Here is a 57,671-nt window from a genome sequence, read left to right as displayed (position 1 = left end):
AGATGATTTAACAGGTAGTTCAAATTACATCGTTGAAATGTCTTTAGATGTTGATTTTACAAATGTTGTAACCTTAGGAAACACAAGTTTGAAAGAATTTACCATCTCTGTACAAGATTTAAATAATGCCATTCGAGATGCCGGAGTAGAAACTTTCAGAGACATTACAATTTATGTAAGGATAAATACAGGAAGTCAATTAAGTAATTCAGTTCTATATTTCGTAACAACTTATCCAACAAATCCGCCGGTTCTTACTAGTCCGTCTGATGGAGCTGCATTTGTATTATCTCTTAGTACTTCTGGAGACACAGCACTTACAGTAAATTGGACAGATGTTGTCTTGAATTCTGACTTAAATATTGATGTAACTTACAATGTTGAAGCGGCTCTTGGTGGAACAAGTTTTGCTTCACCCGCTTCTTTAGGTACTGTTACGAATTTAACTACGTTAACTGTAACACATGCTAACCTAAATTCTTTAGCTTTGGGATTAGGTTTAACAGCTGGAACTGCTGGCAATATTGATTTAAGATTAAAAGCGAGTAACACTAATGAAAGTCTAGATGTATTAACAAGAACTTCTTTAACAAAGACCATTTCTGTTACTCCTTATAGTGTTACTTTCCCTAATTTATATTTTGTAGGAAGTGCAACTTCTCCGGGATGGAATAATAATAATAATAATACTCCTGTATTTAGAAACCAAAGCGTGCCAAACAACTATGTTTACACCGGTTATTTTAATGCAGGTGCATTCAAATTATTAGAAGTAAAGGGACAATGGCAACCACAATGGGGAACTAATGATGGTACAACATTAGCAGTAAACACAGGTGGAGGAAGTGATCCTAATACATTTGATGTTACTACGGCAGGGTATTATACCTATAATTTTACTACTGTAGGTCAAGGAGGTAATTTTACAGTTACACCTTATAATGCTGCTGGAGCTCCAACTTATTCTACAATGGGAATTATTGGTGCTGCTATTGGTGGATGGGATCCTTCTAATGAAATTAATTTCACACAAGATGTCAATAATCCACATTTATGGTATGCTTTGGGGGTTAATTTTACTTCAGGGAGCGAATTTTTAATCAGAGCAAATGATGCTTGGGATAATGTATGGAGACACACCGGATCACAAGAACTTTACGGTAATTCTGTGTTAGCAAGTGGAGGTAATAACTTCCCTTTCAATGCCGCAACAGGAAATTATGATGTTTGGTTCAATGATTTAGATGGAGCATATATTTTATTACCTCAATAAGTAATTAAAAAAAAATTAAAAGAAGGCTATCATTTTTTTATTTGATAGCCTTTTAAATAAAATAAAATTCAAATGAAAAAGAGATATTTTATATTACTGTTTTTGATGATGTTCACTCATTTGTCAATTGCTCAAATAACAACTGCACCTTCTCCTGTTCTTGCTAATCAGTCAGCAGTTATTACCTTTAATAAAACGGGTACTCCATTAGCTGCTTATACAGGAACAATATATGCTTATGTTGGAGTAACAGTAAATGGTGTACAATGGCAAAATATTAAAGGTAGTCCTGTATGGGGAAATAATACTCAGCCGGTAATGACTCAAGTAGGAACTTCCTCTAGCTATACACTATCAATTTCTCCTGATTTATATTCTTATTTTGGAGTATCAACTTCTAATTCGATTACACAAATTTGTATAATTTTTAGAAGTTCTGATGCTACTATTCAAACAGCAGATGCGTTTATTCCTGTTGGTGCATTTCAATATACATTAACAGCTCCTGCTTTGAATAGTTATAATTTTTTAACTTCAGGAAGTAGTTTAACTGTAACCGCAAATAATACTAATGGAAACGCAACATATAGCTTGTCCGCAAACGGGACTGTTATTAATACACAAACTACAGCAAATTACTCATTTACACATACTAATATAACAGGTAATCAGGTGTATAGCTTGCAAGTGACACAAGGAATAACATCGTTTACTGCAAAATTTAATGTTATAATTACTCCTCCAACAGTTACTCAAGCTGTACCAACCGGAATGGTTGATGGAATAAATTATAATAGTTCAGACCCCACAAAAGCAACGCTTGTTTTAAATGCACCTTTTAAAGATTTTATTTATGTAGCCGGGAGTTTTAATAACTGGCAACCAACCGCTGCCTATGCAATGAAAAAAAGCGGAACAAAATTTTGGTTGGAACTTACAGGTCTAACTCCAGGCCAAGTATATACATATCAATATTGGGTATGTGACCAAACAAGTCGTCCCGCAAATTCACCAGCTTTAGTTAAAACAGCCGATCCCTTTTCTACTCTAGTATTGTCTCCTTTTGACGATCCGGAAATTGCTTCACTCGGAGTTTATCCTAATTTACCTCCTTATCCGGTAGGGCAAGAAAGAGAAGTTACGGTATTACAAACAGGACCAAATGCATGGTGGAATTATACTTGGAGCGCTGCTACAACCAATTTTGTTAAGCCAAAAAAGAAAGACTTGACTATTTATGAAGTTTTGATTCGTGATTTTGATGCCAATAGAACCTATCAAGATATGATTGATAGAATTGACTATTTTAAAAATCTTAAAATCAATGCTATTCAATTGATGCCTGTGATGGAATTTGAAGGAAATATGAGCTGGGGTTATAATACCGTTTTTCATATGGCACCTGATAAAAGATACGGTTCACCAGCTAAGTTAAAAGAGTTTATAGATTTATGCCATCAAAACGGAATTGCAGTTATTCTTGACATTGCTTTGAATCACGTATTTGGACGCGCAGCGCTAGAAAGAATGTGGATGCTAGATCCTGATGGTGATGGTTGGGCAAATTCAAATACAAACGGTGAACGTACAACTTCTGAAAACCCATACATTAATTTAACGCCTAAACATTCTTACAATGTAGGTAGTGATATCAATCATTTTTTGTTGTCAGGTCCAGGAACCAATATGACAAAAACTTACGTAACACGTACAATTCAAACCTGGATACAAGATTATAAAATAGATGGTTTTAGATGGGATTTGACTAAAGGATTTACCAATAGTTGTTCTTCCGGAGATGAAACTTGTACCAATGCCTATCAAACTGATCGTGTAGCAAAACTCAAAGAATATGCAGATATTCAATGGTCTTTTGACTCTAACTTTTTAATAATATTTGAACATTTAGGTGTTGGCGGTTCAGCTACAGAAGAACTTGAATGGGCAAACTATTTACGTTCTGGCGATACCAAGGGTATAATGCAATGGCGAAAAATGACCGATCCATATGCAAATTTGTTAAAAGGAAATTATGCTGATCTTTCCGGTGTGGCTGATAATACAACCAACAGATATATAGGTTATGCCGAAAGTCATGATGAAGAAAGAGTAGGGTATAAAGCATTTACTGAAGCAGGCCAAACTCAAGGAAATTTGGCTAAAATTTTGCAAAGATTTCCCGCAATGGGAGCAGTGCACCATTTAGTGCCTGGCCCAAAAATGATTTGGCACTTTGCAGAATTAGGAAACACCGCTTCACTTTGGACATGTAATAATGGGATTGTGTCTTTTACTTCCCCTGATTGTAAATTAGATACAAAACCACAACTACATTGGACCAATAACTGGTTAGGTGATGTAGCAAGATTAAACATTTATAACAGTTGGGCAAAAATGATTGATTTGAAGAAAACAGAAACAGTATTTGAAGATGGTCAGTACGCATGGAATTTAAGTGCTACCGGTAGCCCAAGATTAGATGTATGGACAAGTACTACGCAAACAGCATCGCTTAGCTATGTTTTTGTGCGAACTAATTTTTCCGATAATACTTTAAATACGTCCGGTGGTTTTCCATTTGTTGGAACTTGGTACAATTTAATGGATAATACTAGTATAAATGTTACTTCAACTTCTCAAAATATTTCAATACCAGCCGGCGAATTTAGAATTTATGGCAATAATGCCTCAACTTTAAGTAATGTAGACTTTGTTGGAAGTAATAATATAAGTTTATTTCCAAATCCAACCTCAGGAAGTTTCAACATCAAAGGACAAGTAACCAAAGTTGAAGTCTATTCGATAACCGGACAAAGGGTTAAATCATTTGAAAATATTTCATCGGAAGACTATCAATTTGATATCAATGAATTAAACAGAGGCGTATATTTAGTCAAAGCATTTGACCTAAATAATAATGCTACAACGATGAAATTAATTAAACAATAAGGTTAGTTTAGTTATATAATTATTTTGCAGAAGCCACGTTTTTACAGCGTGGCTTCTGTTTTTTATAAAAATTTCCCCCTTAAATTTTTTTGTCTCTTTTACGCTTTGTATTTTTGACCCATGAAAAAACCATCAAAATCAATCATTGTCAGGATTTTAAAGATTACCGGAATCACTTTTGGCTCCATAATTCTCTTGATGTTTTTGATGCCGATTCTTTTTCCGGGAAAAATTGCCGAAGAAGTAAAAGCTTTTGCCAATAAAAAACTTAATGGTGAATTAGATTTCAAAGAAGCCAATCTCTCTTTCTTTAACCACTTTCCGTCACTAACTTTAACCCTAACGGATTTCTCTTTAAAAGGTTCTGCACCGTATAAAAATGAAACGTTACTGTCTGCCAACGAAGTGTCATTTGGAATTGATTTAAGTTCTTTGATTTTTGACAAAAGTGTTACCATCGACAAGGTTTACGTGTCTAATGCGCTAATTAATGTAAAGGTCAATGCCAAAGGGGAAGCCAATTATAATGTCTACATCGGTGAAGAAGAGACCAAACCAAAAGATACTACCGGCAACACTTCTCTTCGTTTAGATAAAATTGCGATTGAAGATTCTCATTTGGTTTATAATGACCAATCAACTAAAATTTTAATCGATGCCAATGGCTTTAATTACATTGGAAACGGCGACTTAGACCAAGCCATTTTCGATATTTATACGGAAGCCGAAATAGAAGATTTCGACTTTACTTATGACGGAGAACAATACCTGAAAAACAAAAAAGTAAAAGCCGATTTGATTACCAAAATCAACACCAATTCACTTGCGTTTGTCTTCCAACAAAATAATTTAAAGATCAACAAACTTCCGGTAGAATTCAACGGTAAGTTCGATTTCCTGAGCAATGGTTATGATATGGACTTCAATATCAAATCTGAAGACAGCAAGCTAAATGATTTCTTTACTGCTTTACCACCGGCATACGTGACTTGGCTCGACAAAACCAAAGTCAAAGGAAGAACCGATTTGTCATTCACCCTAAAAGGAAAATACATCGCGTCTAAAAACCAAAAACCCGATGTGGCTTTCAATATGAAAATCAGAGACGGTTTAATTGAATACAAAGACGCACCGTTTCCGGTATCGAATATCTTCTTGAATTTTGACACCAAATTACCGTCATTAGATACCGAAAGATTAAAAGTCAATATCGATTCTATTTTCTTCAATGTCGATAAAGATTATGTAAAAGCAATTATTAAATCGGAAGGTTTATCGAAGCCGAATATTTCTGCGAGAATCAACTCCAAAATCGATTTGGCCCAAATGGACAAAGCATTCGGTTTGGAAAATATGGATTTGCGTGGCATCTTAAATATGGATATCAAATCTGTCGGTATTTACGATAAAAAGAACAGTAAGATTCCGGTAACCAGTGGAAAAATCAATTTCAAAAACGGCTACGTTAAAACAGATTACTACCCAAATCCGATTCAAAATATCAATGTCGTCGCTACGATTTTAGACAAAAAAGGGTCGCTCGAAGATTTAAGTATCAACATTACTCCGGCATCTTTTGAGTTCGAAGGTAAGCCCATTTTTGTTAATGCCAAGTTGCGGAATTTCGAAAATATCAAGTACGATATCAAAGCCAAAGGCGAATTGGATTTAGGCAAAATCTATAAAGTGTTTTCCCAAAAAGGACTCGATGTTAAAGGTTATGTCAATGCCGATGTGTCTTTCAAAGGTTCGCAAGATGATGCCATGAACGGAAGATATGCTAAGTTGCAAAACAGCGGGACTTTGAAGCTGAAAAACATCAAAACCACTTCGGAATATTTACCAAAACCATTTGTCATCAAAGAAGGAACATTCATGTTCAATCAGGACAAAATGAACTTTAATGATTTCATCGCAGCCTACGGTCAATCTGATTTTAAAATGAATGGGTATTTGCAAAACGTCATCGATTTTGTATTGACCGATAAAGCTATTCTAAAAGGGAATTTCCAATTGCATTCTGACTATATCAATGTCGATGAATTCATGGCGCTAACAACTGAGACAACCTCTGCTGATACCATCAAAACGGCTGAGCCAACAGTGGCAACCGGAGTTGTGGTTATTCCGTCTAATTTCGATTTACAGTTCAATGCCACGGCGAATAAAATCAATTTTGATGGTTTGGCAATTGACAATTTAAAAGGCAATATGAAAATCAACAAAGGCCAATTGGAACTTAAAAATTCAGGTTTTGATTTAATTGGTTCCAATGTTAAAATGGATTTGGTTTACGGAAGTCAATCCACAGAAAAAGCTTTTTTCGACTTTAAAATCCTTGCCAAAGAATTCGATATCAAACGCGCTTACAACGAAGTAAAAATGTTCCGCGAAATGGCTACTGCAGCCGAAAGCGCCGAAGGAATCGTTTCGTTAGATTACAAAGTTGCCGGAATTCTCGATGCGAATATGGCCCCGATTTATCCATCCCTAACCGGAAAAGGAACCTTGTCTGTAAAGAAAGTCAAAATGAAAGGCTTTAAAATGTTTGGTGCCGTAAGCAAAAAAACAGGCAAAGACGCCATCAAAAATCCGGATGTTTCACAAGTTGATATCAAAACCACTATTAAAAATAACATCATCAATATTGAACGTTTCAAATTCAAAGTAGCCGGCTTCCGCCCGAGAATTGAAGGACAAACGAGCTTTGACGGGCAATTGAATCTCAAAATGCGTTTAGGTTTACCACCATTCGGTATCATCGGTATTCCGATTAAAGTAACAGGAAAGCAAGACGAGCCTAAAGTGAAATTGGGCAAACAAACCGAAGACTTGCAAGAAAACGAATACGAAGGTGAAGTGCCTCAACCGATTTCAGCGGAACCAAAACCGTTGTAATTTCCCATTGTTTTTCGGTAACAAATTCAAATGCTATAACTTATCTTTGTAGCTAATAAACTTTTATTTTTCGATATGAATAATGCAGTTGCCGGATTTTCCAAATTGACAAAAGAAGAAAAAATCAATTGGATTGCTAACGAATATTTCAGTAATCCGACCGAAGCGATTACTACCATCAAACAATATTGGAACAACGATGCACAATTGCAACAATTGCATGACGAATTCATAGAAAATACCATTACCAATTTCTATTTGCCAATGGGCATTGCGCCGAATTTCCTAATCAATGGCAAATATTATTCGGTGCCAATGGTGATTGAAGAAAGTTCGGTTGTAGCTGCGGCAGCCAAATCGGCTAAGTTTTGGAGCACGCGTGGCGGATTCAAAGCGACCGTTTTGAATACGGAGAAAATTGGACAAGTTCACTTTTTATTCAAAGGTGATGTGGCTAAACTACAAGCCTTTTTCAATACCGTAAAACCAACTTTAATCGATTCTACCGAAAGCATTACCAAAAACATGCAAAAGCGTGGCGGCGGTATTTTAGGATTGGAACTCAGAGATAAAACAGCTGAATTAGACAATTATTACCAACTCCATGCAACCTTTGAAACCAAAGACAGCATGGGCGCGAATTTCATCAATTCGTGTTTAGAGCAATTGGCGAAAACTTTAAAAGAAGCAGCACAAAACCATTCCGACTTTAACGAAGCTGAAAAGAACATTACCGTTGTCATGAGCATCTTGTCTAACTATGTTCCGAATTGTATAGTGCGTGCCGAAGTTTCTTGCCGAGTAGAAGATTTGGGCGAAAAGAAAATAGAAAATCCACAAGAGTTTGCCGAGAAGTTTGTGCAAGCTGTTCGTATAGCCGAAATTGAACCTTTCCGTGCCGTTACGCACAATAAAGGCATCATGAATGGTGTTGATGCCGTAGTCTTGGCCACCGGAAATGATTTCCGCGCCGTAGAAGCCGGAGTACATGCATATGCTTCCCGCAACGGACAATATTCGAGCTTGTCTCATGCTCAAATTGAAAACGGTATTTTTACTTTTTGGATGGAAATTCCTTTGGCTTTAGGAACCGTTGGCGGATTGACTTCCTTACATCCGTTGGTTAAAATGGCTCTGGAAATCTTAGGCAAACCTTCTGCACAAGAATTGATGCAAGTTGTCGCCGTTACAGGATTGGCACAAAATTTCGCAGCATTGCGTTCCTTAACCACAACCGGAATTCAGGAAGGTCACATGAAAATGCATTTGAATAATATTTTAAACCAATTTGAAGCCACTGCCGAAGAACGAAAAGCAATCGTAAAACATTTCGAGAAAAATACCGTTACATATTCCGCCGTAGTGGAATTGATTGAAAACTTAAGAAAATAGCCTTGGTGAAGCAAACTTTTTACAGCAACGGAAAATTACTCATCACAGGAGAATATGTGGTGCTCGATGGCGCCAAAGCTTTTGCGTTGCCTACCAAATACGGTCAAAATTTAATCATCGAAGAAGCTGACAATATTATTATCCAATGGACAAGTTATGACAGTGATCAAAGTATTTGGTTTGAAGATACTATTCCGTTTGATTCCATTATCAGAAAGGAACGCCATGATGATGTCAAAAGCGTTAAAAATACTTTAATCGAAATTCTGCACGAAGCCTATTTAATGAATTCTGATTTCATTACCCAATCAAAAGGTTATAAAATCACCACCGAATTGACTTTTCCCAAATCATGGGGTTTAGGGACATCTTCTACGCTAATCAACAACATTGCCCAATGGTTGCAAATTGATGCCTTTGAACTGCTTAAGAGAAGTTTTGGAGGCAGTGGCTACGATATTGCGTGCGCCCAAAATAACTCAGGAATTTTATACCAAATTGTAGCCGAAAAACCGGTGGTAGAAATCGTGAACTTTAATCCGGACTTTACAGATAAAATTTTCTTTGTTTATTTGAACAAAAAGCAGAATAGTAGAAACGCAATAGCCTCGTATTATAGCAATCAAGTTGACATACGCAAAACGATTCCGGTAATCAATGGCCTTACCAAAACAGTAGTAGAAGCGGAGCAACCTAAAACTTTCGCTTTAGCTCTGACCCAACATGAAATAGCCTTAAGCAACATTTTAGAATTGCCGACGGTTAAAGAAACTTTATTTCACGATTTTGATGGTGTAATTAAAAGTCTCGGCGCTTGGGGTGGCGATTTTATACTGAGCATTTCCAAAGAAAATCCGACCGCTTATTTTAAGGAAAGAGGTTTTGAAATAGTAATCCCTTACCACGAAATGATCTTATAATAAAAAACCCCGAATTCACTTCGGGGTTTCTTTATTTATTGTGATTTACGATTAATAGAAATCAGCTCTGTTGTCTTGGATGTCTGCCTCGTTTTTCAACGCTTGCATAAATCTTCCGGCATTCCCTGCCGCTTGTGGCTTTAATTTATTTACGTAATCGGTGTATTTTGGAAGCGCTGGTGCTTTAGTAACGGTTTTAGTTACCAATACATATACACCTGAATTACCATCAATAGCTTTAGAAACTTGTCCTGCTTTTGAAGAGAAGGCAGTTCCAACCACTTTTGGTTCAAATCCGGCACCCGGAACTGCAGGGCTTTCAAGGGTTAAATCAAGAGCATTTACAACTGTAACTTTATTTGAGGCAGCAATCGCAGCCAATGAACTTCCGGTCATTTTAGCTTTGATCATTTCTGCTTTCTTTTTGTTTTTCAAAAGACCTTCCACTTGTGGTCTTGCTTCTTCCACAGCCATTAAGCCTTTCTCATTTACTTTTTTCAATTTCACAATTACATGACCCATATTAACTACTTCAAAACGTTTTACGTCTCCAATGTTAGTATCGTCTTCAAATGCCCATTTTACGATTTGTCTTTGTCCGCTAATTGCACCAAAACTTTCGTCAATGGCTTTAACTCTTACTGATGGATTAACCGTCAACTTAGCTTCTTTGGTCAAAGCAGCAAAATCTTTACCGGCAGTAGCATCCATTTCAAATTTGGTTGCTTGTGTGTATATTTTGTCATTAGTAGCTTCTGATGGCTCAATTTTTTCAGCAATAGTAGCCAATCTGATAGCGTCTTGTTTATCGGTAACGTTGATAATGTGGTAACCGAATTCTGTTTCTACTAAACCAATTTTTCCAACCGGATTGTTGAATACAAAATCATTAAACGGTTTTACCATTTGGCCCGGACCAAAATAACCTAAATCACCACCTTGTTGTGCTGAGGAGTCGTCAGAATTAGACATCGCCAAAAACATAAACCCTGATGGATTGGCTAATGCTTGGGCCAATAAACCATCAGCTTTTGCTTTGGCTTGTTCTTTAGTTCTTTTCTCTTTTTTGTTAGGAACTTGAGTGCCTTCCCAACTGATAAGGATGTGACTTGCTTTTGATTTAGCTCCGGCTTTTCTTCCCATAGCTTTAGAAATACAATAGTAGTTGCTAAACATATATGGACCGTAAACTTGACCGGTTGCCAAAGCAAATAATTGTTCAGCGTGTTCTGCCGGTAAATCTTGCTTAGCGATATAAGTAGAATCAAAAGGAATATCCGAATTTTGGTTTACAAATTCAGCAATATTAGTTGCCGATTGGAAACTCGGAATCGTATCATTTTTACCGTCTTTGAATTCAACACGTGAAGTCAATAACGAATTGATTTTGTTTTTAACTTCTGCTTCGTCTTGTGCAGATGGTTTTTCTTCTATCAATACATAATCCAATTCACGAGATTCTTCTGATTTGAATTTTTTCTCTTTGGTTTTAAGATAGGCTAAAATCTCTTCGTCAGTAATTTTAACATCGCTGTCTTTGATGCTTGAGTAAGGAACTGATACATAGTCAAAAGTTACTTTGCTGGTTTCAGCCTCATATTTAAATTTACCTTCCGCTTCTGTAGTATACATAGCGCCTTTTACCAATGAATTATAGATTTGGTATTTGGCATTCAATTCAGCGTCTTTTTCTCTTTCTTTTAAGATTTGAATTCCTTCCGGATTGGATTTGAAGTAATCTTTAAACTTGGTTACATCAAATTTTCCTGCAGCATTCATAAACATTTGGTTTTGCCCAATGTTTGGATCCGCTTTGAATACTTCAACAATGTGTTTTTCGCCAACGCGTAATCCTAATTTTTCGAATTCAGCGGTCAACAAGGCAACACTTACTTCTTGGTTCCAAACTTGGTTGGAAGCCTGCATAGAAGTCATTGGTTGACCATTTTGACCGTTTTTTTCAACGTTTGCTACTTTAATTCTAAAGTCTTCAAAAGAAATATCTTTTCCGTTTACACTTCCTACGTCAGTTGATACGCTTTTAAAACCATTGCTAAATAAATCTTGCACGACAAAAGCCAATAATGCAAAACCTATTAGTATTAAAAGTAAGCCTGAGCGATTTCTAATTTTTGATAAAATTGCCATTTCTAATCTTGTTAATTTTTAATTCAGTTTGCGAAAATACAATTATCTGTGAAATAATAATACTCACTTAGTTATAATTTCATCTATTTTTTAATTTTTTTGCAGAAACTAATCGATTAGTGTCATTTTGACCAATTCGATTTTCTTATTCGTCGCTTCTTCAATGGTGAATTGGAAGTTTTCAATGGTGATTTGATCTCCTTTTTGCGGAATCTCTTTAAAGAAATCGACTATAAATCCACCCAAAGTACCATAAGAATCACCTTCGGGTATATTCAGTTTATAAGTTTCGTTTAAGTATTCAACTTCTAATCTTGTGGAAAACATATAAGTAGTGCTGTCAAGTTGTTTTTCAGTCAACGCTTCATCTGAATCGTGTTCGTCTTCTATCTCGCCAAATAATTCTTCAACGATGTCTTCAATGGTCACAATTCCTGAAGTGCCGCCATATTCATCTAAAACGACGGCCACACTTTTTCGTTTTTTGGTAAGCAAATTCATCACATCTTTGATGTAAATGGTTTCAGGTACGAATTCTACAGGAATCATGACTGATTTGACTGTTCTAGGTTTTTTGAAAAGTTCAAAAGAGTGAACGTAACCTACAATGTCATCAAGTGTATTGAGATATACCAAAATCTTAGAATAACCGGTTTCGATAAATAATTGTCTCAATTCGGCCACGGAACTGTAAAGGTCAACTGCAACTAACTCTGTTCGCGGCGTCATAATGTCTCTGGCTTTTACGCCTGAAAACTCGAGCGCATTTTGGAAGATTTGAATCTCAGAATCTACAGTTTCGTAGTCTTGCACCGCGTTCATTTGCTCTGTGATGTAATTCCCCAATTCTATTTTGCTGAAAGAAAGGGTAATTTGGTCTCCTTCCGTTTTAAAGAATTTCTTCAAGATATAATCGGATATCCAAATCATAAACGAAGAAATGTAGTAGAACAATTTGTAGAAGAAGTAAGCCGGCAAAGCAAAAAACTTCAGGAAACTATTGGCATAAATCTGAAAAAAAACTTTTGGCAAAAACTCGGAAGTCATCAAAACGATTAAAGTAGAGATAGCGGTTTGGAGTAATAAACTCGATAAATCGGTGAATTGATAACCCAAATAGGCAAACCATTTCATAAGCAAATCACCCATGAAAAATCCGTAAACTACCATGGCGATATTGTTGCCAACGAGCATGCTGGCAATGAACTTGGAAGGTTTTTCGGTGAGTTTGGTTAAAATTTTGGAAATAAAATCATCTTGTTTTTTTTCAATTTCAAGATAAATTTTATTGGAGGAAATAAAGGCAATTTCCATTCCGGAAAAAAAGGCGGAAAGTATCAAACACAAGATAATTATTCCGACTTCCATGTTTTAGGGTTTTTTATTGCGCTCTTCAAATTTTCTGGCAAAATTCCTGCGAAAGAAAAACATAAAAATACCCACGAAGGTAAATATTGCCAAAATGATGGCTTTGTTGGTTTCTCCTGCTTTGTATTGGTTAAAGGCTTCAATAGCAAATAAGATGGCAGCGATAAGGTAAGCGTATTGGGTAAATTTTAAATAATTCATAGTTACTCTGATGATTGGACTTGTCCGGATACTTTTTGTGAATTTACTTTTTTGAAATCTTTACTAAAATCAATTCCTTCTCCATAAGAAACGCCTTTTGGTGAAGTAAATTTAAACTTTTTTTCGGTAAAAAACCATTCGTTTTTTTGATCGTAATACAATTGTTCGGTTTCGAGTTGTTCTCCGTTTTGGTTGGAGATTTTCACATGGCCTTGTAAGTCAATCATGTCGGTGATTTTATATCTTACGGCATAATCAGCATCGATGTAGGTTTGCTTTCCGTTTTTGTCGAATAACGTCAAATGCATGCCTTTAGGAAATTCTGTAAAAGGAAATTCAACAGTAGCGTAATCGAGCATTTTCGGACTGATTAAATTGGCGGTAATTCTACCGGAATCGGTGTATTTTAAATTGATAGAATCGGCATCACCACTAGGTGTAAACTCAGAAACGCCCATTTTTTGAACCTCTTTAAAATTGCTTTCACACGAAACAATCGCCAAACAAAACAGCAAAGAGAAAAAAGGGATACTATATCTGAAAATGGAATTCATTATTTCGCCGGAAACGTAATGGTTTCGTTAATCCAACACTCAATGGTTAATGACTTACCATTCATTTTTTCTTTGTTGATTTCAGATTGTGTCAAAGCTTTTGAGGCAAAATCGGCTACCATTTTATCAGCTGCGGGTTTTAGTTTAGGGTCGGCAACACTGGCTTTTTTTGCGGTTTCAATGGCCAAATAAAAAATGGCTTTCTTTTCGAAATCTGTTTTACCACATTCTTCCGGAGCATAAGAATACAATTGGGCTAGAAACAAATGTGCTCTTCCCATTTTTGGGTCAAATTGCAAGGCTTTGTTTAGGGTTTCTTTAGACTTAGCCATGTCATTGGCCAACAATCCTGTCGCCAGTGTGTAATAAATTTTGGCTTTCTCTTGCGGATTGGTCTCCAAATCGGCCGCTTGGTTGTAAAACTGGATGGCTTCGGTGAATTTTCTTTGACGCAAATTGGCCAAAGCCATAAAATAAGCCGATTGCGAAGTGGCTTTTACACTGTATAATTTTTCAGCCATGGTCACAAACACGGGTTGTGAACTGCATTTGGCAGAAAGGTTGGTTAGAGCCGTTGTAATCCACTCGTTATTGTCTTTGTTTTGGTTGAAGTTTTTTTCGTAATAAGCAGCCAGATTGCTACAATTCACTAAGTCTTTGGACAATGAATTGATGCCGCGTTGTGCTGTTTTATAATTGTCTGTGTTGTCAGTATTGTTGTTTTGTAATTTGGTAAGCATATAATTAACCAAAGTATATTTGTCTAAGACCAAATCAGCAGTGAATTTTTTATCACCTGCTTTGTATTTTTCATAGCAAAGACTGAAATAAGTATAAATGGCATTAGCGTTGGTTATACTTCCTGAAGCTTTTGAGAAACCACTGTCCAACAAATTAAAAATCTCTTCTTTAGCCTCGATTTTGTTATCGTGTAAAACCATGGCTTTGCTGACTTCAAAATCGGCTGCTTTTTCAGGATAGTTTTTGTTGTATTGATCGTACAATGCCATTTTATCTCGAACCAGTTTTTCCTTTTCTTCGGCTGTGGCAGCATTGTCTATTTTGAATTGAAGAATGTCAAATCCGTCGGTGTAAACTAATTCACTTTGTTTTGGGCAATTTTTTTTCACTTCAGTCCAAGTGTCAAAAGCATCGGCTATATCTTTGGCCTTAAAAAAATCCTGATAAGCTGTCATTTTGGAAGAACAGTCAAACTTTTGGGCATTGATACTTGTAACTAACAAGATACTAATCAGAGAAAAAATTGCTTTCATGCTGAAAATTTTTTAGTCAAATTTACGTTTTACAAACCATCTGTCGGTAAGCGATAAACCAACACTGATGTTAAAATAGTTTTCTTCTACTAAGTTGTAATACTTAGTCCCTCTTTTACCCATTTCAAAACCTATGTTAATTTTGGAAAAAATGCCTCCTAAAGGAAGTCCGAAACCAACATTCGCAGCAAAATCAGTTATCGATTTGTCTTGAATCACCAATCCGGTATTTTCATATCTCAATCCGGCACGGTAAGTTATCTTTTTGAAATAATTGGAATAGGAGTTGTAATTCGGGATAAAATAACCGCCCAAACTATAACGAACAGAATTTTCAAAAGTAGCACCGTTGATGTCATTAAAACGATTAGACATGACACTAGTGTTTAAAAGGGTAACCTCGGCACCAACAAGCCATTTTTTTACCTCACCCAATCCTGAACCAAAAGAGAATTTAGACGGAAGTTTGATAATCGTATTGGCTACATCTACTTCTTCAGTTTCGATGATACTTATTCCGCCGGAACTTATAAATTGTATGATATCAATAGAACGTGTATTGCTGAGTTCAACTTTAGATTCAGGGGTGAATCCTAAACTACTGAAAAAACTTAGTTTCTTGTTTAATTTTGTTTGATAAGTGGCTCCAAAATCAACATTAAATCCTTTGATAGTTGACGCATTATTCTCACGAGTTCCGTATTGAATTTCGTTTTGGTATCTTAAATTGGTGGTTTCTACAGTCCCAAAATTATATTGAACATCAGCTCCAATATTAATTTTTTTAGTCAATTTGTAGCCAGCGCCAAAAAATACTTTATTCACGCCGCCGATACCGCTGTATCTTGAGTAAATAGGCACATCGTCTTCTGAAACACTTTGAATTTTATAACCTACGGAAGAGTAGGGAATAAGGCCGAAACCAAAGCTTAGTTTTCCTATAGGAACGCCAACCGCCAGATAATCAAGCGTTGTTCTTCTGGCTTTTCCTTCTTGGGTTTCGGTTTTCGATTTGGTGTTGGCATAAGTACCGCCAATAGAAAAAGTGGTTAATTTTAAGCTTGCCAAATGGGCCGGATTTTGAAGATTCAAGTGAATACTGTCAGGAAAAACAGAAAGTCCTCCCATGGCACGAGTTTCAGCAGTTCCTTTAAATTTGATGTCTCCAATTCCGTAATAAGAATATGGGGAAGAAGTTCCCTCTTGGGCTAAGGCAGAGAATGAAAAAAGTAAACAAAGGCTTACTATAATTTTTTTAATCATTTTTGATTGTATTGAAATGTTTGGTTCAAACCTTCCAGAAGAAAATTTGAATTGGCAAATATGGTATTTTTTAATCGTTTAGCCAAAAATTCTGCGTCGCCACCCGTTAAAATTATGATAAATTTAGCGTATTGTGATTTATACTGTTCAATAAAGCCGTCAATTTCAAGCGTTATACCGTTGATAACTCCCGAATGTATTGATTCTTGGGTTGAATTCCCAATTACATATTCAGGATAGGCTTTTTTTAATAAAGGTAATTTTGCGGTAAATTGATGCAACGATTCATAACGCAAACGAATACCGGGAGAAATAGCACCGCCAAGATATTGATCGTGTTCATCAACAAAATCATAAGTGATACAAGTACCGGCATCAATCACGAGTCGGTTTTGATTAGGAAATTGTAAAGTAGCTGCGGTTGCCAAAACCATTCGGTCAATGCCAAGGGTCAATGGAGTGCTGTAAAGATTCTTGAACGGAAACTGACTTTCATGAGTAATAAAATAAATGGAGGCTCTTTTTTCAAAACGCAAAAAGTCAGAAGGGTCAATTTTTCCGACGGAAGCGACAACTAAAGCTTTGATTTTTGACTGTTGGTCCAAAATAAAATTAATTTTTTCAACCACTTCTTTTTTGTCAAAAATGATGACTTTCAAAAGAGTATTGTCTTCAAAGACAGCTGCTTTGATTCGGGTATTTCCAACATCTATGGCTAATAGCATAAAGGCGATTTTAATGAGGCTAAGGTAAGAATAGTTTTTTTTTATTATTTGTTTTGGATAAATTAAAAATCGTTCTATATTTGCACCCGCAACATTCGAGGCACATAGCCGAACGAAGTGTAGCAAAAAGGTACCTTAGCTCAGTTGGTAGAGCAATGGACTGAAAATCCATGTGTCCCTGGTTCGATTCCTGGAGGTACCACAAACAAACCCTGATAAGAAATTATCGGGGTTTTTTGTTTTTCGGGAATTTTGGAAGTCAAAATTCCTCTTGAAAAATGCATTTAACACAAAAATGTGTGGTGGTTTCTAATTTTTTCACTAAAATTGACCTCTCTTATAATCCATCGTTAAAATGAAAATAAAACAAGCAGTTGTACTGTTCCTTTTATCGTGCTTTTCTTTGACTGCACAGCAAAAATTAAGTGTTGAAGAAATTTATTCAGGAACTTTCAGACCTGAAGCCATGGACGAACTTATCGCCATGAAAAACACCAATCAATACACCGTTCTCAATTTTGACCGAGCTACAAGATCCATGCAAATTGATTTGTATGATTTTGCGACCCTAAAAAAAGTCAGCACTTTAATTGACACCAAGAGTTTTCCTGAATTGGCTGACGGCATTGATAGTTACGTTTTCAGCAAAGACGAAAAGCAATTGTTGATAGCTAATAATTCCAATCCAATATTTCGCCACTCGTTTACCGCGGATTATTTTCTTTACAATTTAACGACCAAAAAACTAACCAAAGTTTTAGAACAAGTGCAAGAACCGACTTTTTCTCCCGATGGTTCTAAAATAGGTTTCGCCAATGCCAACAATCTTTTTATTTATGATATCGCTTCCGCAAATGTAATTCAGATAACTACTGACGGAAAGAAAAACAGCATCATCAATGGAATTACCGACTGGGTTTATGAAGAAGAATTTGCTTTCGTAAGAGCTTATGATTGGAGTGCCGATAGTAAAAAGTTGGCCTATATTCGTTTCGACGAAAGCGAAGTTCCCGAGTTTTCGATGAATGTTTTCAAGAAAAACTTATATCCAACAGTGGAAACGTTTAAATATCCGAAAGCCGGTGAAAAAAACGCCCTGGTTTCTTTGCATGTTTACGACGTGACATTAGCTACATCAAAAGCTATCAATCTAGGAAATTACAACGATTTCTACATCGCCAGAATGGAATGGACTAATGATGCTAATGTACTTTCGGCTCAAGTATTAAACCGTCACCAAGATAATTTAGACTTACTTTTCATTGACGGAACTACCGGAACGGCGAAAGTAGTTTTGAACGAAAAAGACAAAGCTTACGTTGATGTTACCGACAACCTAACTTTCTTAAAAGACAACAGTTTTATCTGGACATCGGAAAAAGACGGTTACAACCACATTTACTTATACGACAAAACCGGAAAGTTGAAAAACCAAGTGACCAAAGGCAATTGGGAAGTGACAGCTTACTATGGTTTCGACGAAAAGGCCAAAACGGTTTTTTATCAATCTGTAGAAAATGGTTCGATAGTAAGAGATGTTTACCGAATAGGTTTAGACGGAAAAAATAAAATCAAATTATCGCAACAAGTCGGAACCAATGGTGCAACCTTAAGTCCGAATTTTGAGTTTTTCATCAACTCATATTCGAGTGCTACACAGCCAACTGTTTACACTTTAAACAGTGCCAAAGACGGAAAGCAAATTCAGTCTATTGTTGACAACAAAGCATTGGCAGAAAAAATCAAAAAATACAATTTACCGGCCAAAGAGTTCTTTGAGTTAACCACCGAAAAAGGACACAAGCTAAATGCTTGGATGATTAAACCCAAAGATTTTGACGCGACTAAAAAGTATCCTGTTTTCATGTTCCAATATTCCGGACCGGGTTCGCAAGAAGTGACCAATAATTGGTTAGATACTAATGATATGTGGTTCATGATGTTGGCACAACAAGGCTATATTGTGGCTTGTATAGACGGAAGAGGAACCGGTTTTAAAGGAGCGGCTTTCAAAAAATGCACCCAAAAAGAATTAGGAAAATACGAAGTGGAAGACCAAATCGATGCCGCTAAAGTCATCGGAAATTATGCTTATGTTGACAAAACGAGAATCGGTATTTTCGGTTGGTCTTATGGCGGATTTATGAGTAGTAATTGTCTTTTCAAAGGTGCCGATGTATTCAAAATGGCTATTGCAGTGGCGCCGGTTACGAATTGGCGTTTCTATGACAGTATTTACACCGAAAGATACCTGCAAACACCGCAGGAAAACGCAAGCGGATATGACGACAATTCACCAATCAATCACGTGAGTAAACTCAAAGGAAACTTCCTTTTAATTCACGGAACAGCTGATGATAATGTACATGTTCAAAATACGATGCAAATGATTGAGGCACTGGTTCAAGCCAACAAGCAATTTGATTGGGCGATTTATCCCGACAAGAATCATGGCATTTACGGAGGAAAGACTAGAGTGCAATTGTTCAATAAAATGACCAATTTTATCAAAGAGAATTTATAATTAACCAATACAAACTAAAACCAATATTATGAGTGAAACAGCAGTAAAAACAGGACATCCAAAAGGACTTTGGGTACTATTCGGGACCGAGATGTGGGAACGATTCAACTTCTACGGAATGCGAGCGATTCTGACATTGTTTATGGTAAATGCCCTAATGTTAGGAGAGTCAAATGCATCAATTATTTATGGTGGATTTTTGGCTTTATGTTACCTAACACCTCTTTTAGGAGGTTTTATTTCAGATAAATATTTGGGAAATAGAAGTTGTATTATGCTTGGTGGAATTTTGATGGCAATTGGTCAGTTTTCATTGTTTTACAGTGCTACCATCTATGATAATAATTTAGGTTTATCTAAAGGTGTTTTTTGGTTAGGTCTTTTTGTTATTATTTTTGGAAATGGATTCTTTAAACCTAATATCTCCTCTATGGTTGGAAGTTTATATCCACCTCAAGAAAAGACTAAATTAGACTCTGCTTTTACTATTTTTTATATGGGAATTAATATTGGTGCTTTATTAAGTCAATATTTTGTTCCACTTTTTGCCGATGTGAAGATTAATGGAGTACAAGATCCTACAGTTTTCAAATGGGGATATTTAATGGCAGGTATTGCTATGGTTTTAGGAACATTAGTTTTTTTCTTTTTAAAAGATAAATATGTTGTTTCACCTGATGGAACTCCTATTGGAGCAAAACCTAATAAAGATTCTTCAAAGGGCGAAGTTGAAGAACAAGCAAAATTCACAAGTAAATCAATAGGAATTGCAACAGTTTTATTTTTTGTTTTATTTTTTGCTTTTAGATACTTATTAGTTTCAGAAATTGGATTTAGTAATTTTGAAATTGGAACCTTAGTAAAAGGAATTATTTATCCTATTATTTATGGTGCTGGAATTTCATTGGCTTTTTTAATCATGAGCTCAGCTGAAAGCAAAATTGAGAGAGAAAGAATTTCTGTAATTTATATTGTTTCGTTTTTCATTATTTTCTTTTGGGCAGCATTTGAACAAGCCGGTTCATCATTAACTTTTATTGCATCAAATCAAACAGATAGAACTTTTATCTTTGGATGGGATATGCCAGCATCAATGGTTCAGATTTTTAATGGACTTTTTGTTGTTATTTTAGCTGTACCATTTAGTATAATGTGGGATAGATTAAGAGCAAAACAAAAAGAACCAATCTCACCAATGAAACAAGCTTTAGGACTAGCTTTGATTGCTTTAAGTTATTTTATTATTGCTCATAATGTTAAAGATCTTGGAAATAGTGGTTTATTAGCAATAAAATGGTTGGTTTTATTATATTTCATTCAAACAATGGGTGAGCTTTGTTTATCACCGATTGGATTATCTTTGGTTGGAAAGTTAGCACCAAAGCGTTTTGCTTCATTATTATATGGTGTTTTCTTTATTTCTAATGCTGCCGGCTATGCTTTAGCTGGTTCACTTGGAGCAATCATTCCTGCTACTGGGGATAAATTTCTAAAAGCAGAATCATTAGGTGTAAATCTTCAAGATGTTTTAGATAAAAAAGCAACTTTAACGGTTGAGCAAGTTGCTATGTTCGATAAAGAACAATTGCCAACCGCTTATACTTCATTTGGAGGTTTTGAAATCCATAATTTATATGAGTTTTTCATGGTTTTTGTTATTTTATGTGGAATAGCTGCGATTATTTTAGCGGTTTTAACGCCAAAATTGAAAAAAATGATGCACGGTGTGAGATAATCACATATTAAAATATTTTTATATCTTTCAAACCTACAAGCAACTCTTGTAGGTTTGTTTTTTTAAATCAAAAAATTATGTGGAAAAGTCATCCTAAAGCACTGCCTTACTTGTTTTTATCCGAAATGTGGGAGCGATTCGGTTATTATTTAATGATTGGAATTTTTACCTTATATCTCAAAGATGTTGAGGCAGGATTCGCCATGACTGAGAAAGAAGCGTCCGATTTGTACGGGACATTTATTGCTTTGGTATTCTTAACCCCATTTATTGGTGGTTTGGTTGCCGATCGATATTTTGGTTATAAAAAATCGATTGTCATTGGCGGTTTAATGATGGGTGCCGGTTATATGCTGATGGGAATTCACGATATTACAATGCTCTACGTGGCCATGACTTTGGTTATCTTGGGTAACGGATTCTTCAAACCTAATATTTCTACGCTTTTAGGGAATTTCTATAACGATGAACAATACAAGGACAAGAAGGACGAAGGCTACAATATTTTCTACATGGGTATCAATGTGGGTGCGTTCATCTGTAACTTTTTCGGTGCCGCTTTGCAAATCCTTTTGGGTTGGCAATATGCCTTTATGGCTGCAGGAGTCGGGATGTTTATTGGTGTAATTGTTTTCCTTATGGGAACTAAACATTACGGAGATAAAACCGAGAAGAAAGGCTTGCAGGAAGGCGATATGCCGTTTTATAAAATCGTATTGTTCATTCTTTTACCTTCAGTAATTTTCGGTGTCATCGGCTGGTTACTGAAAGGCGTTCAATCGGAGACGAATTTAGACAGTTATATTTTTGGTTCGGATAGTACCGATGCCTTTATTTTCGCTTGCATACCAGTGATTTTCTTTTATGGAAGTTTGTATTTCAAAGCCAAAATTGAAGACAAAAGACCTATAGGAGCTTTATTGTCTATTTTCGCTGTGGTAATATTGTTTTGGGCGGTATTTAAGTTGAACGGTTCGGCGTTAAATACTTGGGCTGACCGTTATACCGACAGAGAAATTACAGGAACAACCCAAACGGTTTTTAACGGTTTGAAATTGGCCAAAGAAATCGAATACAAAAAAGACTCTACAGAGTTATATGACGCCGGATTCCGTCTTCAAAAAGAGAATGGAGAGGTTAAAAAAGTGGTGGATTACCCCATTTATTTCAGAAATGTAAAAGAAGAAAAGAAACCGGAAGAAGGAAGTAAAATCAGTATTTGGGCCACCAATTTGAGTCAGTCTATCAATCCGGGTTGGGTGATTATTTTAACGCCATTAGTAGTGGCTTTCTTTACCTTTTTACGCAGCAGGAAGAAAGAACCGAGTACGCCAACCAAAATCGCATTTGGTTTATTAATCTCAGCTTTGTCTGTTTTGGTAATGGTCGCCGCAGTTCACATTGGCAACAACGGAAGTGAAAAAGTTTCCGTTTGGTGGTTAGTAGCCAATTATGGTGTCATCACTATTGGAGAATTATTCCTCAGTCCGATGGGATTGTCTGTAGTTTCCAAGCTTTCGCCAAAGAACATCACGTCTTTAATGATGGGCGGTTGGTTTTTATCGACTTCTATCGGGAATAAAATGTCGGGTGTTTTAGCCAGTTTGTGGGATACTTACGATGACAAAGCCAATTTCTTTTGGGTAAATTTCGCCTTACTGATTTTTGCCACCTTATTGATGTTTGCTTTGCTGAAACAATTGAATAAAGTAATGAAAGAAAAAGGAATAAACTAATATGGAAACCAATCAAACAGTAGCACAAATTCAGGATTTTAAAGGCAAATACCCTAAACAACTTTGGTATTTATTTTTCAGCGAAATGTGGGAACGTTTTTGTTTCTATGGAATGCGCGGCATGTTAGTAGTATTTATGGTCGGGCATCTTGGGATGAATGAAAAAGTGGCCAATCTACAATACGGCGCAACTCAAGCTTGGGTTTACGCCTTTACATTTATAGGAGGATTATTTGCCGATAAGATTTTAGGACTCAGAAAATCGCTTTTTTGGGGTGGAATTTTGATGATTGTCGGCAGTATAATCTTAGCGATTGACCCAAAGAGTTTCTTTTTTATAGGCATTGGGTTTACTATAGTTGGAACGGGTTTTTTCAAGCCTAATATTTCTTCAATGGTCGGGCAGTTATACAAAGACGGCGACCCAAGAAGAGATGCCGGATTTTCGTTTTTTTATATGGGTGTAAATCTTGGCGCTTTGATTGGCGGTTATATTTGTATAGCGGTAGCCGAAGGTTCAATGTGGCAATCATTAGTTCCCGAAAATCTCAGGTGGAATGTTGGTTTCGGATTTGCAGCGCTAGTGATGATTATTAGTTTGCTGACTTTCACACAAACTCAAAAAAGCCTTGGAGATATTGGATTGTCTCCTTTAATGAATTTGAAAGAGTCGAAAAGAAAATTATATGAAATACTAACTTTTTTGGGTTCTTTAGCCATTGTTCCGATTATCATAATTATGGTTGCCAATACGGTGTATACAGATTACTTTATGATGTTTATTGGTCCGGCTTCCATTTTGTATTTGTTTTATGAAATGAAGAACTTCTCTATTGGAGAAAATAAAAAGTTGTTAGCAGCTTTAGTTTTTATCATTTTTTCCATTTTCTTTTGGGCCTTTTTTGAGCAGAGTGGTGGTTCTTTAAGTTTGTACGCAGCAAACAATCTGAACAATGAAATTTTAGGAGTACAATTGAGTCCGAATGGAGTTAACAATTCAGCTAATTCATTTTTTGTTATTGGTTTTGCCGCATTAGTAGGTTTGGTTTGGTTATGGATGGCCAAAAGAAAAATAGAGCCTAACACAGTTATAAAATTTGGCTTAGCCTTTATATTTTTAGCGGCAGGTTTTTGGATTTTTTATTACACAAAATTCTTTGCCGATGCTGGCGGTAGAACGTCTTTGGGAATTTTCACTTTTGGTTGGTTTATTATAACTTTTGGAGAATTGTGTTTATCACCAATCGGAATGAGTGCTATGACTAAATTGTCACCTCAAAAAACACAAGCGGTAATCATGGGAATGTGGTTTTTAGCCAGTGCTTATGGTCAGTATTTTGCAGGATTACTTGGCGCTAACATTGCTGAAGCCTCAGAGAATGCTACCAATTTGGAAAAACTAAACACTTATGCCGATGGTTATGAGCAATTGGCCATTTATGCATTAGTGGCCGGAGTGGTGCTGATTGTCATTTCACCTTTAGTCAAAAAGTTAATGCAAGATGTAAAATAGCCGACATTTTTTGGTACTGTTTTTGTTTATATTTGTAAAAAAAATAATAACACATGAAAAAATTAATCCTTACGTTATTCCTGGTTTTAGGATCTTTAACGATACAAGCACAAGAATTAACTTGGCAAACTGATATGAATAAAGCCTTGGAAATCTCCAAAAAAACAAAAAAACCATTACTATTGTTTTTCACCGGAAGTGACTGGTGTGGTTGGTGTATCCGTTTGCAAAAAGAAGTTCTGAAAACACCTGAGTTCGCCAAATGGGCAAAAGACAACGTTGTTTTAGTAGAATTAGATTTCCCGAGAAGAACTGCGCAACAACCGGAAATTCAAAAGCAAAACATGGAATTACAACAAGCCTTAGGGGTTAGAGGATATCCAACAGTTTGGTTTGTTAATGCTACGAAAAAAGACGGTAAAATCAACTTAGAGCAAATAGGCAGTACAGGTTATGTTGCCGGCGGTCCAACACCATGGTTGGCCGGAGCCAATCAAATCTTAGCAAACAAAAAATCATAATTCAACCGAATTAAATCTTATAAAATCCCTTTTCATTGGTATAATGAAAAGGGATTTTTTCTTTATTGCATGTGACTTCCCAAAGCCGAACATAACTTTTAAAATTGGAGGCATCTGCTATAACTTGTTGAGGTTTGTATACTTCAAGTAGCCTTTCCATATTCAGTTTCGGGGAATTGGTAATAATCAAAATGTTGGGTTTTATTTTTGGGGAATAAATGGCCAAACTGTCAATCAGCAATATCTTTTTGTTGTTGAAATAGTAAAGGTTTTGAAGTCGTTTTTTTTCTTTGGCCTGACAAAAATTGCCAACCAAATAAGCTTGAATTGTTGTGTTGTTTTCCAAGGAAGCTAAAATGCTGTCATTGCTGTAAACCGTTACGGATTTGTTTTTTCTTTGGGTAATAATACTGCTTTTTCTCGCATTGAAAACAATAAACTCTTCTGTGTTGTGGGTTTCAAGTTTGGTGCTAATATATAAGCTTTGCAAAGTTATGATAGATAATAATGCGATTACCAATCGTTTGAAATTGGGTTTTTTGAACCAAATAATAATCGCGATAATCACAAAGTAGGAAATCCAAAGCATGGCACTTGTAAACGAAATGTTCCTGAAAACAAAATCCTCATAAGAAGCAATCCACTGAATCATGTTGTTTTGCAGTTCAATTAGGAACTCTAATGGTTTTGTCACAACAGAAGGAACTTTTCCAAAGCAAGCCACAACAATGGCAATCACTCCCACTATCATAATGATTCCGAGTAGCGGTAACACTATTACATTGGTCACAAAAAACAAACCCGGAAATTGGTGAAAATAATAAATGCTTAAGGGCAAAGTGCCTATTTGAGCCGCAAAAGAAACGGTTAAGATATCCCAAATGTATTGAGTGACTTTGTATTTCGGTTGCCAAATTTCAGCTAATAACGGTTGTAACCAAAGGATAAAAAACAAGGCCAAATAGCTTAACTGAAATCCAACATCAAATAAAAATGAAGGTTTCCATAGCAGGATTAAAAGCATAGAAACCAATAAGGTGTGAAACACATTTACAGTTCTTCGCAAGTGATTGCCAACAGCCACAAATGAAAACATGGTTACAGAACGTACAACTGATGGCGCCAATCCGGCCAAGATACCATAACTCCATAGCGAGAGCAGTATAATAATCAGCTTGATTAAAGTATTCTTTTTAGTATTAGCTAAAGGTTTTAAAAGAAAAGTAACAAACAGTAATATAAACCCAACATGCAAGCCTGAAACGGATAAGATGTGAACCGCTCCGGCCAATTGGTAATCTCTCAAAACGTCTGGTGAAATATCCTGTTGTTGCCCAAGCAGCAGAGCAATCATGATATTGAGTTCCTCTTTTTTGAACTGAGAAAGCGATAAGTTTCGGATGATTTCAGTTCTGAAATTGGAAAAGCGCGACCAAAGTGTTGACTCAGTTTTACCAATGACCATTTGCTTTTCATCGGTATAAATTTGACCATAAATCTGTTGATTTTCTAAATACCGGCCATAATCAAACTGATTGGGATTGAATGGATTTTTATTTTTATAAATAGTGCCAAAAAGGTTTACTTGACTGCCAATAGGCAAATCTTGAATTTTATTGTACTGCCTGATATTGAGGATGACTTTACCAAAGCTTTTATGATGGTCAACGTTTTGGATGTTGGCTACATAACGGCTGTTTTTTGCCGAGCTTTTTAGTTTTTCGTTAACCTGAAGTGTGATTTGATGTGATGTTTCTTCCGCGAGTTGATTGAGATAATGATTTTGGCGCAAGCTTTCATTGTGAAATATGGAAGTAGCCAATCCGATAAAGAAAGAAATCCCTAAAGTAAGTATTCCGAAAAACGATTTGCAAATTGGTTTTCTCTTACATCCAAAGTGAAGAGCCAACATAAAAACCAATCCAATCAATATACTTCCGAAGACAAAAATTGATTCAGGATGGTAATTTTGGTATACAATTATTCCAAAAATAAAGGCAAAAGTAATTCCGGTTAAAGGAAATTGTAAGATTTTCATGTAACTAAATTACATAAAATCTTAACATGATGAAAGAAAATTATTCTAAAATACGATTTATCTGTACGAAAGTTCTATTGTAATAAGATTCTTTGGTGGAAGAAATAATTACACCACTTTGTGTAGAAGAGTGGATGAACTTTACTTCGTCATCTGTAACTTCAACCACCATTCCCACGTGATTGATTCTTCTTTGACCACGGTTGATAAAGAAAATTAAGTCGCCTTTTTTGGCGTTAGACAAATCAATTTTTGTTCCTACAGTTGCCATTTCGTGTGACGAACGCGGTAAAGTAATATCGAATTTTTTAAAGGTAGAATAAATTAAACCCGAACAATCAAAACCGGCTTTAGTAGTACCGCCACCTCGATATCCTACACCCAAGTTGTCGGAAGCACTATTGATTAATTGTTTGATTAAATAACTGGCATCTTCGTTTTCTATAAGAATGTCGTCGTCATTTTGGTTGTTGACTTTGGCCACTTTTTTGGTGACATTAGGATCCGGAACTTGCTTAAGGGTTACCTCTTGATTTTGAATTTTCTTTTTCTTCTCCGTATTTTTTAATGGAACAACGGTCAGTGTTTTGGGTTCGGTATAGGTTCCTTTTTTTACCGCAACTTCCTTTGAAGTGACGATACTTGATGTTGGTTTACAAGCGGTAAACAACAGTAAAAGAATTGATATGTAAGCGATGTTTTTCAATAAAATTATTTTTTACAAAAGTAAAAATTAGTGTTAGTAATCAAAACTACTGAAGGTCATTTATGATAAATTTAGCAGTTTTTTCGCTGGCGCCAATGCCTCCAAGTTTGGTTTCTAATTGATTGTATTTTTCTAAAAGCGTGTTTCTGTGCTTTTCCTCAAGCAATTTTGAAAGCTCTTTTTTTAGGTTTTTAGTGTTGAATTTGTCTTGAATTAATTCGGTTACGACTTCTTCATCCATAATTAAATTGACCAATGAAATGTATTTCAAGGTAATGATTCTTTTGGCAATTTGGTACGAAATAAAACCGCCTTTATAGCACACGACTTCAGGCACTTTGAACAAAGCGGTTTCCAAAGTCGCTGTTCCTGAGGTTACCAAAGCAGCTTTGGCAACACTCAATAAATCATAAGTTTTATTCGAAATAAACTTGACATTTTTATTGGTCAAAAACTGTTCGTAAAAATGATAGTCCTGACTTGGTGCGCCGGCAATTACAAATTGGTAATCGCTGAAATCATCCACAATACTGAGCATCACACTTAGCATTTTAGAAATCTCCTGTTTTCGGCTTCCGGGAAGAATGGCTATTATGGGTTTGTCATCCAGATTGTTTTCTTTCCTAAAGGTCGATTCGGTTGTTTTCTCTCGATTGTGAATTGCATCAATTAATGGATGGCCAACAAAATCAACTTTAAAATTATGTTTGACTTCAAAGAAATCTTTTTCAAACGGTAGAATGACAAACAGTTTGTCGAAATCTCTTTTGACTGCTTTGATTCGGTTTTCTTTCCAAGCCCAAATTTGTGGTGCAATATAATAATGGGTTTTGATGCCACCTTCTTTAGCCCATTTAGCAATGCGCATATTAAAGCCGGGATAGTCGATAAAAATAATTACATCTGGATTGAATTTTTCAATGTCGGCTTTGCAAATTTTGATGTTGTTCAGGATGGTTTTCAAGTTCATCACTACTTCGGCAAATCCCATAAAGGCTAGTTCTCGATAGTGTTTGACCAATGTTCCGCCAACGTTTTGCATCAAATCGCCACCCCAAAAACGGATGTCAGCCGTAGCGTCTTCTTTATAAAGCGCTTTCATCAAATTGGAACCGTGTAAATCGCCCGAAGCTTCGCCGGCAATGATGTAGTATTTCATATCTTATAAATCCCAAGAATTTAATTGTTGTATCGCATGATGTGCCGTTAAATCAAACTGTACTGGAACTACCGAAATATAGCCTTTAGACAATGCCCATTCATCGGTGTCTTCGCCTTTGTCCTGATTAACAAATTCTCCGGTTAACCAATAATAATCTTTGCCGTAAGGGGTTTGTCGTTTGTCAAATTTCTCCATCCAAATGGCTTTCGCCTGGCGACAAACTTTAATGCCTTTGATGTCGTCATATTTCAATTTGGGGAAGTTGACATTCAAAACCGTGCCTTCAGGTAATTTTTTTGTCAAAACTTCCAAAGATATTTTTTTGATAAATGGTTTTATGGTTTCAAAATCAGCATTCCAAGCATAATCCAATAAGGAAAAGCCTATTGCAGGTATGCCTTCAATGCCCGCCTCAACCGCAGCACTCATCGTGCCCGAATAAATCACATTAATCGAAGAATTTGAACCATGATTGACACCGGACACACACAAGTCGGGTTTCTTTTTCAAAATTTCATTAACGGCCAATTTAACGCAATCCACCGGAGTTCCGGAGCATGCGTATTCTGTAATGACTGCATTTTCGGCAGAAACTTTATTCAAATATAAAGTGCTGTTGATGGTAATCGCATGTCCCATGGCGCTTTGCGGACTGTCGGGTGCCACAACTATTACATCACCAATTTCGGCCATGACGTCAATTAAAGCTCTAATTCCCGGCGCATTGATGCCATCGTCATTGGTAACTAAAATAGTGGGTTTGGTCATCATTTTTTTTTAAATTCTGTAACAAAGCAAGTTATTTTAACGACTTACTGTACATGCAAAATTAACCATTTTAAGGCTTTACCACGCTACATTTTTTTATAACTTTGATGCAATTGCCGTTCTGTGAGGAACGAAGCAAATCATTTTAACAAAATTTTATCTGACAAGGGAAATCTTGGCATGGTTTTTTGTTTAATTTAGACCAATAATTAATGAATATTATAATGCAGTTTATGAAAAGAAATTATAAAGCACTATTGGTAGTTTTGACACTATCAGTGGCCTTGTTGGGATTCAGTTTGTTCCCAAGTAAGAAAGCATCTGATCCGGAGAAAGATAAATTGCTGATTGAGTTGCTGACTTTTGTCATCGAAAAGGGACACTACAGTCCGTCAGCGATTGATGATACTTTTTCAAAAGGAGTTTACAAAGATTATTTGAATGCTTTAGATCCTTCAAAACGTTTCTTTTTGCAATCGGATATCGATGAGTTTGCTGAATATGAAACGCAAATTGACGATCAAATTTTAAACAAAGAATTGTCTTTCTTTGACTTGACTTATACCCGTTTGATGAAGCGTATGGAGGAAAGTAAAAGTTATTATAAAGAGGCTTTGGACAAACCTTTTGACTACAAAAAAGACGAATCTTTTAACACGGATTATGAAAAGTTGCCTTACTGCAAATCGACTAAGGATTTGAAAGAAAGATGGCGTTTACAAGTGAAATTATCGGCTTTGTCGTCTTTGGTTGAAAAACAAAAATTAGAAGAAGACAAGAAAAACAATAAAGATTTGGCCAAAAAATCAGAGCCTAAAACCTTCGAGCAATTAGAAAAAGAAACCCGCGAAAGCACTTTAAGTTCTTTGAATGACAATTTCAATTTCATCAAAGATTTAGACCGTGAAGATTGGTTTTCGATTTATATAAATGCCATATCTTCTCGTTTTGACCCACATACTTCATATTTTGCGCCAAATGAAAAAGAGCGTTTTGATTTGAGTATGAGCGGAAAATTGGAAGGAATCGGAGCGCGTTTGCAAAAGAAAAATGACTTTACCGAGATTTCAGAATTGATTTCCGGCGGTCCGGCTTGGAGAGGAAAAGAGTTAGAATCAGGCGATATTATTTTGAAAGTAGCCCAAGCTGATGGCGAACCGGTGGATGTAGTGGGAATGCGTTTGGACGATGTTGTTAAAAAAATCAAAGGACCAAAAGGAACAGAAGTTCGTTTAACGGTTAAAAAAACAGACGGAACCATTAAAGTAATCACCATCATCAGAGATGAGGTAGAAATTGAGGAGACGTATGTAAAATCGAGTGTGGTGGAGAAAGACGGATTTAAATACGGCATCATTTATTTGCCTAAATTCTATATCGATTTTGAAGACCAAAACAGTCGCGATGCCGGAAAAGACGTAGCGATTGAAGTAGAAAGATTGAAAAAAGAAGGCGTACAAGGAATCGTAATGGACGTTAGAGATAATGGTGGCGGTTCTTTGAAAACGGTTGTAGATATCGCTGGATTATTTATAGAACAAGGTCCAATTGTACAAATCAAATCGGCTGCCGGTAAAAAAGAAGTATTATATGATCGTGATGCCAAAGTGCAATGGGACGGACCATTAGTGGTAATGATTAACGAGTTTTCAGCTTCGGCTTCAGAGATTTTAGCCGCTGCGATTCAAGATTACAAGCGTGGTGTTGTGATTGGTAGCAAACAATCTTACGGAAAAGGAACAGTTCAAAATGTAATTGATTTAAACCAATTTGTTCGCGGTAGTACTTACGGAGATTTAGGCGCTTTAAAAACGACTACTCAAAAGTTCTACAGAATTAATGGTGGTTCAACACAATTAGAAGGCGTGAAAAGTGATATTGCTATTCCGGACAAGTATGCTTATTTAAAAATGGGCGAACGCGATATAGAAAATGCGATGCCTTGGGACAAAATTGATGCAGCCGATTATAAAATTTGGGACAAACAAAACAACTTTGATTTGACCATTTCTAAAAGCAAAACCAGAATGCAGAACAATCCGCAATTGCAATTGATTGATGACAATGCCAAATGGTTGGACGAAAGAAACAAAGAGAATGTATACAGTTTGAATATCGACAAGTTTAAAGCAGAGCAAAAATCCTTAGACGAAAAGAACAAAAAGTACAAACCGATTTCAGATTATAAGAATGCCTTTGACTTTAAATCACTACCGTATGAGGTAGAAAGCATGAAAAATGACCCTGTGCTTAAAGAGAAAAGAGAAAGATGGCATGAAAGCTTGTCAAAAGACATTTATATTGAAGAAGCGATTCATATTTTAAATGACTTGCAAACCGAAAACAACAAAGGTTTGTCTACTAAGTTAAAAAAGGATAAGTTGGTTAAGTCTTAATCGAATAGTATTCCAATAAAAAAGCCATCTCATTTTAAAGAGATGGCTTTTTTTTAGCGTCTTAGTTTATTTAACTTCTTTTCTGTTTTATCAAGGTCTTCTTGTAATTCTTGAATTCTGATTTGTTGCTTGCTGATTTTGATATTTTCTTTTTCAATTTCAATTTCGCTTAACTTTCCTTTTCTTTTGCTTTTTTCGAGTTTCTCTTGCATTTTTTGGAGGTCTTTTTTCTCGTCGTTAAGCTTCTCTTTGATTTTGATTAAGTCCTTTTCTTCTGAGGCAATTTTCTTTTGTTCTTTGGCAAACTGTTTTTGTTCTTTCTCCAGTTTTCTTTGTTCTTTATCTAAAGCTTTGGCTTGTTTTTCAGCTGCCTTTTTCATTTTTTCAGCTTCTTTTTGTTTGGCCAAAGCCGCTTTCTGAATAGCTGCTGATTGTTCAGGTGATAATGTTTCCGCTTTTTCTTTGGCCTTTTGAAGTTCAACTTGCTTTAAAGCGATGGAATCTGTTGGTGCTGCAATAGTGTCTTTTACAACCTGAGCAGTTAAGGAAAAGCTACAAAATGCGATTAATAATAAAAAAGGAAATTTTGTTTTCATGACTTGGAATTTTTAGTGTAATCCCAAAGTTACAAAAACCATTCCTAAATTACCATTCATTTACCTTATTTGCATCCATCTTAAGGAAAATGAAAAGCAAAATGGTGAATCCCCAAAGTCCGGAACCGCCATAAGAAAAGAAAGGCAAAGGCACTCCAATGGTTGGAAAAACCCCAACAACCATCGCAATATTAACAAAGAAATGGATAAAGAGTATGCCTGCGACACAATAACCGTAAACCCGACTAAACTTGGTCTTCTGTCGTTCTGCGAGGTAAATGATTCTTATGATTAAAATAACAAATAAGGCAATAACAAAGAGTGAACCGGTGAATCCCCATTCTTCGCCAACAGTAGTAAAAATATAATCGGTGTGTTGTTCGGGTACGAATCCGCCTTTGGTTTGTGTGCCTTCGAGATAGCCTTTTCCAAACCAACCTCCGGAACCAATGGCAATCTCAGATTGATTTGTGTTGTAACCCACGCCTTTCATATCGACTTCTTTCCCTAAAAGAATATTAAAACGGTCCCGATGGTGTTGCTTGAATACATTTTCAAAAACGTAGTCTACAGAAAAAACATAACCTGAGATACAAACCAAAATGATGCTGCTCAATATCCAGTTTCGGTCTATAATACGGCTTCTGTAATACACAAAAAGAATAGCAGCCAAGGCAATCCCGATTAGTGGTAAAGGCTTTATAATTAAGGCCAAAACAAATAAAACAATGGCGATAAAACCGGTCCAAACATACCAGGAAGGCAAACCTTCTCGGTAAAGAACTAAAATAAAAACAGTATAAATTAAAGCACTTCCGGGATCGGGTTGGGGCAATATCAACATGACCGGAAGAAAGATGATAATCATCGCTTGGACTTGTCGATTAAAGTCTTTTAAATTGACTTGAACATCGCTTAAGTATTTGGCCAAAGCCAATGAAGTTGCCGCTTTAGCAAACTCTGAAGGTTGTAGGGTGAAACTTCCTATGGCATACCAACAACGCTGTCCGGCGATGGTTTTTCCAAACAAAAACAATCCTGCCAAGGAGATCAAAGCAATGGCAAAAATGATACTGGAGTATTTTTCGTAAAATTTGGCATCAATCGAAAGGACTATAAAAATTATTGGTATCGAAAAAAGGATGAACAAAAACTGTTTCCCATAAATTTGGCTAAAATCAAAAATGGAAGTTTCTTGCTCAATAGAAGACAATGATGACGAATAAATGTTGAGCCAACCCATAATCACCAAGATGATATAGATGACAACACTTATCCAATCCAAGTTATTTGTTACACTTTGATTTTTCATCGTTTGTTGAAATTAATTTTTTGGAGCTGTGCTCTTTTTAATTCCGTTGGAGTCTTTTACTGCCGGTTTTATCGGTGTTTTAATGCTTTTGTTTATCAAAGTATCCTGAATAGGATTCGCAATGTATTTGTTGTATTCCGCCTGAAGACTTCCTTCTAACATTCGCTTTTCTAAATCTTTGCGAGTGATTTTTCTTTTGATGTATTTTTCAATCATCAAACTGGTTATCGGACCTGCCCAACGTGACCCCCAATAACCATTTTCCACAAATACAGCTATGGCAATTTTTGGATTGTCTTTTGGTGCGAAAGCCACAAAAATGGAGTGATCCTGAAGTTTTACCCTTTTGCCGTTTATCTTAGTATAATTTTCTGCCGTTCCTGTTTTACCACAGATGTCAATGCCTTCTACATTCAAACCATGCGCAGTTCCTAGGTTGTAAACATCAAATAAACCGCTTATCATGGGTTCAAAATATTTTTTGTCAATGGAAGTCACATGTTTGGTCGTGAATTTTTTATCAATTTGTCCACCTTTGATTTTTTTGATGATGTGAGGGGTATAATAAAAACCCCTGTTGGCTACAGTAGCAATCATGTTGGCTAATTGAATTGGCGTCATCAAAACTTCTCCCTGACCAATAGCATTGGAAACAATCGTTTTACTTGACCAGTCCCAACCCGGATACATTTTTTTATAGGTTTTAGAGGTGGGAAGACTTCCTTTTTTACCAGTTGGTAAGTCGTATCCCATAAATTGTCCTAACCCAAAAGTTTTTAAATGTTTGCTCCAAACATCAACACCATCAGGCGCTTTTTGGTATTTATTGATGGTTTTCATATAAATACTCGCAAAATAAGTGTTGCAAGAATTATAGATTCCATTGTGCAACATAGAAACTCCCGAGTCGTGACATCTCATAAATCGTCCCGGCGCATAACTAAAACCGTGATGACAAACAAAACTGGTGGTTTCATCAATTACGCCTTCTTGCAATGCCACTAAACCGGTTAGGATTTTAAATGGTGAACCAGGCGTATATTCCGCTAAAAGGCCACGGTCATACAATGGTTTTGCAATAGAATCATGATAAAGCATGGTGTAATTTTTGGAACGTTGTCTTCCAACTAAAATCGCAGGGTCATAGGACGGCGCGGTAACCAAAGCTAAAATTTCACCGGTACTAGGCTCAATCGCTACAATTCCACCTCGTTTGTTAATCATCAGTTCCTCGCCATATTTTTGCAACTCGGCATCTAGGGTTAAATTGATGTCTTTTCCTTGCAGTGCGATAGTATCAAATCGGCCTTCTTTATACGAACCAATATCTCGGTTGTATTTGTCCTTTTGAATGTATTTAACGCCTTTAATACCGCGCAAAATGTCTTCGTAGCTTTCTTCAACACCTTGTCTTCCTATCAAATCACCACTGTTGTAGTATTTGTTTTTGGCAATAATGGCTTCGTTTACTTGGGTGATAAAACCAAAAACATTAGCACCATAAGCTACTTGATAATCGCGCAATGAACGTTTTTGGATATAAAATCCATTAAATTTTCTTTGAATTTCTTGAAAGGCTGCGTATTCTTTTTTGTTGAGTTGTGCCAAAAAAACAGAAGGAAGTCGTGGACTATAAACTTTCGCCTTGGCAATTTTTTTCAAAAACTCTTCTTTGGTGATGTTAAGCAAAGAGCAAAACTCAACTGTGTCTAAATCTTTAACATCTTTAGGGATAACCATGATGTCATAAGACGGTTGATTGGCTACCAAAAGTTTGCCGTTTCTGTCGTAAATATAACCTCTTTCCGGATAGTCATATTTGATTTTGATGGCGTTATTGTCAGATTTTAATTTTAAGGACTCATCAATTACCTGTAAATAGAATAGCCGCATCACAAGTAAAACGGTTACAACGAAAATGATTGTGGGCAACAAAACTTTTCTCATCGTTTGCTTGGCTTAATAATGTAGATGATAATGATACAGGTGATAATGGTAAATAATGTACTTAACACAGTACGCAGTAGAATATCCCAAAGGAAACTCAATTTAAAGACTTCCAATACAAACAATACAATATGATGCAGGACAACAGCAATCAATATAAAAGAAAATCTTTCGGGCGTCAGGACATCATTTAGTTTTACCGTTTGGTACTCGTAACTCAATCCGAAAGAAAATTTAAAAATGGCTGGTCTAAAATATGCCAACATTATACAAGCCGCAGCATGAACACCACCCGAATTGCAAAACATGTCCATCAGTAAGCCTAAAAAGAAACTCGCCATCAACAATCCGGTTTTGTTACCGTTTACGGGAAAAAGGATGATGAATAGTACATATGGGAATGGATTGATAAACCCAAACAAATCAATTCGGTTGAATATCAAAACCTGTGCGGCAAGCAACAAGATGAATCGGGCTATATTTCCTAATAAGGCACTATTCATTTTTCTTGTTTTGATTTTCTAGGTTAGATATTTCTTCAGCATCTTTGTTTTTAATGATATATACATGGCCTAAGTTGGTCATGTCATTAAACAATTTGATGTCAAGTGTATAATAGTTGGTTACGTTGTCAATGTAAACTTTTTCAATAGTGCCTATGCCAATATTTTCAGGAAAGATAATAGATTGTCCACCGGTTACAATGGTGTCACCTTTGCGAACGCCTGCTAATCTTGGGACGTCAATCAATTGAACAAATCCCGTGCTTTTCCCGTTCCAAACTAAAGAACCAAAATGATTGGACTTTTTGATTTTAGCGTTGATTTGAGATTTGACATTCAAAATACTAATGATGGTCGAGTAGTTTTTGGATGTGTTGTCTACAATTCCGATAATACCGGCGCTATTAATGACGCCCATATTGGGTTTAATTCCTGAAGCCGAACCGTTGTTGATGGTCAGGTAATTTTCGTGTACGCTATAAGAATTGCGAATCACTTTAGAAACGATGATGTCGGTTTTTTTAACGCCTTTTATCGAATCAATTTGAGGTAATTTAGTAGTATCTTTTTGATTGAATAAAAGTGATTTCAAACGTGCATTTTCTTGGGCCAATTCATCGTTTTGTGACTTCAAATGAAAATATTCATCGATGTTGTTGATCTTTTCGTAAATACCTCCGGTAAAGAAATTAGCGGAACTAATCATTTTACTTTTGTGGTACGAATGCGATTGAATCGTTAAAGAAAGGGATATTACCAAAAGCAGCAAAAACAGTAAGCGATTACTGTTTTTTAGTATAAAATTAAAAATTTGCTGCATTTTTAAATTGTATATTGATTGTTATAAATATGGCCGAAATAAAGGTAAAAAATAAATAGTCTTAACGGCTAATTATTTAATTAAAATACTTCTGAATTTCGGAATATTTTTAAGCGCCATTCCGGTACCGCGAACTACGGCTCTTAATGGATCTTCAGCAATATAAACCGGTAAATCTGTTTTTTGAGAAATACGTTTGTCCAAACCTCTTAACATCGAGCCTCCACCAGCAAGATAGATACCGGTATTATAGATATCGGCAGCTAATTCCGGTGGTGTTTGTGATAAGGTTTCCATAATCGCATCTTCGATACGTTGGATAGATTTGTCTAAAGCTTTGGCGATTTCTCTATAAGATACTTCCACTTGTTTTGGTTTTCCGGTCAATAAATCTCGACCTTGTACCGACATGTCATCCGGTGGTGTTTCTAGATCATCTGTAGCGGCTCCGATTGTAATTTTGATTTTCTCAGCCGTACTTTCTCCAACAAATAAATTGTGTTGCGTTCTCATGTAGTAAACGATGTCATTTGTGAAAACGTCACCGGCAATTTTAACCGATTTGTCACAAACAATTCCGCCCAAAGCGATTACCGCAATTTCTGTGGTTCCACCTCCAATATCTACAATCATGTTTCCTTTTGGTTGCATAATATCGATGCCGATACCAATTGCCGCAGCCATTGGTTCGTGGATTAAGTAGACTTCTTTTCCGTTTACGCGTTCACATGATTCTTTTACTGCACGCATTTCCACTTCAGTAATGCCCGATGGAATACAAACTACCATGCGAAGTGCCGGAGTAAACATTTTTTTCTTTAAAGCCGGTATGCTTTTGATGAACATGCTAATCATTTTCTCAGACGCATCAAAATCGGCGATAACCCCGTCTTTCAACGGACGTATGGTCTTGATGTTTTCATGGGTTTTACCTTGCATCATGTTGGCTTCTTTTCCAACGGCGATGATTTTTCCTGATATTCGGTCTCGGGCTACAATCGACGGACTGTCAATTACAACTTTGTCATTATGAATTATCAGAGTGTTGGCTGTACCAAGGTCAATTGCTATATCCTCAGTCATGAAATCAAAAAATCCCATAGGTTTATTTAGGGTTTACGTTTATATAAATTTTTAACGCACAAAGTTAAACAAATTAATGTTTAAAATGACGTGTGCCTGTAAATACCATTGCAACTTTATTTTCGTTGCAAAAATTAATGCTCAACTCATCTTTTATTGAGCCGCCGGGTTGAATAACTGCCGTAATTCCTGCGTTGTGAGCGATTTCTACACAATCCGGAAAAGGGAAAAAAGCATCACTCGCCATCACTGCGCCATTTAAATCAAACCCAAAAGTAGTCGCTTTTTCAATCGCTTGTTTCAAAGCATCCACTCGCGAAGTTTGACCGGTTCCCGATGCTACTAATGTACTGTTTTTTGCAAATACAATCGTGTTTGATTTGGTATTTTTACAAATTTTTGAAGCAAATAATAAATCATCGATTTCTTGTTCGCTAGGCTTTGTATTAGTAACGTAAGTTAGGTGTGTTTTATTGTCCGTGATGTTGTTTTTATCTTGTACCAATAAACCGTTCAAACAAGTTCTTACTTGACGGTTAGGTAATTCCACATCGTGTTGGACTAAAATAATTCTGTTTTTCTTTTCAGATAAAATGGTAATCGCTTTTTCGTCATAACTTGGAGCAATGACCACTTCGCAGAATAAGCTGTTGATTTCGTTTGAAGTGGCTTCATCAATATTTCCATTGGCAATCAAAACACCACCAAAAGCCGAAGTCGGATCACCGGCCAAAGCTGCTAAATAAGCGTCTTTCATGGTGCTTCTTGTCGCCATTCCGCACGCGTTGTTGTGTTTTAAGATGGCGAAAGTTGGGTCGTTTTCTTTGAATTCTAAAATCAAGTTTACGGCCGCATCAACGTCTAACAAATTGTTGTATGACAATTCTTTGCCGTGTAATTTGGTAAACATTTTGTCAAATTCGCCAAAGAAGAATCCTTTTTGGTGTGGATTTTCTCCGTAACGCAATACTTGTCCGTTATCAATGCTTACTTTGAAAATAGTTTCATCGGTATTGAAATAATTAAAAATCGCACTGTCATAATTGGAAGAAACATGGAATGCTTTTGAAGCCATCACTTTTCTTTGTTCCAATGTGGTTGCGCCGTTTTGTGTCGAAATTAAATCCAACAAAAGGGCATATTCATTTACCGAAGCTACGATTACCGTGTCTTTGAAGTTTTTCGCAGCAGCGCGAATCAAAGAAATCCCGCCAATATCAATTTTTTCAATAATATCCGCTTCGCTTGCTCCGGAAGCTACTGTTTTTTCGAATGGGTATAAATCAACAATCACTAAGTCAATTTGAGGAATGTCAAATTCTTTCATTTGGGCTACATCCGAAGAATTGTCCTGACGGTTTAAGATACCGCCAAAAATCTTTGGGTGTAATGTTTTTACTCTTCCGCCAAGAATTTCCGGGAACGAAGTGATTTCTTCCACGGGAACTACCGGAATTCCTAATTTATTAATGAATTCTTCAGTTCCGCCCGTTGAATATAGGGTTACGTTTTGTTCGTGTAGTTGGCGAACAATTGGCTCTAAACCGTCTTTTGAAAAGACTGAAATCAAGGCTGATTGGATTGTTTTTGGTGTGCTCATGTTGTGTATGTTGCGTGTGTCTGAGGACAGATAGTTTTAAGGGGACAAAAGTAGTTTTTTTAATGCCAAAATTCAAGCAAGAATTGTAACAATATTTTGTTTTTTGACACAAATAGGTCTGTATACAAAACAATAGTGATTTTCATTATTTTTAATGAAATTTACCACGACCAAAATCAGCCATAAATGTTACTCTACTTAAGACTGCTTAAAGAAAGTTTTGCCTTTGCCATGAACGCTTTGCGCAACAATAAATTGCGAACCATGCTTTCGTTGTTGGGTGTAACTATTGGTATATTTTCGATCATTGCGGTTTTGGCGGCAGTTGATTCTTTGGACCGAAAAATAAAAGCAGATTTAAGTTCGTTAGATAAAAACACCATTTATTTGACAAGCAGATCATTTGGCCCAAGTGATATTCCAAGATGGAAGCGAGACCAATTTCCGAAAGTAAATTATGAAGAATACCAATATTTAAAGAATTCCTTGAATGGCGTTGAGGATGTATGTTTCCAATATTTCACTTTAAATCAAACCTTGAAATTTGAAGCCAATACTGTTGAAAGTGTCAATATGGTTCCGGTAACGGCTGAGTTTACGGATATTCAACGTATGGAATTTTTAACCGGACGTTTTTTTAATGAGTCTGAATCCAATTCAGGGAAACAAGTGGTGGTTTTAGGTCATGATATTGCAGAGTCGCTTTTTGGTGATATTGCTCCAATCGGAAAATCGATTCGTATGTATGGTCAACAATTTACCGTTATTGGCGTTACCAAAAAGAAGGGTGAATCGATGATGGGTTTAGGCGGAAGTGATGATGTTTCGGCTTTTTTACCCTCTAATTTTTTGAGAAGAATTTATGGCGATAACAACCCGAGAGTTTCTGCATTAATTATAATCAAACCCGAAAAAGGAATCGATATAGACGCACTTAAAGGAGAAATTACTCAAAAACTAAGAACTTTCAGAGGCGTAAAACAAGGCGATATCGATAACTTTTTTATCAGTGTACTTTCCGGCTTTACCGATTTGATAGATGGTGCCATCGGTCAAGTGAGGATTGGTGGAATTCTAATCAGTATTTTATCGTTTTTGGTGGGTGGATTTGGAATTGCCAACATCATGTTTGTTTCAGTAAAAGAAAGAACAAGTCTTATTGGAATTCAAAAATCGTTGGGTGCCAAAAATAAATTTATCCTTTTGCAATTCTTATTCGAAGCGATAATTCTTTGTTTAATTGGCGGAATTATAGGTTTATTTATCGTTTGGCTTTTGGCCATGTTGATGACCAATGTATTAGAGTTTGAATTTGTTTTAAGCATGGGCAATATTGTAATCGGCACCGGATTATCTGCCGTAGTTGGATTGATTTCCGGAATTTTACCTGCTATTTCGGCTTCCAAATTAGATCCTGTGGAAGCGATTCGTAGTGGACAGTAGATGAGTGTTCAGTCGCAGTTTTCGGGTTTATATATTTAAAAGCATAAAAAAAAGGCACAAAATCTAAACTTTGTGCCTTTTTATATTTTAATTAAGTTAAAACTATCGGATGTCCTGATTCAAAATCAAATCGATATACAAGTTAATTTTGTCTTTCAGTTCTTTTCTTGGTGCAATAAAATCAAGGAAACCATGGTCTAAAACGAATTCAGCCGTTTGGAAACCTTCCGGCAAATCTTTACCTGTAGTATCACGTACAACTCTTGGTCCGGCGAATCCAATCAAAGCGCCTGGTTCAGAGATGTTAATGTCTCCTAGCATTGCGTATGAAGCTGTAGTTCCTCCGGTTGTTGGATCGGTACACAATGAAATGTAAGGAATTTTTGCTTCGGCCAATTGCGCTAATTTAGCAGAAGTTTTAGCCAACTGCATTAATGAATAAGCGGCTTCCATCATACGAGCACCACCCGATTTAGAAATCATCACAAACGGAATATTGTTTTTGATGGAATGATCGATACCACGAGCAATTTTTTCACCCACAACAGCACCCATTGAACCACCTATAAAGGCAAAGTCCATACAACAAACTACCAAGTCTTTTCCTTTTGATTTTCCAACGCCTGTTCGAACTGCATCTTTCAATCCTGTTTTGTCGATGGCGTCTCTTAAACGGTCAGAATATTTTTTAGTATCTACAAAATTTAATGGATCTTTTGAAGTCATTTTGGCGTCTAATTCTTTGAATTCATTGTTGTCAAACAAGATTTCGAAGTATTCTTTACTACCGATTCTCACGTGAAAATCATCTTCCGGACTTACCCAAAGATTTCTCGCCAATTCATCTTGGTCGATAATTTTTCCGGTCGGCGATTTGTACCAAAGTCCTTTAGGAACATCTTTTTTGTCTTCGGTTGCGGTGGTAATTCCTTTTTCTGTTCTTTTAAACCAAGCCATAGTTAAGTTTATTTGTTTATGATTGCTGTTTGTTGTGGGTTTAATTAAACTTAAACGATAAACTACAAACGAACAAACTTAATTATATTATTATAGTGTATTAACGTTATTCAAGTCGGCAAATGCTTGCTCTAATCTCGTGTTGAAAGTTATTTCACCTTCACGAATCCATTTTCTTGGATCATAGTGTTTTTTGTTTGGCGAATCTGAGCCTTCCGGACTTCCAATTTGTGTTCTTAAATAATCAATTTTAGAAACCATATAATCTCTGATGCCTTCGGTGAAAGCAAATTGTAAGTCGGTATCAATATTCATTTTGATAACGCCATAAGAAATCGCTTCTCTGATTTCTTCCAAAGTCGAGCCTGAACCACCATGGAAAACAAAATCTACTGGATTTGGTCCTGTGTTGAATTTATTTTGAACATAATCTTGAGAGTTTTTCAAGATTTTAGGGGTCAATTTTACGTTACCTGGTTTGTAAACACCGTGTACGTTCCCAAAAGCTGCAGCGATAGTGAATTTTGGAGAAATCTTCATCAACTCTTCGTAAGCATAAGCTACTTCTTCCGGTTGGGTATATAATTTTGAGCTGTCTACATCAGAATTGTCAACACCATCTTCTTCACCGCCCGTGATTCCTAATTCGATTTCTAAGGTCATGCCCATCTTGCTCATGCGAGCTAAGTAATTTTTACAAATTTCAATGTTTTCTTCGATTGGCTCTTCAGATAAATCAATCATGTGTGAAGAGAATAGGGGTTTTCCTGTTTCAGCGAAATGTTTTTCAGAAGCATCCAACAAACCGTCAATCCAAGGCAATAATTTTTTAGCACAATGGTCGGTATGAAGAATTACGGTCGCACCATAAGCTTCCGCTAAAGTGTGAATGTGCTTCGCTCCGGCAATTCCACCTGCAATGGCTGATTTTTCACCTGCATTGGTCAACCCTTTTCCTGCATTGAACTGTGCTCCACCGTTGGAGAATTGAATAATCACGGGTGCATTTAATTTAGCCGCCGTTTCCAGAACACCGTTGATAGTGCTCGAACCGATTACATTCACCGCAGGAAGTGCAAATCCTTTTTCTTTAGCATAATTAAAAATTGCTTGTACGTCATCTCCGGTAGCAACTCCTGGTTTGATATTGTGAGCCATTGTTTTGTGTCGTTTTTAAGTTAAGGTTACAAAAATAATAATTTCTAATTTTAGAAAGGATAATTTATTCCAATATTTAAAACTGATTTGTTAAAGCGCATTTCTCTGAACCATTTCTCGTTTTCTTCCAATGCCGGATTGTAGGTTTTAAATCCTAAATCCAATCGCACGATAAAAAAACTAAGGTCATATCGGAATCCAAATCCGGTGCCTACAGCTATATTTTCCAGTGAATTTAAACCGCTAAAAATTGAAGGTTCATCGGTGGTGTTGTCTAATACGTTCCAAATGTTTCCTGCATCTGTAAATAAAGCACCGTTGAGTTGTTGAAAAATGTTAAATCTAAACTCGGCACTAAGCGTCAGTTTCATATTTGCTTCGTTAAAATCTAAAAAACTACCACTTCCTCCAGGGCCTAAACTATAGGATTGCCATGCTCTGATGTCATTTGTACCACCGGCAAAATAACTTCGAGAAAACGGAACGTCATCCGAATTGCCATAAGGAATAGCGATACCGCCAAAAGCTTTGACTGCCAAAACTTTTTTCCGACTTAAATCCCAATGTTTAATGTATTCGAATTCGGTTTTGATGTATTGTGAAAATTCTACATCCAAAAAGGTATTGGCGCCATTTTGATTTTTTAATTGTTCGGAAGCTTTTGCAATTATTGCCAATAATCCGCCGGCAGATTCTACTTTGGCTTTGATGGCATAAAAGTTATTGTCAAATAAATCTTTTTTGGAGGTTTTGGTAAATGTAACATTGGAAGCAAAAATCAAGTTGTTCTCAATCAGTCGGGCTCTTCTTTCTATGATGCTTAAAAGTGATTTAGCATCGGTTATTGAGACTGCTACATCTTGATTGGCAACATCATTAACAAATCCGAGTACACCGTCTTCAATAATCAAATTACCATCGACATTAAAATAGTCTGAATTTACAGTAGGATAACTTTGTGCAATTTCATTGATAGTATTGTAGGATGATTTGTAAATATTAAAGTAATTTGAAGGATTCAGGTTTTTAACAAACTGAATATTGATTAAGTCCACTTTAAAATTTATGTTTCTTTTCGGTGTCCAATTGTAAGAAAGCGAACTTGTAAAGTTTTGTTTGTCTAGACCAATGTTAGTTTGTTTAGAATAACCTACACTCAAAGTAGTGTAAGGAATCATGGTTTTTGGAATGATTTTATCGGTTTTGAACGGAAAAAAGATACGCGGGAAATTCAACTTGGCATCAACCCCAATTTCTGAAATGTTAAAGAAAGTATTGTTTGGATTGGCCAAATCTTTTGAAGAACCAATATTTCCTCTAAAGCCTAATTCAAAGGTTTCTGCGCCATTAAACACGTTTCGAATGCCCAAGAATGTATTTCCGGTGATTCCAAAATCCTGAATATTGGAATGGGTAAAATCCGTTGAAAATCCGAAAGTGTATTTTTTTCTTGGCGTCAAATAAACATTGGCAATCAAGCTGTTCTTTTGTGTTTTGTCTTCCACATATTGAATCAATGGATAATTAAAAACTTTTAGATTACTCAAATATCTTGAAGTAACCGAAGTTCTGAAATCCGAAAAATAATTGTCTTTGGTCACAAAAATCCCATCGGTAATGGCTTTTGGACGGTATTTTAATTTGTCGGTACTGTATAATGTAAAGTCATTGTAAGTCACACTGTCTTTAATAGTCGCATTGGGATTGGTCGGACTGTGATCCGTAAAAATATTTACTTTACTGATTTTGTATAATTCAAAAGGTTTTGTTTGAGTGCTGTCTTCGCTTCGTATAATTTCATTTTCGATGACCAAGTTTACCGTTGGTCTGTGCTTTTTATTGATGGTGTCGATGTCAAAGCTGACATAATTTTGTTGGAACCGAAAAGCACCGTTGTTCCTGAAATCTTCGGTGATGCGCTTTTTTTCATCTATAAAATTACTGGTTTCATAGCGTTGACCGGTTTTTATCAGTGAGCTTTTTTTTCTCAGTTGATAAATAGAATCCAAAGGTACACTGGCAATGTAAGTGTTAAGACTGTCAATGATGTAGGGTTTTCCGGTAGTGATGTCATATCGGAGCTTGACTTTTTTCTTGTCAATGCTGTCTATTTTATATTTAGTGGTTACATCAAAATAACCACGGTTGTAATAGTATGATTTCAAACGGCGTAATGATTTCTTGGTGCTGGCAGTATCAAGCATAATAGGTGCTTCACCTGTTTTTCTCAAGAAATTATCAAAACCGGAATAGAGGAATGATTCGCCCAATCGCTTGACTTGTTTTTTAGAAAGCCAACTGGCTTTTCGGTAATATCGTTTGGGGTTTTTAATCATTTTTGCTTTGAACAAAGAGTCTGATTTTGGCTTGGCCAAATTATAAAGGTTCAGTCTCAGACGATAGCCCAAAATGGCACTGTTCTGTTTTTGGTACAACTGATTGGTGACTTCTTCTCCGTTGTCTTTTTTGTCATCAACATAAATATCATTTTTGGTAAGCAGTCTTCTCTCATTGGGAACTCTTTTTGTCGAGTTACAACTAAAGATAATTAGTGCAGTTAGGATAAATAGTGATATTTTTGTGATACTCTTTTTCAAGTGTTGCGAAATATTTAATTCAAAAATACAGTATTTTATGGTTAGTAAAAACCAAATAAAATTAATTACCAGTCTTCAACATAAAAAATACCGAAACGAGCATCAATTGTTTATAGCCGAAGGTGTAAAAGTAATACAGGAATTGTTACAATCAAATTTTGTGCTGGAACATTTATTTGTTACAGAAAGTATTTTTGAAACCATCAATCCGGATCAAAAAACATTGGTTAAAGAAGCCGACATGAAAAGAATTTCCGCCTTGGTTTCTCCGAGTTCGTGTTTGGCCATTTTCAAAATTCCAAAAACCAAAACCATAGAAGACAAAGGTCTGATTGTTGCCCTCGACGATATTCGCGATCCGGGGAATTTGGGAACCATCATAAGGCTTTGCGATTGGTTTGGGGTAAAGCAATTGGTTTGCTCCTATGAAACGGTTGACGTGTATAATTCAAAAGTAATTCAGGCTACAATGGGTTCTATAACGAGGGTGAATGTAATATATGCTGATTTACAAGATTTTATTGCCCAAACGACACTTCCGGTTTTCGGAACTTTTATGGATGGGAAAAACATTTATAAAGAAGTCTTGCCAACAGATGGTGTTTTGATTTTTGGCAACGAAGCCAATGGGATTTCACCATCTATAGAAAAAAGTATTAAAAACAGAATTGCGATTCCTAGATTTGGCGATATTCAACAAACCGAAAGTTTGAATGTAGCGACAGCTACTGCAATATGTTTAAGTGAGTTTAGAAGAAATTCCTAGTGGAATGTAAAGTTGATTAAAACCGCACGGGTTTTCAACGATTCAATGTTGCCTGTCCAAGGACTATTTGGGTCATCATCGCGTATTAACTCGTCATTAAATCCGAAAACACCTCTGATGGAAGGTGAAAATTTAAAGTATTCAAAATACAAATCAATGCCGAAACCAAGAGTATAATTTTGCGTCCAAGGTTTTACCCTGAATTTTTGTTCCGAGTTGTCGTCTTTTGATTTAGAATTACTCGATAAGTTAAGAGTAGTACCTACACCACCTAATAAATAAGGTCTCACATTTCCGGTGCGTAGCGAAGAAAATTTAAGGATTAACGGAAAGTCAATATAAGTCGCTTTTACTTCTCTCAAAGCATCGCGTTCATTGGTAAATCCGGGATAGGTTAACGTTCTGCTGGCATAATACAATCCGGGTTCAAAACGCAATTCTATATATTCCTGTAATCTTAAAACACCAACCAACCCTACATTAAAACCGCTATTTCCTTTTACATTAATGTCTTGTCCGGGCACTTTGTAATCGGTTTTGAAATCGAAAGAACTAAAGCCTAAAAAATAACCCCAATAGACTCTTTGTTTGTCAAAGTTTTCCAAATTGACAATAGGATCTTTCGAAAAGATACTTGTCCCAAATTGCGCTTGAGCACTAAGGGTAAAGAATATAAAAAGAAGAATTATTTTTTTCATGCTAAGGCTGAAAATACATTTTTATTTTTTTGTGGCGGTGTAAATGGTGGCTACTCCAAAAGTTTGCGGCATGGCTTTACATTCTATAAACGAAACTTTTCGCAAAATATTGTTTAAAGCTTCGCCAAAAGGAAAATTAGCCGCTGATTCTGACAGATAACCATAAGCGCTATTGTCTTTAGAAAATAGTTTTCCGATTAGCGGCAGAATGAATTTGGTGTAAAAACCATAACCTTGCTTGAAAGGAAATTTCGTAGGAACCGAAGTCTCTAAAATCACAAAAATACCATTGGGTTTTAATACACGATAGATTTCAGCCAAACCTTTTTCCAAAGTTTCAAAGTTTCTGATTCCGAAAGAAACCGTAATGGCGTCAAAATAATTATCAGGGTAAGGGATATTTTCACTATCGCCAACGACCATTTCTATTTTATCTGCTAAGTTTTTATCAAGAATTTTTTTCTTGCCTACTTCGAGCATTCCAACCGATAAATCCAAACCAATGATTTTTTTAGCAGCAATGGATTCGGCCATCATAATCGCTAAATCTCCGGTTCCGGTGGCAATGTCAAGTGCATTTTCGGGATTTTTTGCTTTAACCAATTCGATTACTTTCTTTCTCCATTTGACATCAATCCCCATCGAAATGACTCTGTTCAAACCGTCATATTCTCCCGAAATGGTATCAAACATTTGGGTGACTTGTTCTTTTTTGCCTAAAGTGGATTCTTTATAAGGTGTAATTTGCTTTGACATGCTCGAATTTTCGACAAATATAAGCCAATATTTTAATTGCGATAAGGCTTATGATTTTCTTTAAGAATTGTGGAGCGAATTATTATTTTCGCACAAAGGTTTGAAAAGTAAAATCGAATTCGTGTCGTTCGTCTTTGGGATGGAATTCTTCAAAAACCAATTCCCATTGGTTCAAATCAATCTTTGGAAAATAAGTATCGGCATCAAAAGAATGATGCACACGAGTGATATCAACTTTATCAGCGATGGCGATTGATTGTTGGTAGATTTGGCCTCCGCCAATGACAAAAATGTCTTCGTCTTTGGGACAAATTTCAATAGCTTTTTCTAAGGAATCAACCACAATACAACCTTCAGGTTGATAGTTTTTTTGACGTGAAATAATTACGTGCGTTCTATTGGGTAATGGTTTCGGGAAACTTTCAAAAGTTTTTCTTCCCATTACAATGTAGTGACCTGAAGTCAAGGTTTTGAATCTTTTAAAATCATCGGGCAAATGCCAAAGCAGTTGGTTGTCTTTGCCCAGCGCATTGTTTTCCGCCACAGCGGCTATAAGTGTTATCATTATTTTGTATGATTTGAATTTTCCAAGTCGTTTTTGAGTTGCTCAATTTTTTTGGTTTGTTTGAGCATTAACTTGTCTATTTGGGCTCTTTCCCAGTTTTTATTCATAAAACTATCGGTGATTAATACTTTGATAACATGAAAAATGAAAAGACTGCACCAAACTGCCACTATCCATATCCACCAATTGGTTTCGTCATGAAAGTTCAACAAATGATTTGCGGTAAATAAAAACACACTACCAATACAAAGCACAATAAAATGTTGGAACAGCCGCTTTTTTTGGTTGATTCTGTTCCTGGCGTATTCGTATAATTCGTGTTGGTTGTTCTCCATAAGGCGAAATTTGTGCTTTAAAGGTAGAATTTATTTTTAAAATGTTAAAATATCATTTTGAGATAATGTATTACGAAACCGATTTCTTAATCACAGATGTAAAATTTTAGTGCTTTTAAATTGTAAATCTTCTTTTTATTTGGCTATGTTTTTAGCAATGTCATAAAAATAATTAAGCGTGTAAAAGATATAAAAAAATCACTTTACTTTGCCTCAGTAATCTATAAATGAATTAGTTATGGCTATCAAGAAACAAGTTATAAAAACAAAACCGGTTGTTAAAGTTACCTTTTCAATCGAAGCAAAAGAAGCAAATACTGTAGCAGTAATAGGAGATTTCAACAATTGGAACCCGGCTGAAGGTGAATTATCAAAATTGAAAAACGGAACCTTCAAAGCAACTTTTGATTTACCAAAAGACAACTCTTTCGAGTTTAAATATTTAGTGGATGGTTCTTATGTAAACGATCCTGAGGCAGACAGTTATGCGTATAACGAATTTGCCGGAGCAGAAAATAGTGTGTTAGCACTATAGGTTTTAGTTTTGGTTTGAAGAAAAAATCCGTCTCGATTTCGAGACGGATTTTTTGTTTTTATTAAATCGCCACAGCTCCTTTAATATGCGGATGCGGATCGTAATCCACTAAAGTGAAGTCTTCAAAAGTAAAATCGAAAATGTTTTTTACTTCCGGATTTAGAATCATTTTGGGTAATGGTCTTGGTTCGCGTGACAATTGCAATTCCACTTGTTCGAAATGGTTGTTGTAAATGTGGGCATCGCCAAAAGTATGGATGAATTCTCCAACCTGTAAATCGCAAACCTGCGCAATCATCATGGTAAATAAAGCATAAGACGCAATATTAAACGGAACGCCTAAGAAAATATCAGCACTTCTTTGGTACAGCTGACAAGACAATTTGCCATCAGCAACATAGAATTGGAAGAATGCGTGACATGGCGGTAAAGCCGCTTTGCCATTGGCCACATTTTCCGTAAAAGATTTTGATATGTCCGGCAATACGGAAGGATTCCAAGCGGAAACTAGCATGCGTCGGCTGTTTGGATTGCTCTTTAAAGTCTCAATTAATTCAGTAATTTGGTCGATTTCTTCACTGTTCCAATTGCGCCATTGGTGACCGTAAACCGGACCCAAATCGCCATTTTCATCCGCCCATTCATCCCAAATTTTTACGCCGTTTTCTTTGAGGTAAGCAATATTAGTATCGCCTTTTAAGAACCAAAGCAATTCATAAACAATCGATTTTAAATGTAGTTTTTTGGTCGTTACCATGGGGAAACCTTCATTTAAATCAAAGCGCATTTGGTAGCCAAAAACACTTTTGGTTCCCGTTCCGGTTCTGTCTCCTTTTTGGCAACCGTTTTCCAAAACGTGTCGCACTAAATCATGGTATTGCTTCATTTTTATGTTGATTTGGTTATTTGGTTATTTGTTAATTCGAATAACCAAATTAACAAATAACCGAATTAACTTTAAGACTCACGTTTCGAAATCTCATCTCTTATCTTCGCTGCTTTTTCATAATCTTCATCCTGAACGGCTTTTTCCAAAGCTTCGTGTAATTCCGAAAGGCTCATGCTTACGTAGATATCGCCCGGTTTGCCTTCATTGTCCAATCCGAAAGTTTCCGGTGTGGATAATATGCCTTCGTCATCAGCATTTTGATTTTCGAGGTCTGTTGGATTGGTGTTGAGGTAAATTCCGGCTTTGTCTAAGATATTTTTATAGGTAAAAATTGGTGCGTTGAATCGGAGTGCTAAAGCAATAGCATCTGAAGTTCGGGCGTCAATAATTTCCTCTATTTTGTCACGTTCGCAAATAATACTCGAGTAAAAAACACCGTCAACTAATTTGTGGATGATAACTTGTTTAACAACGATATCGAATCGGTCAGCGAAACTTTTGAATAAATCGTGGGTTAAAGGTCGAGGCGGTTTGATTTCTTTTTCCAAGGCAATAGCGATGGATTGTGCTTCGAAAGCGCCGATGACAATAGGTAATTTTCTTTCGCCGTCTACTTCATTTAAAATCAGGGCGTAAGCGCCGTTTTGCGTTTGGCTATAAGAAATTCCTTTTATGGTTAGTTTTACTAAACTCATTATTTTTTATTATCAAGTCTTGAGTGTAAAGTACCCAGACTTTACGTTTACAATTACAAAAATGGCTTCCCGCATAGCCCTGACAGGAGTGTAAATCCTTTTGAAAAAAGATTGCAACGGATGGCAGGAAAATGGATTGCAAAGTAACAAAAACTTTTCGCTTCTAAAAATGGAAAGCACAAAAAAAGAGTCGTTAAAAAATAAAGTTTTCAACGACTCTTGGAATGAATTAATAACGGTTTATGCGTTTTGAGCTTTAAACTCTTTTAGTTTTTGTGTCAGGCGAGGTAAAATATCGAAGGCATCACCAACAATCCCGTAATCAGCTACTTTGAAGAATGGAGCTTCGGCATCGGTGTTGATCACTACTTTTACTTTAGAAGAGTTGATTCCGGCAATGTGTTGAATGGCTCCGGAAATTCCCACGGCTATGTATAAATTGGTCGCTACCGGTTTTCCGGTTTGGCCTACGTGTTCGCTGTGAGGTCTCCAACCTAAATCAGAAACAGGTTTCGAACATGCAGTTGCAGCACCAAGAACTGAAGCTAAATCTTCGATTAATCCCCAATTTTCCGGACCTTTTAAACCACGTCCGCCGGATACTACAACATCTGCATCGGCGATGGTTACTTTCCCTGAAGATTTTTCTACTGATTCTACTTTTACGTTGAAATCGGCGTCGTTTAAGTTGGGTGCGAAATCTTCTTCCGTGGAAGATGAGGCGCTTTCGAAAACACCATAAGAGTTTTTGGCTAAGCTTAAAACTTTTACTTCAGTAGAGATTTCAGTAATATTAAACGCTTTGTTAGAGAAAGCAGTTCTTTTGACTTGGAAAGGCGAGGTGCTCAAAGGCAATCCCACTACATTCGAAGCAAATCCGGCATCTAAACCAACGGCTACCAATGGCGCCATGTATAAACTGTCGGTTGTAGAAGAAAGCAAAATGACTTTCGCACCTTCTTTTTGAGCGGCTTGTTTTACGACGTCGGCGTAGGCTTTAGCATTGAAGTTGGCCAATTTATCATTGGTTACTTTTAGCACTTTATCTACACCGTATTTTGATAAATCGGAAACATTACCGGCGTTTACGGTTACCGCAGTTACGGTTGTTCCCAATGATTCGGCTACTTTTTTGGCATAAGAGGCCAATTCAAAAGCTACTTTTTTGAATTTTCCGTCGGCCGATTCTGCATATATTAATAATGACATGATTTTTTAGTTTTAAGTTGTATGTTCTGAGTTGTAGGTTGAAAACTGCTAACTGCGACTGAACACTGATTACTAGATTACTTTAGCTTCGTTGTGTAAGGCATTTACCAATCCGTCTAAATCATCCGCAGCAAATAATTTCACGGCTGATTTTGGGGCTGGTTTTTCAAATTTTACGGCTTTTGTATTTACATTGGCTCCAACAGGTTCTAATACCGTCAATACTTTAGTTCTTGCCGTCATAATTCCTCTCATGTTTGGAATGCGTAGGTCTTTTTCTTCTACTAATCCTTTTTGGCCGCCAATTACTAGAGGTAAACTCGCGGCAATGGTTTCTTTTCCACCGTCAATTTCACGAGCAGCTTTGGCTGAATTTCCGTCAATAGTCAATTCGGTACAAGAATTAACAAAGTTGTAATTCAATAATCCGGCTAACATACCCGGAACCATTCCACCGTTGTAGTCCAAAGATTCTTTTCCGCAGATTACTAAATCGTAACCGCCTGTTTTTACTACTTCGGCTAATTGTTTGGCCACAAAAAACCCGTCAGTAGGCTTAGCGTTTACACGAATCGCTTCGTTCGCGCCGATGGCTAATGCTTTTCTTAAAGTAGGTTCAGTATCAGCACCGCCAACATTGACTACTGTTACATTCGCGCCTTGTTGTTCTTGGAACCAAATGGCTCTGGTTAATCCGAACTCGTCATTGGGGTTGATTACGAATTGCACACCATTGGTATCAAATTCAGAATCACCGTTAACGAAATTGATTTTTGAAGTAGTATCAGGCACATGACTGATGCAAACTAATATTTTCATTGTTGTGTTTATTAAGTGAATTTTCAGAGCGTAAAAGTATAAAATATATTTCTAATTTTTATATGCATGCATAATATTTTTTCAAATTTCAATCGATTTCGTAACCCATGAAAAAGGAACCTGTCTTGAAGACTTGTTAATAGGCTATTAATTAAGGGCAAGAAATGTTTTTTAATCATTTTAAATTTTTATTTTTGCCTTTCAAAATTATTGACCGTAACAGAATCATATATGAGAACGATACAATTTAGAGAAGCGATTGCCGAAGCGATGAGTGAAGAAATGCGTCGCGACGAATCAGTCTATTTAATGGGTGAAGAAGTAGCCGAATACAACGGTGCTTACAAAGCTTCTAAAGGAATGTTAGACGAATTCGGGCCAAAAAGAGTAATTGATACACCAATTGCAGAGCTAGGTTTTGCCGGAATTGCAGTAGGTTCAGCGATGAACGGTTGTCGTCCGATTGTAGAATACATGACTTTTAACTTCTCTTTAGTTGGTATTGACCAAATCATCAATAACGCAGCTAAAATGCGTCAAATGTCGGCCGGACAATTTCCAATGCCGATGGTTTTCCGTGGTCCAACGGCTTCTGCCGGACAATTAGGAGCAACCCACTCACAAGCTTTCGAAAACTGGTTTGCCAACACTCCGGGATTAAAAGTGGTTGTTCCGTCTACTGTTTATGATGCCAAAGGTTTGTTGAAAGCTGCCATTCGCGATAATGATCCTGTGATTTTCATGGAATCAGAGCAAATGTATGGCGACAAAGGCGAAGTGCCGGAAGAAGAATACACGATTCCGTTAGGCGTTGCCGATATTAAAAGAGAAGGAACAGATGTAACGATTGTTTCTTTTGGAAAAATCATCAAAGAAGCTTTTATTGCAGCAGACGAATTAGCAAAAGAAGGTATTTCTTGTGAAATTATCGACTTAAGAACGGTTCGCCCAATGGATTACGATGCGATTATCAATTCGGTTAAAAAAACAAACAGATTGGTAGTGTTGGAAGAAGCTTGGCCGTTTGCCAGTGTAGCTTCTGAAATTACTTATATGGTTCAGGAAAGAGCATTCGATTATTTAGATGCGCCAATCCAAAGAATCACTACTGCTGATACACCTGCGCCTTATTCACCAACTTTACTAAAAGAATGGTTGCCAAATGCGGAAGATGTTGTTAAAGCTGTCAAAAAAGTGACTTATAAATAGATTGTTAGATCGTTAGATGTTTAGATTGTTAGAAAATTCAATCCAAAAATCTAATAATCCAGAAATCTAATAATCTAAATACTTATATTTGAAACTTCATCCTACTAAATAAGATGGAGTTTTTTTTTGCCCATGAAAAAGATATTTGCACTATTTATTTTTCTTTTAACTTACAGTCTTTCGGCCCAAACGAAAGTGAGCGGAATTGTTGTCGATAATTCCAATGAACCTATTCCGTATGCGAATATTGTTTTTAAAGGCTCACAAGTTGGGGTAGTTTCCAATGAAGACGGAAGATTTTACATTGAATCTCCTGAGAATTATTCGGCCTTGATTGTTTCCTTTGTTGGATTTCCTGACAAAGAAGTCAAGTTGCCGAAATTGGTTAATTACGATTTTAAAATAGTGATGACAGAAGGCAATGCTTTGAAAGAAATCAAAATATTTGCCGGTAAAACGTCTAAGAAAAACAATCCCGCGCTCGATATTTTGAGAAAAATTTGGGAACGCCGAAGAAAGAACGGACTAAAAATGTTCAAGCAATACCAATACGAAAAGTATGAAAAAGTAGAGTTCGACATGAACACCATCGACAGCGCTTTTATGAAAAGTAAAATTTTCAAAGGGATGGAGTTTGTCTTCAAAAATATCGATACTTCAAGTGTAACTGGGAAAACCTATTTGCCGATTTTCATCAACGAATCACTCTCTGATTTTTATGGCGATAATGAAGCGAAAAAATCCAAAGAAATCCTCAAAGCCAACAAAAATTCGGGCTTAGGAAACGGCGATGGCGTGAATATGTTTATCAAAGATTTATACAACGATTTTGATATTTATGATAACTATTTGAACTTCTTCGACAAGAGTTTTGTGAGTCCGTTATCGCGTACCGGAATTGATGTATACAATTATGTTCTGACCGATACCGCTTTCATCGACAACAAATGGTGCTATAATATCGTTTTTTATCCAAGACGTAAAAATGAGCTGACTTTCAAAGGCGATTTTTGGGTGAATGATTCCACTTTTGCCATCAAAACCATCAATATGGCGGTGACTAAAAGTGCCAATATCAACTGGGTAAAAGACATTTATATTGAACAAGAATTCGAAGTATTGAACGATTCAGTATTTCTTCCTACTCGAGATTACATGATGTCTGATTTCGCTTTGCGTAAAAAGGAAGAATCCAAAGGGGTTTACGGCAAAAGAACCACTTTGTACCGTAACTTCAAGTTTGACGAAAAGAAACCGGAGAAATTCTATAAAGAAGAAGTCAATTTTATAGACAATGAAGTGTACGCCAAAACCGATGAATATTGGGAAGAAAATCGTTTTGAAAAACTCAATAAAGATGAGCAGAAAATCTATGAAATGATTGACACGCTTAAAACGGTTAAGAAGTTCAAACGACTTTACAGCTTGGTGTCCATTTTAGGAAGTGGTTATATCGAAATTCCGAAATGGAAATTAGATTACGGACCGATTTTCTCCACAGTAGGTTTCAATGAAGTCGAAGGTTGGCGTTTGAGAGCCGGCGGAAGAACTTATTTCGGACCCAATGATACTTGGCGTTTGCAAGGTTACACCGCTTACGGATTTGAGGATAATAAATTCAAATATGGCGCATCAGGAAAATGGATGATTGACAAGAAAAACCGAATTATTCTTTCGGGTGGCAATAGGCGAGATGTAGAACAAATTGGGGCAAGTTTGACCACAACCAATGATGTTTTAGGGAGAAGTTACGCCTCATCGGGATTGTTTACAACCGGTGCCAATGGAAAACTGACAAACATTAATTTGACATCACTCGCGGGGGAAATTGAACCCGTGAAAAACTTAACGTTCCAACTCGGATTTACTTATCGAACGTTAGAATCGGCTTCGGATACTTTTAGTTTGAATTACTATACCGATGATACTTTTACTACCACAGCTAGTGAAGTAAAACAATCAGAGTTGAACTTACAGGTAGAATATACGCCTAAGCGAAAAACCATTGGTTACGGAGTGGAAAGACGAGAAGTTGACAGTCCGTACAGTCGTTTCTTTATCAACTACAGTCAAGGGTTTAAGGGATTAATCAGTAGTGATTTTGACTATCAAAAAATCCAATTTTATTACAAACAGCCGGTGGTCATCGGTCCTTTAGGTCGCTCTAATTTCACCATGGAATTAGGAAAAACCTTTGGTCAAATTCCGCTGGGCTTGATGAGTGTTGTTCCGGGGAACCAAACGTATTTTATCATTCAAAATACCTTCAGCAATTTGAATTTCTACGAATTTGTAGCCGATGAATATGCCACTTTACAATGGGAACACAATTTCAACGGAAAAATATTTGCCCGAATTCCGGGATTGCGAAAATTAAATTTGCGTGAAATTGTGGGAGTTAGAGGTGTTTACGGAACAATTTCCGATGAAAATCGAGCCATTAATGCATCGGGATTAGTTTACAAAGCTCCTGAAAAACCGTATTGGGAATACAGCGCCGGAATTGGAAACATCTTCAAAGTATTCCGTTTGGATTTTGCTTGGAGAGGCAACTACAGAAACTTACCTGATACGGATAATTTCACGATTAAAGGTTCGTTCGGATTCTATTTCTAAATGGAAGCCATTACTTATTTGGTCGAAAAAGATGAAGTTTTTCAAAAATTGCATCAGCAATACGGCAACCCTTATATTCCATCTCGACCGGAAGGTTTTCAAACCTTGTGCAAACTCATTTTAGAGCAACAGGTTTCTATCGAATCCGCTCGTGCTTGTTATGTCAAAATTGAAAATTCTTTAGGTGTTGTTACTCCGGATACGATAATTTCGGCTTCGGAAGAAACGCTTAGAAGTTGTGGCGTGAGTCGACAAAAAACCATTTATCTGAAAGCTTTAGCGGAAGCTATTTTAGACAAAACCTTAGTATTGGAAACGCTTTCTCAAAAACATCCGGACGAAGTCAGAAACGAATTAATCAAAATCAAAGGCATCGGTCATTGGACTATTGATGTCTATTTGATGTTCTCCTTGCAATCTCAAGATATACTTCCGATAGGTGATGTCGCTGTGGTCAATACCATTAAAGAGCTTTATGGTTGTGAAGAAAAAGAGAAGA

The 57,671-nt window shown here is 36.4% G+C and carries 46 protein-coding genes and 1 tRNA gene (1 of these 47 running past the window's edge); 18 read left to right on the top strand and 29 right to left on the bottom strand.

Going from position 1 to position 57,671, the window contains the following annotated elements:
* The 5 genes from ACK4HO_RS02245 to ACK4HO_RS02225 form a co-directional block, all read left to right on the top strand.
* Positions 1-1,273, top strand: partial view of a SusE domain-containing protein gene (locus tag ACK4HO_RS02245; RefSeq protein WP_409661974.1) — the 3' portion only. The gene continues 194 nt to the left of window position 1, outside the view; 1,273 of the gene's 1,467 nt are visible here — the last part of the coding sequence; its start codon lies beyond the left edge, outside the window; the stop codon is at positions 1,271-1,273.
* A gap of 72 nt (positions 1,274-1,345) precedes the next feature.
* Complete coding sequence (locus tag ACK4HO_RS02240; RefSeq protein WP_409661971.1) at positions 1,346-4,222, top strand: alpha-amylase family glycosyl hydrolase; 2,877 nt, start codon at positions 1,346-1,348, stop codon at positions 4,220-4,222.
* Positions 4,223-4,342: 120 nt separating this feature from the next.
* Positions 4,343-7,120 carry an AsmA family protein gene (locus tag ACK4HO_RS02235; protein WP_409661968.1) on the top strand — a complete coding sequence of 926 codons (2,778 nt, stop codon included), beginning with the start codon at positions 4,343-4,345 and terminating at the stop codon, positions 7,118-7,120.
* Positions 7,121-7,195: 75 nt separating this feature from the next.
* Complete coding sequence (locus tag ACK4HO_RS02230; protein WP_409661965.1) at positions 7,196-8,512, top strand: hydroxymethylglutaryl-CoA reductase, degradative; 1,317 nt, start codon at positions 7,196-7,198, stop codon at positions 8,510-8,512.
* A gap of 5 nt (positions 8,513-8,517) precedes the next feature.
* Entirely contained in the window at positions 8,518-9,432 is a 915-nt protein-coding gene (locus ACK4HO_RS02225) for a GYDIA family GHMP kinase (protein ID WP_409661963.1), read from the top strand.
* Between the two features lie 51 nt (positions 9,433-9,483).
* On the opposite strand, the gene ACK4HO_RS02220 is transcribed toward ACK4HO_RS02225, so the two are convergent.
* The 7 genes from ACK4HO_RS02220 to ACK4HO_RS02190 form a co-directional block, all read right to left on the bottom strand.
* Entirely contained in the window at positions 9,484-11,580 is a 2,097-nt protein-coding gene (locus ACK4HO_RS02220; RefSeq protein WP_409661961.1) for a peptidylprolyl isomerase, read from the bottom strand.
* A 108-nt stretch (positions 11,581-11,688) separates the two neighbouring features.
* A complete protein-coding gene (locus tag ACK4HO_RS02215; protein WP_409661958.1) occupies positions 11,689-12,948 on the bottom strand; it encodes a hemolysin family protein in 1,260 nt (419 codons plus the stop codon).
* 3 nt (positions 12,949-12,951) lie between these two features.
* Positions 12,952-13,149, bottom strand: a complete 198-nt coding sequence (locus tag ACK4HO_RS02210; RefSeq protein ID WP_409661955.1) for a hypothetical protein — start codon at positions 13,147-13,149, stop codon at positions 12,952-12,954.
* A 2-nt stretch (positions 13,150-13,151) separates the two neighbouring features.
* Positions 13,152-13,703, bottom strand: coding sequence for an LPS export ABC transporter periplasmic protein LptC (gene lptC, locus ACK4HO_RS02205; protein ID WP_409661952.1), 552 nt, complete (start codon positions 13,701-13,703; stop codon positions 13,152-13,154).
* Entirely contained in the window at positions 13,703-14,977 is a 1,275-nt protein-coding gene (locus ACK4HO_RS02200) for a tetratricopeptide repeat protein (protein WP_409661949.1), read from the bottom strand. The genes lptC and ACK4HO_RS02200 overlap by 1 nt, the downstream gene beginning before the upstream one ends.
* Before the next feature lie 12 nt (positions 14,978-14,989).
* A complete protein-coding gene (locus ACK4HO_RS02195) occupies positions 14,990-16,240 on the bottom strand; it encodes a hypothetical protein (protein ID WP_409661946.1) in 1,251 nt (416 codons plus the stop codon).
* Positions 16,237-16,965: a type III pantothenate kinase gene (locus tag ACK4HO_RS02190; RefSeq protein ID WP_409661943.1), complete on the bottom strand. Its 729-nt coding sequence runs from the start codon at positions 16,963-16,965 to the stop codon at positions 16,237-16,239. Before ACK4HO_RS02190 ends, ACK4HO_RS02195 begins: the two co-directional genes overlap by 4 nt.
* Before the next feature lie 129 nt (positions 16,966-17,094).
* On the opposite strand from ACK4HO_RS02190, the gene ACK4HO_RS02185 reads away from it, so the two are divergent.
* The 6 genes from ACK4HO_RS02185 to ACK4HO_RS02160 all read left to right on the top strand — a co-directional run bounded on the left by ACK4HO_RS02185 (position 17,095) and on the right by ACK4HO_RS02160 (position 24,994).
* A tRNA-Phe gene (locus ACK4HO_RS02185) sits at positions 17,095-17,167 on the top strand.
* Positions 17,168-17,320: 153 nt separating this feature from the next.
* Positions 17,321-19,489: a S9 family peptidase gene (locus ACK4HO_RS02180; protein WP_409661940.1), complete on the top strand. Its 2,169-nt coding sequence runs from the start codon at positions 17,321-17,323 to the stop codon at positions 19,487-19,489.
* 28 nt (positions 19,490-19,517) lie between these two features.
* Entirely contained in the window at positions 19,518-21,224 is a 1,707-nt protein-coding gene (locus tag ACK4HO_RS02175) for a peptide MFS transporter (RefSeq protein ID WP_409661937.1), read from the top strand.
* A gap of 77 nt (positions 21,225-21,301) precedes the next feature.
* Positions 21,302-22,960 carry a peptide MFS transporter gene (locus tag ACK4HO_RS02170; RefSeq protein ID WP_409661933.1) on the top strand — a complete coding sequence of 553 codons (1,659 nt, stop codon included), beginning with the start codon at positions 21,302-21,304 and terminating at the stop codon, positions 22,958-22,960.
* Between the two features lies 1 nt (position 22,961).
* Positions 22,962-24,473: a peptide MFS transporter gene (locus tag ACK4HO_RS02165; protein WP_409661930.1), complete on the top strand. Its 1,512-nt coding sequence runs from the start codon at positions 22,962-22,964 to the stop codon at positions 24,471-24,473.
* 53 nt (positions 24,474-24,526) lie between these two features.
* Positions 24,527-24,994, top strand: coding sequence for a thioredoxin family protein (locus ACK4HO_RS02160; protein ID WP_409661928.1), 468 nt, complete (start codon positions 24,527-24,529; stop codon positions 24,992-24,994).
* A 10-nt stretch (positions 24,995-25,004) separates the two neighbouring features.
* Here the strand turns inward: ACK4HO_RS02160 and ACK4HO_RS02155 are convergent, their stop codons facing one another.
* The 4 genes from ACK4HO_RS02155 to surE are packed head-to-tail and all read right to left on the bottom strand — an operon-like array spanning position 25,005 to position 29,668.
* Positions 25,005-27,032 (bottom strand): ComEC/Rec2 family competence protein, encoded by a 2,028-nt coding sequence (locus tag ACK4HO_RS02155; protein ID WP_409661925.1) that lies wholly within the window; start codon positions 27,030-27,032, stop codon positions 25,005-25,007.
* A 40-nt stretch (positions 27,033-27,072) separates the two neighbouring features.
* Complete coding sequence (locus ACK4HO_RS02150; protein WP_409661922.1) at positions 27,073-27,738, bottom strand: C40 family peptidase; 666 nt, start codon at positions 27,736-27,738, stop codon at positions 27,073-27,075.
* 46 nt (positions 27,739-27,784) lie between these two features.
* On the bottom strand, positions 27,785-28,897 hold the full coding sequence (lpxB, locus tag ACK4HO_RS02145) for a lipid-A-disaccharide synthase (protein ID WP_409661920.1): 1,113 nt from the start codon (positions 28,895-28,897) through the stop codon (positions 27,785-27,787).
* 3 nt (positions 28,898-28,900) lie between these two features.
* Positions 28,901-29,668 (bottom strand): 5'/3'-nucleotidase SurE, encoded by a 768-nt coding sequence (surE, locus tag ACK4HO_RS02140; RefSeq protein ID WP_409662263.1) that lies wholly within the window; start codon positions 29,666-29,668, stop codon positions 28,901-28,903.
* Between the two features lie 212 nt (positions 29,669-29,880).
* Between surE and ACK4HO_RS02135 the strand changes: the two genes are divergently transcribed.
* Positions 29,881-32,064 (top strand): carboxy terminal-processing peptidase, encoded by a 2,184-nt coding sequence (locus tag ACK4HO_RS02135; RefSeq protein WP_409661917.1) that lies wholly within the window; start codon positions 29,881-29,883, stop codon positions 32,062-32,064.
* Between the two features lie 53 nt (positions 32,065-32,117).
* Here ACK4HO_RS02135 and ACK4HO_RS02130 read toward each other — a convergent pair whose 3' ends face one another.
* The 7 genes from ACK4HO_RS02130 to purH form a co-directional block, all read right to left on the bottom strand.
* On the bottom strand, positions 32,118-32,660 hold the full coding sequence (locus ACK4HO_RS02130; RefSeq protein WP_409661915.1) for a hypothetical protein: 543 nt from the start codon (positions 32,658-32,660) through the stop codon (positions 32,118-32,120).
* A gap of 49 nt (positions 32,661-32,709) precedes the next feature.
* Entirely contained in the window at positions 32,710-33,972 is a 1,263-nt protein-coding gene (rodA, locus tag ACK4HO_RS02125) for a rod shape-determining protein RodA (protein WP_409661913.1), read from the bottom strand.
* A 12-nt stretch (positions 33,973-33,984) separates the two neighbouring features.
* Positions 33,985-35,919 (bottom strand): penicillin-binding protein 2, encoded by a 1,935-nt coding sequence (gene mrdA, locus ACK4HO_RS02120; protein ID WP_409661910.1) that lies wholly within the window; start codon positions 35,917-35,919, stop codon positions 33,985-33,987.
* Positions 35,916-36,422: a rod shape-determining protein MreD gene (locus tag ACK4HO_RS02115; RefSeq protein ID WP_409661907.1), complete on the bottom strand. Its 507-nt coding sequence runs from the start codon at positions 36,420-36,422 to the stop codon at positions 35,916-35,918. Before ACK4HO_RS02115 ends, mrdA begins: the two co-directional genes overlap by 4 nt.
* Positions 36,415-37,242, bottom strand: coding sequence for a rod shape-determining protein MreC (gene mreC / locus ACK4HO_RS02110; RefSeq protein WP_409661904.1), 828 nt, complete (start codon positions 37,240-37,242; stop codon positions 36,415-36,417). Before mreC ends, ACK4HO_RS02115 begins: the two co-directional genes overlap by 8 nt.
* Before the next feature lie 72 nt (positions 37,243-37,314).
* On the bottom strand, positions 37,315-38,343 hold the full coding sequence (locus ACK4HO_RS02105; protein ID WP_121312631.1) for a rod shape-determining protein: 1,029 nt from the start codon (positions 38,341-38,343) through the stop codon (positions 37,315-37,317).
* 55 nt (positions 38,344-38,398) lie between these two features.
* On the bottom strand, positions 38,399-39,925 hold the full coding sequence (purH, locus tag ACK4HO_RS02100; RefSeq protein ID WP_409661900.1) for a bifunctional phosphoribosylaminoimidazolecarboxamide formyltransferase/IMP cyclohydrolase: 1,527 nt from the start codon (positions 39,923-39,925) through the stop codon (positions 38,399-38,401).
* A 186-nt stretch (positions 39,926-40,111) separates the two neighbouring features.
* Between purH and ACK4HO_RS02095 the strand changes: the two genes are divergently transcribed.
* Positions 40,112-41,368 (top strand): ABC transporter permease, encoded by a 1,257-nt coding sequence (locus tag ACK4HO_RS02095; RefSeq protein ID WP_409661897.1) that lies wholly within the window; start codon positions 40,112-40,114, stop codon positions 41,366-41,368.
* Between the two features lie 102 nt (positions 41,369-41,470).
* Here ACK4HO_RS02095 and accD read toward each other — a convergent pair whose 3' ends face one another.
* The 3 genes from accD to ACK4HO_RS02080 form a co-directional block, all read right to left on the bottom strand.
* Positions 41,471-42,325 carry an acetyl-CoA carboxylase, carboxyltransferase subunit beta gene (accD, locus tag ACK4HO_RS02090; protein WP_409661894.1) on the bottom strand — a complete coding sequence of 285 codons (855 nt, stop codon included), beginning with the start codon at positions 42,323-42,325 and terminating at the stop codon, positions 41,471-41,473.
* Positions 42,326-42,415: 90 nt separating this feature from the next.
* The gene (gene fbaA / locus ACK4HO_RS02085) at positions 42,416-43,483 is read right to left on the bottom strand and encodes a class II fructose-bisphosphate aldolase (RefSeq protein WP_409661892.1); all 1,068 of its coding nucleotides are present in this window, start codon (positions 43,481-43,483) and stop codon (positions 42,416-42,418) included.
* 50 nt (positions 43,484-43,533) lie between these two features.
* Entirely contained in the window at positions 43,534-46,080 is a 2,547-nt protein-coding gene (locus ACK4HO_RS02080) for a BamA/TamA family outer membrane protein (protein ID WP_409661889.1), read from the bottom strand.
* 37 nt (positions 46,081-46,117) lie between these two features.
* On the opposite strand from ACK4HO_RS02080, the gene ACK4HO_RS02075 reads away from it, so the two are divergent.
* Positions 46,118-46,846 (top strand): TrmH family RNA methyltransferase, encoded by a 729-nt coding sequence (locus tag ACK4HO_RS02075; RefSeq protein WP_409661886.1) that lies wholly within the window; start codon positions 46,118-46,120, stop codon positions 46,844-46,846.
* On the opposite strand, the gene ACK4HO_RS02070 is transcribed toward ACK4HO_RS02075, so the two are convergent.
* The 4 genes from ACK4HO_RS02070 to ACK4HO_RS02055 form a co-directional block, all read right to left on the bottom strand.
* A complete protein-coding gene (locus ACK4HO_RS02070) occupies positions 46,843-47,544 on the bottom strand; it encodes a porin family protein (RefSeq protein WP_409661883.1) in 702 nt (233 codons plus the stop codon). The two genes, ACK4HO_RS02075 and ACK4HO_RS02070, sit on opposite strands and share 4 nt — an antisense overlap.
* A 21-nt stretch (positions 47,545-47,565) precedes the next feature.
* Positions 47,566-48,300, bottom strand: a complete 735-nt coding sequence (ubiE, locus tag ACK4HO_RS02065) for a bifunctional demethylmenaquinone methyltransferase/2-methoxy-6-polyprenyl-1,4-benzoquinol methylase UbiE (RefSeq protein WP_409661880.1) — start codon at positions 48,298-48,300, stop codon at positions 47,566-47,568.
* An 82-nt stretch (positions 48,301-48,382) separates the two neighbouring features.
* Complete coding sequence (locus tag ACK4HO_RS02060) at positions 48,383-48,865, bottom strand: dihydrofolate reductase (protein ID WP_409661877.1); 483 nt, start codon at positions 48,863-48,865, stop codon at positions 48,383-48,385.
* Positions 48,865-49,200, bottom strand: coding sequence for a 2TM domain-containing protein (locus ACK4HO_RS02055; protein ID WP_409661874.1), 336 nt, complete (start codon positions 49,198-49,200; stop codon positions 48,865-48,867). Before ACK4HO_RS02055 ends, ACK4HO_RS02060 begins: the two co-directional genes overlap by 1 nt.
* A gap of 238 nt (positions 49,201-49,438) precedes the next feature.
* On the opposite strand from ACK4HO_RS02055, the gene ACK4HO_RS02050 reads away from it, so the two are divergent.
* On the top strand, positions 49,439-49,735 hold the full coding sequence (locus ACK4HO_RS02050) for an isoamylase early set domain-containing protein (protein WP_409661871.1): 297 nt from the start codon (positions 49,439-49,441) through the stop codon (positions 49,733-49,735).
* Between the two features lie 61 nt (positions 49,736-49,796).
* Here the strand turns inward: ACK4HO_RS02050 and ACK4HO_RS02045 are convergent, their stop codons facing one another.
* From ACK4HO_RS02045 to ACK4HO_RS02030, 4 genes are all read right to left on the bottom strand, one after another.
* Entirely contained in the window at positions 49,797-50,621 is an 825-nt protein-coding gene (locus ACK4HO_RS02045; RefSeq protein WP_409661868.1) for a thymidylate synthase, read from the bottom strand.
* Between the two features lie 71 nt (positions 50,622-50,692).
* On the bottom strand, positions 50,693-51,319 hold the full coding sequence (locus tag ACK4HO_RS02040; protein WP_409661866.1) for a bifunctional nuclease domain-containing protein: 627 nt from the start codon (positions 51,317-51,319) through the stop codon (positions 50,693-50,695).
* Positions 51,320-51,559: 240 nt separating this feature from the next.
* Positions 51,560-52,528, bottom strand: coding sequence for an electron transfer flavoprotein subunit alpha/FixB family protein (locus ACK4HO_RS02035; RefSeq protein ID WP_409661863.1), 969 nt, complete (start codon positions 52,526-52,528; stop codon positions 51,560-51,562).
* 72 nt (positions 52,529-52,600) lie between these two features.
* Positions 52,601-53,347, bottom strand: a complete 747-nt coding sequence (locus ACK4HO_RS02030) for an electron transfer flavoprotein subunit beta/FixA family protein (protein WP_409661861.1) — start codon at positions 53,345-53,347, stop codon at positions 52,601-52,603.
* A 231-nt stretch (positions 53,348-53,578) separates the two neighbouring features.
* Between ACK4HO_RS02030 and ACK4HO_RS02025 the strand changes: the two genes are divergently transcribed.
* The 3 genes from ACK4HO_RS02025 to ACK4HO_RS02015 all read left to right on the top strand — a co-directional run.
* Positions 53,579-54,556 (top strand): pyruvate dehydrogenase complex E1 component subunit beta, encoded by a 978-nt coding sequence (locus ACK4HO_RS02025; protein WP_187659539.1) that lies wholly within the window; start codon positions 53,579-53,581, stop codon positions 54,554-54,556.
* A 132-nt stretch (positions 54,557-54,688) separates the two neighbouring features.
* Positions 54,689-57,172: a DUF5686 family protein gene (locus tag ACK4HO_RS02020; protein ID WP_409661857.1), complete on the top strand. Its 2,484-nt coding sequence runs from the start codon at positions 54,689-54,691 to the stop codon at positions 57,170-57,172.
* Positions 57,173-57,671 (top strand): DNA-3-methyladenine glycosylase family protein (locus tag ACK4HO_RS02015; RefSeq protein ID WP_409661854.1); only part of this gene is annotated, 499 nt, incomplete at its 3' end.

It is taken from the genome of Flavobacterium sp. (assembly GCF_046296355.1).
Classification (GTDB): Bacteria; Bacteroidota; Bacteroidia; order Flavobacteriales; family Flavobacteriaceae; genus Flavobacterium.
This window is presented reverse-complemented; position numbering and strand designations above follow the sequence as displayed.

Excerpts from the sequence above, each read along its gene's own strand:
- ACK4HO_RS02115 (WP_409661907.1), bottom strand. The coding sequence starts at position 36,422 with ATGAATAGTGCCTTATTAGGAAATATAGCCCGATTCATCTTGTTGCTT.
- ACK4HO_RS02050 (WP_409661871.1), top strand. The coding sequence starts at position 49,439 with ATGGCTATCAAGAAACAAGTTATAAAAACAAAACCGGTTGTTAAAGTT.
- ACK4HO_RS02135 (WP_409661917.1), top strand. The coding sequence starts at position 29,881 with ATGAATATTATAATGCAGTTTATGAAAAGAAATTATAAAGCACTATTG.
- ACK4HO_RS02155 (WP_409661925.1), bottom strand. The coding sequence starts at position 27,032 with ATGAAAATCTTACAATTTCCTTTAACCGGAATTACTTTTGCCTTTATT.
- ACK4HO_RS02175 (WP_409661937.1), top strand. The coding sequence starts at position 19,518 with ATGAGTGAAACAGCAGTAAAAACAGGACATCCAAAAGGACTTTGGGTA.
- rodA (WP_409661913.1), bottom strand. The coding sequence starts at position 33,972 with ATGAAAAATCAAAGTGTAACAAATAACTTGGATTGGATAAGTGTTGTC.
- ACK4HO_RS02160 (WP_409661928.1), top strand. The coding sequence starts at position 24,527 with ATGAAAAAATTAATCCTTACGTTATTCCTGGTTTTAGGATCTTTAACG.
- ACK4HO_RS02230 (WP_409661965.1), top strand. The coding sequence starts at position 7,196 with ATGAATAATGCAGTTGCCGGATTTTCCAAATTGACAAAAGAAGAAAAA.
- ACK4HO_RS02195 (WP_409661946.1), bottom strand. The coding sequence starts at position 16,240 with ATGATTAAAAAAATTATAGTAAGCCTTTGTTTACTTTTTTCATTCTCT.
- ACK4HO_RS02240 (WP_409661971.1), top strand. The coding sequence starts at position 1,346 with ATGAAAAAGAGATATTTTATATTACTGTTTTTGATGATGTTCACTCAT.
- ACK4HO_RS02020 (WP_409661857.1), top strand. The coding sequence starts at position 54,689 with ATGAAAAAGATATTTGCACTATTTATTTTTCTTTTAACTTACAGTCTT.
- ACK4HO_RS02165 (WP_409661930.1), top strand. The coding sequence starts at position 22,962 with ATGGAAACCAATCAAACAGTAGCACAAATTCAGGATTTTAAAGGCAAA.
- ACK4HO_RS02180 (WP_409661940.1), top strand. The coding sequence starts at position 17,321 with ATGAAAATAAAACAAGCAGTTGTACTGTTCCTTTTATCGTGCTTTTCT.
- ACK4HO_RS02215 (WP_409661958.1), bottom strand. The coding sequence starts at position 12,948 with ATGGAAGTCGGAATAATTATCTTGTGTTTGATACTTTCCGCCTTTTTT.
- ACK4HO_RS02235 (WP_409661968.1), top strand. The coding sequence starts at position 4,343 with ATGAAAAAACCATCAAAATCAATCATTGTCAGGATTTTAAAGATTACC.
- ACK4HO_RS02170 (WP_409661933.1), top strand. The coding sequence starts at position 21,302 with ATGTGGAAAAGTCATCCTAAAGCACTGCCTTACTTGTTTTTATCCGAA.
- lpxB (WP_409661920.1), bottom strand. The coding sequence starts at position 28,897 with ATGAAATACTACATCATTGCCGGCGAAGCTTCGGGCGATTTACACGGT.
- ACK4HO_RS02210 (WP_409661955.1), bottom strand. The coding sequence starts at position 13,149 with ATGAATTATTTAAAATTTACCCAATACGCTTACCTTATCGCTGCCATC.
- ACK4HO_RS02220 (WP_409661961.1), bottom strand. The coding sequence starts at position 11,580 with ATGGCAATTTTATCAAAAATTAGAAATCGCTCAGGCTTACTTTTAATA.
- ACK4HO_RS02055 (WP_409661874.1), bottom strand. The coding sequence starts at position 49,200 with ATGGAGAACAACCAACACGAATTATACGAATACGCCAGGAACAGAATC.
- surE (WP_409662263.1), bottom strand. The coding sequence starts at position 29,668 with ATGACCAAACCCACTATTTTAGTTACCAATGACGATGGCATCAATGCG.
- accD (WP_409661894.1), bottom strand. The coding sequence starts at position 42,325 with ATGGCTTGGTTTAAAAGAACAGAAAAAGGAATTACCACCGCAACCGAA.
- mrdA (WP_409661910.1), bottom strand. The coding sequence starts at position 35,919 with ATGAGAAAAGTTTTGTTGCCCACAATCATTTTCGTTGTAACCGTTTTA.
- ACK4HO_RS02025 (WP_187659539.1), top strand. The coding sequence starts at position 53,579 with ATGAGAACGATACAATTTAGAGAAGCGATTGCCGAAGCGATGAGTGAA.
- lptC (WP_409661952.1), bottom strand. The coding sequence starts at position 13,703 with ATGAATTCCATTTTCAGATATAGTATCCCTTTTTTCTCTTTGCTGTTT.
- purH (WP_409661900.1), bottom strand. The coding sequence starts at position 39,925 with ATGAGCACACCAAAAACAATCCAATCAGCCTTGATTTCAGTCTTTTCA.
- ACK4HO_RS02190 (WP_409661943.1), bottom strand. The coding sequence starts at position 16,965 with ATGCTATTAGCCATAGATGTTGGAAATACCCGAATCAAAGCAGCTGTC.
- ACK4HO_RS02030 (WP_409661861.1), bottom strand. The coding sequence starts at position 53,347 with ATGAAAATATTAGTTTGCATCAGTCATGTGCCTGATACTACTTCAAAA.
- ACK4HO_RS02070 (WP_409661883.1), bottom strand. The coding sequence starts at position 47,544 with ATGAAAAAAATAATTCTTCTTTTTATATTCTTTACCCTTAGTGCTCAA.
- fbaA (WP_409661892.1), bottom strand. The coding sequence starts at position 43,483 with ATGGCTCACAATATCAAACCAGGAGTTGCTACCGGAGATGACGTACAA.
- ACK4HO_RS02095 (WP_409661897.1), top strand. The coding sequence starts at position 40,112 with ATGTTACTCTACTTAAGACTGCTTAAAGAAAGTTTTGCCTTTGCCATG.
- ACK4HO_RS02200 (WP_409661949.1), bottom strand. The coding sequence starts at position 14,977 with ATGAAAGCAATTTTTTCTCTGATTAGTATCTTGTTAGTTACAAGTATC.
- ubiE (WP_409661880.1), bottom strand. The coding sequence starts at position 48,300 with ATGTCAAAGCAAATTACACCTTATAAAGAATCCACTTTAGGCAAAAAA.
- ACK4HO_RS02040 (WP_409661866.1), bottom strand. The coding sequence starts at position 51,319 with ATGAGTTTAGTAAAACTAACCATAAAAGGAATTTCTTATAGCCAAACG.
- ACK4HO_RS02060 (WP_409661877.1), bottom strand. The coding sequence starts at position 48,865 with ATGATAACACTTATAGCCGCTGTGGCGGAAAACAATGCGCTGGGCAAA.
- mreC (WP_409661904.1), bottom strand. The coding sequence starts at position 37,242 with ATGCAGCAAATTTTTAATTTTATACTAAAAAACAGTAATCGCTTACTG.
- ACK4HO_RS02035 (WP_409661863.1), bottom strand. The coding sequence starts at position 52,528 with ATGTCATTATTAATATATGCAGAATCGGCCGACGGAAAATTCAAAAAA.
- ACK4HO_RS02105 (WP_121312631.1), bottom strand. The coding sequence starts at position 38,343 with ATGGGATTTTTTGATTTCATGACTGAGGATATAGCAATTGACCTTGGT.
- ACK4HO_RS02075 (WP_409661886.1), top strand. The coding sequence starts at position 46,118 with ATGGTTAGTAAAAACCAAATAAAATTAATTACCAGTCTTCAACATAAA.
- ACK4HO_RS02130 (WP_409661915.1), bottom strand. The coding sequence starts at position 32,660 with ATGAAAACAAAATTTCCTTTTTTATTATTAATCGCATTTTGTAGCTTT.
- ACK4HO_RS02045 (WP_409661868.1), bottom strand. The coding sequence starts at position 50,621 with ATGAAGCAATACCATGATTTAGTGCGACACGTTTTGGAAAACGGTTGC.